Raw genomic sequence first — 57,671 nt, forward strand, 5'->3', positions numbered from 1 at the left:
CGTTGGTCACCCCTGGGCCGGCGGTGAGGGCCGCCCAGCCAGCCCGCCGCGTGAGTTTGCCGACGGCTTCGGCCGCGAAGACCGCGGTCTGCTCGTGGCGGACGTCGAGCAGGCGCATCGGAGGGTCAGCTTTGACCGCACCGTCGTAGATCGGGAAGATGTGCCCGCCGGAGAGCGTGAAGAGGGTGTCTACGCCGTGGTGGCGGGCGACCTCCACGGCGTGGTTGCCGCCGTGGCCGGTGAGTTTCCCGGAGAACGAGGGGGAGCCCATGGGCCGTCACGCTCCTTGGTTGTATCGCTGGTTAGGGCAGGGGGAGCCGCCCCACCCACTAAATTACCAACGAGTAGCACGAGTGGGTGAGGTGGTTCACACGTGCCGGTCCATGGGGAAGTGCGGGTCAGGCCCCTACGTCCGCTCCTTCGGCGGGCGGAGCCGGGTGACGAACTTGTACCGGTCGCCGCGATAGAGCGACCGTACCCACTCCACTGGATTGCCCTCGTCGTCAAAACTGTGCTGGCAGTGCAGGACCAGCGGCAGGCCGACGTCCACGCCGAGCAACTGCGCTTCTTTCGGGGTAGCCAGCACCGTCTCGATAGTCGCTTCCGCTTCCGCGAGGTGCACGTTGTAGACGGTCGCCAGCGCTTCGTAGAGCGAAGCATGCCGGTCCAGGCGGCGGCGTAGCCCGGGAAACCGGCGTGCGGGCAGGTGCGCGGTTTCCACAGCCATCGGCTCGCCGTTGGCCAGCCGCAGTCGTTCGATGCGCAGTACCCGGCCGCCGAGCCGGATCGCCAGCAGCCCGGCCAGCTCCTCATCCGCGTTGATGTAGCCCACGTCGAGAATCCGGGTGTCTGGCTGGAGGCCGTGCGAACGCATCTCCTGGGTGTAGCTGGTCAACTGCAGGACCTGGGTCACCTTCGGCTTGGCGACAAAGGTGCCCTTGCCCTGGATGCGCAGCAGCCGTCCCTCCACCACCATTTCGCTGAGCGCCTGTCGCACCGTCGTGCGGGACGTGCCGAATTGGGTCGCCAGCGTCCGCTCCGGGGGGACCGGGTTGCCCGCGGGCATCGTCTCGATCAACTGCAACAGCTGTTTTTTGACCTGGTAGTACTTCGGAACCCGGGGACTGTCCTCAACAGTTCGTTGACCCGTCACGTTGTTTTCCTCCACCACTCCCCGCCAGTTCGCCATTGGACGCATCTTCGCAGTGCCGGCGGTCCGGCACTGCGCCGGGCCGCCCCAACAGCGGCGACTGGTCTAGTCCAATGGTAGAAAAGTGCACCTCTTGAGTATGCCCTCACTCATGGGATGATTTGTGAGTGCCTCACCTCAGCGATCTCATCCGACGGTATACGGCGCTCAGCACCGCAGACCTGGAGTGGCTCCACGCCCTGGTTTCCGACTGGCAGTTGCTCGCTGACCTGTCGTTCGCAGACCTGCTGCTGTGGACGCGGCTGCGCGAAGACAACGGGTGGATCGCAGTCGCCCAGATGCGGCCGACCACCGGTCCGACCGCATACCAGGACGACCTGGTGGAGACGATCCTGTACGACGCGCCCGCTACTCCGGGCGAGGAGGACCCCGTGCCCCCTCCGATGCGGAGTAAGCGTGCGCTGATCGACCGGGCCTGGCGGGAGGGCCGGGTCTGCCGGGAAGGCGACCCGGACTGGTCAGGCGGAGTCCCGGTCCGGGAAGAGACGATCCCGGTGCGCCGGGAGGGGACCATGGTGGCGGTGATCCAGCGGAGCACCAACCTCAGCGCCGCGCGGACTCCCAGCCGTCTCGAACTCACCTATCTGCAGAGCGCGAGCGACCTCGCGCAGATGATCGCTGAGGGCAGCTTCCCGTTCAGCGACCAGGGCCCGCTCATGGTCCGCTCACCCCGGGTCGGGGACGGCCTGCTCCGCCTGGACCGTGAGGGCCGGGTCATCTACGCCAGCCCCAACGCCCTGTCCGCCTACCGCCGCCTCGGGCTCGCCACCGACCTCGTCGGCACGTCGCTGGCCCGGACCACCGTGGAACTGGCAGACGATCCCGACCCTCGGGACGAGTCCTTGAGCTGGACTGCGGGCGGCCGGGTCCCGCTCGAAGCCGAAGTGGAGGCCCGCGGCACCACCGTGCAGCTGCGCGCCATCCCGCTGATCGTCGGCGGGGAGCGGATCGGAGCCCTGGTCATGGTGCGGGACGTGACCGAGCTGCGGCGCCGGGAACGCGAACTGATGACCAAGGACGCGACGATCCGCGAGATCCACCACCGGGTGAAGAACAACCTGCAGACGGTTGCGGCCCTGCTGCGGCTTCAGGCCCGACGGCTGCAGAACCCGGAAGGGCGGGCAGCGCTCGAGGAGGCGGTGCGCCGGGTCGGCTCCATCGCGATCGTGCACGAGATGCTCTCCCACACCCCGGACGAGACGGTGGACTTCGACGACATCGCCGACCGGGTGATCGAAATGGCGGCGGAGGTGTCGTCCACCGACAAGGCGGTTGTGGGGCTGCGCCGGGTCGGCAACTTCGGCATGCTGTCCGCGCTGGTGGCGACCCCGCTCTCCATGGTCTTGGCAGAACTGGTGCAGAACGCGGTCGAGCACGGGTTGGAGTATGGTCCCGGCACTATCGAGGTGCGGGTACGCCGTCAGGCGCCAGCGCCGGGACCAGACGACGGTCGTCGAAGTACCGGACGACTCATCATCGAAGTCGTCGACAACGGAACGGGGCTACCCGCGGACTTCGACCTGGAAACCAGTAGTAGCCTTGGACTGCAGATCGTTCGGACCCTGGTGACGGGCGAACTCGCGGGCCGGATGGAAATGACTCCCCAAGAGGGCGGCGGCACCAAGGTCCTGTTGGATCTGCCGGTAGACCATGAAGTGCAGTACTACAACTGAGACAAGGGGGCAGATCAGACCGCGGTGCTCAACCGGGCAGCGGGACGCAGGGCGCGGCGGCGCTTGAGCGCGCGGCGCTCGTCCTCGCTCATGCCGCCCCAGACACCGCCGTCCTGGCCGGTTTCCAAGGCCCACTCAAGGCAGGCGGTGCTTACGGAGCAGCGACGGCATACTTCCTTGGCTTCTTCAATCTGAATCAGTGCCGGGCCAGAATTGCCGATGGGGAAGAAGAGCTCGGGGTCTTCGTCACGGCAGGCAGCGTGGTGGCGCCAGTCCATGCGGGTCACTCCTCACGGTGAGGCGGTCGGGGCGTCGGACTTGTGAAATACTTCACGAAGTAGGGTGCTCGGATCCGTCGCAAGTGGCGTATTGGACGGGTCCCGCTACCTTCTTCGTGCGCCCCACACGGGCGGCTGCCGTTGGTTCCGGCAGTCGCTGGGCGCGGACATCCCTGAAACACGACAGCCGGGCCTGGGCACCAACGGTTAACACGCCCGTAACGTGCGGCGGTACTTTGAGCGTGGCAGGGTTAAGAGAAGCTTTCAAGAGAGATGGAGCACTAAAGCGCGATCAAGGGTGTCGCGTACGTCACAAGTGCCCTGAACTGGGCTTTTATGTCGCCTTAAGCTACGATTCGTAACGCCTTCGGAACCGATCGGAAATTGACCTGTTGTCGGTGTCCGAGGTATTCTCCGTCGATTTGGAATGGTCTGGGGTGTTGTGACCGGATTGTGAACTCTGCGCAGTTGTGCCAGGTGCGGTAGCCGCGGCCCCGCGGCGGCACCCCTTTCGCGGAGAACATCATCCGCAGCACGTTGGCGGTCGTGATCGTGTCCACCCTGGTCAACGCGAACACGTCCAGGTCCAATTCGAAACGCGACCGAGGAGTCGGCTGCACCGGCGACGGCCCCGCATACGTCCACGGCGTCGTATTCGTCACCAGCACGAAAAACAGGTTCCGCACCGGAGGACGCCCCGGCACCTCCACGCTCAGCGAAGGATCCCCGCCCATCCCTCCGCGCAGGAACAGGCTCAACGCGATGGCGGTGTACAGGGCGGGGGTGGCCCGTCGCCCGCGCTGCCGCTGCCGCTCCACCTCATGGACCACCTCCGCGTCCCAGCCGAACCCCGCACAGAACGTGAAGTAGCGTCCGCCATCCGGTCCGTCGATGTGCCCCAGATTCACCGTGCGGCGTGACCCGCTGTGCAGCGCCTCCAAGACCGCGCCGGTGGCCTCCACGGGGTTGGCGGGAAGGCCCAGGGCACGGACGAACACGTTCGCGCTGCCCCCAGGCAAGGCAGCGTAGAGCGGGCGCTGCTTCGCAGGAAGCGCGAGAATCCCGTTGACCACCTCGTTCACGGTCCCGTCACCGCCGAAGCTGACCACCAGGTCATAGCCCTCTTCAGCGGCCCGCTGCACCAGTTCCCGCGCATGGCCCCGATACTCCGTCAACACCGTGTCCACCGCCATGTCGCTGGCGAGCGCACGGACAATGACGTCGCGCGAGCGGGGGGTAGCCGTTGTGGCCTGAGGATTCCCGATGAACAACGCGCGCACGCCGCCAGTCTATTGACCCTGCCGTCCAGCACGGTAGTGGACCGGAGACCGGTGCTGCGCGCCGAAGGTCCCGCAGAACAGGGGACCAAAGAGGCAGGTTACAGTGAAGCCGTGTCTCGACGACCGATCACCCTTCTCCTCGCGGCAGTGTGCGAAGGACTCCTCGGAGTGCTGCTGTTCATCCTCGGCGGCTACGTCCTGGTCAACACACTGCTCGGCAACGCGACCGACGTGAACTTCGCGCTCCCTCTCGCCGTGTTCGCCTTCGGCGGCAGCGCTGCGCTCTGCTATGTCGCCTGGGGCCTGTTCCACCTCAAGGAGTGGGCGCGCACCCCCATCGTGCTCACCCAGCTCTTCGCACTGGTGATCGCCTACTACCTGTGGACCAGCGACCAAGTCCACCTGAGCCTCGGGCTGGGGGCGTTTGCGGTCCTCACCCTGCTCTTCGTGCTCGCCCCGCCGACGACCGCCACGCTCTTCCCCCCGGAGGGCGCGGCGAAGAAGCAGAGATGACGAACCCGCGTCACAGCGGTGACGCGGGTAGGTCGTAGGCAAGGTCAGTCGTCAGCGGTGAGCGCCTGACGTAGCTGGGCGAGGGTGCGCGCCAGCAACCGGGACACGTGCATCTGCGAGATGCCGAGCTCCGCGGCGATCTGCGACTGGGTCATGTTGCCGAAGAAGCGGAGGAGCAGGATCTTCTTCTCCCGCGGCGGCAGACGCTCCAGGAGCGGCTTGAGGGACTCCCGGTACTCCACGCCCTCGAGGGACTCGTCCATGATCCCCAACGAGTCAGCGACCGCGGGAGCGTCCTCATCACCGTTGTCTGGCGCGTCGAGCGAGACCGTGGAGTAGGCGTTGGCCGACTCCAACCCTTCGAGCACCTCTTCCTCGGACATCTTGAGGTACTCGGCGAGCTCGGCAACCGTGGGCGCCCGGCCGTGCCGCTGGGACAGTTCGCTGACGGCCTTGGTCAGCGAGAGCTTGAGCTCCTGGAGACGGCGCGGAACCCGTACCGCCCACCCCTTGTCCCGGAAGTGCCGCTTGATCTCGCCGACAATGGTGGGAGTGGCGTAGGTGGAAAACTCCACCCCGCGGCTCAGGTCGAAACGGTCGATGGACTTGATGAGCCCGATCGTGGCCACCTGGGTGAGATCGTCGAGCCACTCACCCCGATTACGGAATCGCCGGGCGAGGTACTCCACGAGAGGGAGGTGCAGTTCGACGAGTTCATCCCGGATGCGCTGGCGCTCCGGCGAGTCTGGGTCGAGTTCTCCCAGACGTTCGAATAGCTCCCGCGCACGGGCCCGGTCAGGCGTCGAGTGTTCTGTTTGCGCCGTCAGAGCGGGCCCCCTTTCACTCACACCGACTCCACCGGGTTGCGGCGCTTGTACAGGACGATCGATACTCGGTCATCAGAACCGACGACAGCGTCCACGTCACCGGCCAGCGCCGAGAGTACGGTCCACGCGAACGTGTCGCGTGCCGGTAGTCGCCCGTCTGAGGTGAGCACCGAGACACTGATGCGCATCCCGTCCCCGGTGAGTTCGAACTCCGTGGTCAGATCTGTACCGGGTAGCGCCTGGGTGAGGAGCATCGCGCACGCCTCATCCACACCGATGCGCAAGTCCTCGATCTCATCCAGGGTGAAATCGAGGCGGGCGGCGAGTCCAGCCGTGGCTGTGCGGAGCACGGAGAGATAGGCGCTGTCCGCGGGCATGCGGACGGTCACCGTGTCTCTTACACCCATGGCGTCCGCCGTCGGTACAGCGGTGTCGTTGGTCACGTCCCTCCTTAAGGGAAGCGAGATTGCCGCTTGTAAGCAATCTATCTTGTTCCCCCCTGGTCCGTGCCAGGTGCACACTGATCTGTGGCGACCACGGACGGTGACAATCGGGAGGGTACTGCCGAAACCGCACGGGAAAGCGAAAATTTTTGCGATATCAGTGTCCGGACGTCCGTGAGCGGGGAATTGCTGCTCCGGGCGCGGCCGGGACAGCGGCAGCAACCCCCCGCAGACAGCGGAAGCCTGCCGGGTGCTTCCCGCTGGGTCACTGCTGGCCGAGGGCGGTCAGCGCCTCCCCGGTGAGCCGGTAGACCGTCCACCCGTCCATCGGCACCGCGCCAAGCGACTTGTAGAACTCGATCGCGGGCGTATTCCAGTCGAGCACCGACCACTCCAGCCGACGGTAGCCGCGGGCTACGCAGATCCGCGCCAGTTCGGTCAGCAGCGCCTTGCCGTAGCCGCGCCCCCGGAACTCAGGGCGTACGTACAGGTCTTCCAAGTAGATGCCGTGGCGTCCGGTCCACGTGGAGAAGTTGAGGAACCACAGGGCCATGCCCACGACCATCGGGGAACCGTCCTCGGCGGTGTGCTCGGCGACGTGCGCGAAGACCGCCGGGTTCGGGCCGAACAGCGCGGCAGCGAAGTCCTCTTCGGTGGCTGTCGCGGACTGGGGCTCCTTCTCATACTCCGCTAGTTCGCGGACCAGCGCGGTGATGACGGGAACGTCGTCAGGCCGGGCCGGACGGATCACAATAGACCTCGCAGCGGATACTCGGGAAGGACGATCTGACCACGCGGCCCCGCACCAGGGGTGATGCGGAGGGCGGCCGCGGGACGCGCGGACCCCGCACGACGGGGCGGGCGGCGCGGCACAAGAAAATCACGCTGGGACACGATACCCGAGCGTTCTCCCGCAGAATGCCCCGATGCCCTTGCCACCAGGCGGTTCCGGGGCGGACGCGGACCTAAGGTGCACCCGGTGCAAAGCCCACTTGTGGGGTGAGAGATATCAATGGTCCCCTCCTGGCATAGGTCTCCGGGACACCGTTGTGAGATGATGAAGCCACGGGCCACCCCCCGTACCGCTGGCAGCGCTTCCGCACAACCGTTGCGGAGAGTCTGACCGCCGCAACCGATCAAGCCGATCGGTGTGGACGTGTCCCACAAACCGCATCTTCGACCCTCTCCGCTCGCTGCTTCCCATCGCACACTGTCCCCGTCAACGTGGATGGGGACGCGCACGGATTCATTGAGGGGTTTCTACGTGACCAGCGACCGCAGTTCCCGGCTTGACGACGATCCCGCATTTGCTCTCCACCGCGGGGGCAAGCTGGAAGTCCGCTCCACCGTTGAGGTCAACGACCAAAAGAGCCTGTCCCTGGCCTACACCCCGGGTGTGGCGCGTGTCTGCACCGCCATCGCGGACACCCCAGAGCTGGCGGATACCTACACCTGGAAGAACAACGTTGTCGCCGTCGTCACCGACGGTACGGCCGTGCTCGGCTTGGGGGACATCGGCCCGGAGGCTTCCCTGCCCGTCATGGAGGGCAAGTCGCTGCTGTTCAAGCAGTTCGCCGGGATCGACTCGGTGCCTATCGCGCTCGCGTGCACTGACGTCGACGAGATTGTCGAGACGGTGGTCCGCATGGCCCCGTCCTTCGGCGGCATCAACCTGGAGGACATCTCCGCGCCCCGCTGCTTCGAGATCGAACAGAGGCTGCGGGAGCGACTCGACATCCCGGTCTTCCACGACGACCAGCACGGTACGGCCATCGTGGCGCTGGCCGCGATCCGCAACGCGGCCCGGGTCACCGGCCGCGAACTCAGCGACCTGCGCGCGGTTGTCTCCGGCGCAGGGGCGTCCGGGATCGCGGTCTCCCGCATGCTGATCCGGGGCGGGATCGGCGACATCGCGGTGGCCGACAGCAAGGGCCTGATCTACGAGGGGCGGCCCGGGCTCAACAAGTACAAGGCGGAACTGGCGGCCATCAGCAACAAGGCCGGTCTGCAGGGTTCCATCGAGTCCGCGCTGGCCGGAGCAGACGTGTTCGTGGGCCTGTCCGCGGGCGAAGTGCCCGAGGAGGTCGTCGCCACCATGGCCGACAACGCCATCATCTGCGCGATGGCCAACCCCAACCCTGAGGTCCACCCCGATGTGGCCCGCAAGTACGCGGCGGTCGTGGCGACCGGGCGCAGCGACTTCCCGAACCAGATCAACAACGTGCTCGCCTTCCCGGGTGTCTTCCGCGGGGCCCTGGACGTGCGGGCCACGCAGATCACCGAGAACATGAAGCTCGCGGCGGCCACCGCGCTGGCCGACTTGGTGGGCGACGATCTCGCCCCCGACTACATCATCCCCAAGCCGTTCGACGAGCGGGTCGTCCCGGCGGTGGCTGCCGCAGTGGCCGACCAGGCCCGCAAGGACGGCGTGGCCCGGGCCTAACCGGAGGGCCGGAGGAGAGAGCGTGCGGCCCTGAGGCAATCCCTCAGGGCCGTTCCCGCGCCGGCGCGGCTCACTCCGTGCTGCGCGGTGTCTGCTCCTTGTCCGCGTTGTCTGTGGCGCGCGACGCAGAGTCCGTCGGCGGGGGTCCCCAGCGGGCAGCGTCGCGGCGGATGATGTCGAGCGTCTCGTCCAGGATGCGGCGCAGGTCCGCGATCGCGGCCTCGCTGATCCCGCCGGTTTCGCGGATGATGTCGCGGACCCGGTGGGTGAAGTCGTGCAGGATCCGTTCGAACCCGCTGCCTGCGGCGCGGTCCTTAGGCCCTTTGGGCCAGACCCAGCCGAAGGTGTGGGCGAACTTCTCCCACTCGCGGTTCCACGCAAACCCGTGCTCGCGCTCCCTGTCCCGGCGCTCCTCCTGCTCGTCAGCGGCCCGGCTCCAGACGTCGTCGGCACCGGTCTTCGCGCTCTCCTGCCGCTCCGAGCGGCTCCGCCGCGTGTGCTGGGCGGTGGCCTTCAGCTCTTCGCGCAGGTGGCTGATGGTGTCGCGGACGTCGCGCTGGACCGCCTGGGCGATGTCCCGCACCGATTCGGTGATCTGCCGTTCCAGGTCTTCGAGGTCCCGTTCCCGTTCCCGCAGTTCTGCGCGGCCCTTGTCGGTGAGCCGGTAGACCTTGCGCCCGTTGACCTCTTCGTGGGTCACGAGCCCTTCCTCTTCGAGGCGGGCCAGGCGCGGGTAGATGGTTCCGGGCGACGGCGAGTAGATCCCCAGGAACCGGTCCCGCAGCAGGCTGATGATCTCGTAGCCGTGCCGGGGGCTTTCGTCCAGCAGTTTCAACAGGTACAGGCGGAGTCGGCCGTGGCCGAAGATGGTGGTCATGCGTCCCCCTTCGGGATCGCGGCTGGCGTGTCGGCAGCCCGGCGCAGCAGCGAGGTGGCGCCGGAGACAGTGGTCGTGGTGATCGTGGCGGGGTCGATCCCCGGGCCGATCGTTCCGCTGAGCCGGGTGAATCCGCGCGTGCTCTGCCGGTCCAGGCCGAACGCGGAGTCCAGGCGCCCGGTGGCGGAGCGCAGCTCGACCGTGGCCGAGGTGTCGGCCGGCACCCGGAGCGCGATCTCACCGGAGATGCTTCCCAGAGTGACCCGGGCTGCAGGAGCCAGGTCGATGTCGGCGAGGAGTTCCCCCGAAGCGGTTTTGGCAGACAGTTCGGAAAGCTGGCCGCCCGCGATCTCCAGGTCGCCGCTGACGCTCTTGTAGCCGAGCCGGCCAGTGAGGTTGCGGGCCTCCACATCTCCGGAGACCGTGTTGATCTCCGTGTCCCCGCCTACCCCGTCCAGGGTGATGTCTCCGGAACCGTTGCGGATCTGGGTTTTCGCGGTCAGTTGGGCCACCACGATCGAGGCGGTGGCCGCGGTGACCTCGACCGGGCAGTCGCGGGGAATGCGGAGGTTGATGGTGGCGCTGCGCCGCGGCAGGCCACGGTAGCTGCCCAACTGGATGGGGCGCAGCCGTTCCAGGAGCCCGTCCCGGGTCAGGTCGGCGTAGGTGATGGTGAGGATCCCGGCTTCGTGCGAGACGAGGAGCGGCTCCCCGGAGATTTCGGAGATCTCGAAGGTCGCCGGGTCGTCGGTGGGCAGGATGTTGACGTGGCCGCCGACGACGCGTACCCGCAGGGCCACGATCCCGTCCAAGGTATGTGTGGTTGGTCGGTCGATGGTCCACCGTGCCATCGCGGTCCCCTTCTCATCGGCGTCTCTGAAAACACGATATGTCGCGATGGCGGTGCTCTCAAGATATGTCGTGAAATACCAGGGGGTTCCCTGACCCGCCCTCAGGGAGCTCCCTACCCCGGCTTCGGAACTACCCGCATGAGCCCGGGAACACGTAAGGCCCCGGCCGAGTCGGTCCGGGGCCTTACGTCGACGATGTCGCGCTACTCGTCGTCTTCGTCGCTGCGGGCCAGCCACGTGGCCAGCCGGTCAACAGCGGTCTCGAACTCCGGGTTCAAGTCGGTGAAGATGCGCAGTTGCTCGGCGAGCCACGCCAACGTGACTTCCTCCTCACCGCGGCGCTTCTCCAACTCCTCGATACCGCGATCGGTGAAGTACATCGGTACCTCGCCTCTACTCGGTCGGCGGGAAGACCGTGTTCACCAGGGCCTGCTGCTCCACCTCGTGCCGCTTGGCGGAACCCGTGGCAGGAGAGGAGCTCGCCGAACGCGAGATCCGGGTGAACGGACGGTCGAGCTGCTCGGCGAAGACCAGCGCCACAAACGGCCACGGCCCCATGTTCGCCGGCTCCTCCTGCACCCACAGCACCTCGCCCGCGTTGGGGAACGACCGGAGCTGCTGGCGGATCTCGTCGATCGGCAGCGGGTAGAGCCGCTCCACCCGGATGATCGCGGTGTGCTGGTCACCGGTCCGCTTCCGGGCCGCGTCCAGCTCGTAGTAGATCTTGCCCGCGCACAGGATCACCCGCCGCACGTCCTCCGGAGCGATGCCGCTGGTGTCCGGGATGAGCGGACGGAACGATCCGGAGGTGAACTCCGACACCGCCGACACGGCCGCCTTGTGCCGCAGCATCGACTTGGGCGTGAACACGATCAGCGGGCGCCGGTACGGCGACTTCACCTGCCAGCGCAGCAAGTGGAAGTAGTTCGCCGGCGTGGTCGGGATGGTGACCGTCATGTTCTCCTGCGCGCACAGTTGCAGGAAACGCTCGATGCGCGCCGAGGAGTGGTCCGGCCCCTGGCCCTCGTAGCCGTGCGGCAGCAGCAGGGTCACGCTCGACTTCTGGCCCCACTTCTGCTCGCCCGAGCTGATGTACTCGTCGATGACGGTCTGGGCGCCGTTGACGAAGTCACCGAACTGGGCCTCCCAGGCCACCAGGGCGTCCGGACGCTCCAAGGAGTAGCCGTACTCGAAGCCCAGGGCCGCGTACTCGCTCAGCAGCGAGTCGTGCACGTGGAACTTGGCGGTGCCCCGGTCGAAGACCTTGAGCGGGGTGTACTCCTCGCCCGTCTTGCGGTCCACGAGGACGGCGTGCCGCTGGCCGAACGTACCGCGGCGGCTGTCCTGGCCGACCAGGCGCACCGGGTGGCCGTCGATCAGCAGCGAACCGAACGCCAGCGTCTCGGCCATCGCCCAGTCGATCGCGTTCTCCTCGACCATGCGGACCCGCCGCTGCAGTTGCGGCAGCAGCCGCGGATGCACGGTGAAGCCCTCGGGGAACGTGACCTGGGTCTCTGCCACCCGCTTGATGACCTCTTCGCTGACCGCGGTCGGGGTCGCGGAGTGGTCGATCGGGGCCTCGGTGAACACCTCGGGCTTGATGACCGAACCCGGTTCGATCGGCTTCTTGGCGGCCTCGCGGGTCTCGGCGAAAGCGCGCTCCAACTGCTCCTGGTAGTCGCGCAGCGCCTCCTCGGCCTCCTCCAGCGTGATGTCGCCGCGGCCGATCAGCGCCTCGGTGTACAGCTTCCGGGTGGACCGCTTGGCGTCGATGATGTCGTACATCAGCGGCTGGGTGAACGAGGGGTTGTCCGCCTCGTTGTGCCCGCGCCGCCGGTAGCAGACCAGGTCGATGACGACATCCTTGTTGAACTCCTGGCGGTAGGCGAACGCCAGCCGTGCCACCCGCACCACAGCCTCCGGGTCGTCCCCGTTGACGTGGAAGATCGGCGCCTGCACCATGCGGGCCACGTCCGTCGCGTACACGCTGGAGCGGCTGTCCTTGGGCGAGGTCGTGAACCCGACCTGGTTGTTGACGATGATGTGGATGGTGCCGCCGGTGCGGTAGCCGCGGAGCTGCGACAGGTTGAGGGTCTCGGCGACCACACCCTGGCCCGCGAACGCGGCGTCGCCGTGGATCAGGATCGGCAGGACCGTGAAGCCCGTGGCCCCCTTGTTGAGGATGTCCTGCTTGGCCCGCACGATACCTTCGGCGACCGGGTTGACCGTCTCCAGGTGGCTCGGGTTGGCCGCCAGGCTGATCGCGATCTTCTCGCCGGTGATCGTGGTGAAGGTGCCCTCGGTACCGAGGTGGTACTTGACGTCACCCGAACCGTGGGCGCTGCGCGGGTCGAGGTTGCCTTCGAACTCGCCGAAGATCTGCGCGTAGGACTTGCCGCAGATGTTGGCCAGCACGTTGAGGCGGCCGCGGTGGGCCATACCGATGACGACCTCGTCCAACTGGGCTCGAGCCGCCTTGGTGATCACCCCGTCCAGCAGCGGGATCAGCGATTCTCCGCCCTCCAGGGAGAAGCGCTTCTGGCCCACGTACTTGGTCTGCAGGAAGGTCTCGAACGCCTCAGCGCTGTTGAGCAGCTTCAGGATGTGCAGTTGCTCTTCCCGGCTGAGCTTCTCCGGCTCCCGCTCCACCCGGGCCTGGATCCACTCCCGCTCCTCAGGGCTTTGGATGTGCATGTACTCAATGCCCACGGTGCGGCAGTAGCTGTCCCGCAGGATCCCCAGGATCTCGCGGAGCTTCATCACCGGCTTGCCGCCGAAGCCTCCGGTGGGGAACTCGCGGTCCAGGTCCCACAGGGTGAGGCCGTGCTCGAGGACGTCCAGGTCGGGGTGGCGGCGCTGCTTGTACTCCAGCGGGTCCGTGTCGGCCATCAGGTGGCCGCGCACCCGGTAGGCGTGGATGAGCTCCTGGACGCGGGTGGCCTTGTCAAGCTGGTTGTCCCGGTTAACCGAGATGTCCTGCACCCAGCGGACCGGCTCGTAGGGGATGCGCAGCGACTCGAAGATCTCGTCGTAGAAGCCGTCCTCGCCGAGCAGCAGCTGGTGGATCCGCCGCAGGAACTCTCCGGACTCCGCCCCCTGGATGATGCGGTGGTCGTAGGTGGAGGTCAGAGTCATGACCTTGCTGACGGCGAGCTCGTTCAAGGTCGCCGGAGAAGCGCCCTGGAACTCGGCCGGGTACTCCATAGCACCCACGCCCAGGATGGTGCCCTGGCCCGGCATCAGCCGCGGCACCGAGTGCACCGTGCCGATACCGCCCGGGTTGGTCAGGGTGATAGTGGTGCCCTGGAAGTCGGCCACGGTCAGCTTGTTGCTGCGCGCCTTGCGGACAAGCTCCTCGCAGGCGGACCAGAACTCCTTGAAGTTCATGGTGTCGGCAGCTTTGATGTTCGGCACCACAAGCTGCCGGGAGCCGTCCGGTTTGGCGAGGTCGATCGCCAGCCCGAAGTTGACGTGCTTGGGCTTGGCCACGGCGGGCTTGCCGTCGATCTCGGTGTAGGAGTAGTTCATCACCGGGACCGACTCCAGCGCCTTGACCATGGCGTAGCCGATCAGGTGGGTGAAGGAGACTTTGCCTCCCCGTGCGCGCCGCAGGTGGTTGTTGATCACGATGCGGTTGTCGAACAGGAGTTTCACCGGCACCGCGCGCACGCTTGTGGCGGTAGGCAGGGTGAGGCTGGACTCCATGTTCGCGGCGGTACGGGCCGATGCACCACGCAGCCGTTCCTGGGACACCGCGAGTGCATCGTCAGAGCCGTCGGGGGTGGTGGCTGTGGCGGGCCGGGCGGCCGCCTTCGATGCCGCGGCTCTGACCGCGCCGCCAGCACCGTTGCCGGCTACGGTGCTCTTAGCAGGGGAGGTTGACCCGTCGGCGGCGGTTCCGGACTTGTAGTCCGCGAAGAAATTCCACCATGCCTTATCAACTGAGTTGGGATCGGCGAGGTACTTTCGGTGAAGCTCGTCGACCAGCCACTCGTTGGGGCCGAAATCTGTCAGGGGTTGAGACGCCTCAGACGACACGGCGGAGATCGCCCTCTTCCGCAGCTCGTTTGTGTATGGGTGGTGAGACGGGTGTCCAGTCAGAGGGATGTGGCTGTACTCCGTATGACTGCACTAGGGCATGCCCAGCAGACCGTCTCGTGGTAACAGGCTACTTTGCCAGAGGCGCCTACGGCACCTCTAGCAGGGTGCCACGCTGGGATATACCTAACATTTATTCACAAATCAAGGGTAGCCCCAGATGGACAGGTCAGCAGCCACGTGCGGGGAGCGGATTCGGGCGGCGTTGTGTCCAGGATCCCCGCCTCTAATGGCGGCTAATCTGTGATCTGATTCACATTTTTGCACAGGGTGGAAGAGCTGGTCGGATCAGCCTCTGCGCGAGCCCGCCTCCGCTGCCAGAAGAGTGTCCTCGCCGGCCGGGAAACCCTGGATTCGGGACGGAGCCGGGCAGCAGAAGCATCCGGGAAACCCGGATAAAGACCCTCTTTCTCGGATGCGCTGCCCGACAGCGCATGCCGGACCGCGGACAGTGCGCTGCCCGCCCTATCGAGCCGCGACGATCGTCCCACAATCCGCATCCCGCAAACAACGGCGGAACATCGCGCGGTGGTTCATCCCCGACGCGACACCATCGGCCCTGCGCCCCGCCCACGTCTGCGGTGCAGCCCGCACCACCCCGGCAGCGCAGTCGTCGCCCTGGCCCGGCGGTCCACCACCTCCACCTTGCGGAGACGACGAAAACGGGTTGCTCGGTCACGAAAACACCGGAGAGATCCCGGCAGCACGGTGAAAACGGCAGTGGTGCCCGAAAGAAAAGCACGGATCGGTGTGTTTCGCTGCGTTTCCCCCTACTTGAGAGGGCTCCGCTCTTAGCATGCTGCCACGGAGGTGGGGGCATGAAGATACGAGAATTCGGTGAGTTGGAATCCGCCATTATGGACGCCCTGTGGAAAGCGGACCGTCCGCTTTCCGTGCGCGAAATACGCGAAACCATGACCTACCGGAGGAATATCGCCTACACGACCGTCATGACCGTCGCGAACATCCTCGTCAACAAGGGGATCCTGGACCGCGAGAAAGTGGGGAGAGCATGGCGGTACCAGCCCCGGGAAAGCCGTGAGGAGCACACAGCGCGCATCATGAGCGAAGTACTGCACTCCGGAGGAGACCGCGGGGCCACCATGATCCGTCTCATCGAACAGTTCAGCGACGAAGAGATGACCCGCCTGCACGAAGCGCTCTCAGAAATGCGAATACGGCGGGGGATCGCCTCATAAACTCCCGTGCGGGATAGCAGAAAACCTCACGGTCCTCTCCGGAAACGGAGGAAAGCGGATTAAGGTAAGGCCGTGAGTGAACCCCTAGTAGCGCGGATGGCCGCATTCGGCGAGACCATCTTCGCTGAGATGACGCGGCTTGCAGAGCACACCGGCGCGATCAACCTGGGGCAGGGCTTCCCGGACACGGACGGGCCGCCCTTCCTCCTCGCGGAAGCCGCCCGGTACCTCACCGAAGGCGTCAACCAGTATCCCCCCGGGTACGGGCGGGAAGAACTCCGCACCGCCATCGCCGCGGACCGGCAAGAGCGCTACGGCCTTGCCTACGACCCCGCAACCGAGGTGTACATCACTGTTGGAGCCACCGCGGGCATTGCGGCGAGCATCCTCGCCCTCGTCGAACCGGGCGACGAAGTGGTGCTGTTCGAGCCCATGTACGACTCCTACTCCGCGGTGATCGCGCTCGCCCACGGAGTGCGCCGCCCGGTTACGCTCCGGCCGTCCCCCGACAACGGCAGGTACACCTTCGACCCGGACGAACTGGCCGCCGCGATCACCCCCCGCACTCGGGCGATCATCGTCAACACCCCGCACAACCCCACCGGCACCGTGTTCACCGCCGACGAGCTGGCGTGGATCGCCCGGCTGTGCCGAGAGAACGACCTCGTCGCCGTCACCGACGAGGTCTACGAGCACCTGACCTTCGACGGGACACCCCACCTGCCGCTCGCCGCCCTCCCCGGCATGGCCGAGCGCACCCTGAGCGTCTCCTCAGCAGGGAAGACCTTCTCCGTCACCGGGTGGAAGATCGGCTGGGTCACCGGACCCGAACCCCTGGTGCGTGCCGTGGCCACGGTCAACCAGTACCTCACCTTCACCGCCAACGGCGCCCAACAGCTCGCGGTCGCCACCGCGCTGCGCCACGGCATGGACTGGGTCTCCGAGCAGCGCGACGCACTCCACGCCAAACGCGACCGGTTAGTGGCCGGATTGGCTGCCGCAGGATTCCAGGTGCACCCGCCCCAGGGCACCTATTTCGTGATGGCGGACATCCGCCCGCTCGGCTACGACGACGGCCTCACCTTCGTCCGCACCCTTGCCCGCCGCGCCGGGGTCGTGGCCATACCGGCTCAGGTCTTCTACGCCGACGAACGCCACGGCCGCCACCTGGTCCGGTTTGCTTTCTGCAAACGCGACGACGTGCTGGACGAGGCAGCCGCTCGGCTCCGCGCATGGGGCGACCGGTAGCGTACCCGCTCAAAGGAGCACCAGCAGTGCTCCCCGGGAACGGTTGACAACAACGGGAGGATCGCCGTGACCACACCCATGCCCGACCACCTCCTGCGCGTGGCCGAGAACACCAAAGGCTTCATGCCCACCGATGAAGGACTGGTCCTGTACGAGACCGCGCTCGCCTACGCGCCCCTAGGACCCGTGCTGGAAATCGGCACCTACTGCGGGAAGTCCACCGTGTTCCTCGGCGCAGCCGTCCAACAGGTCGGCGGGGTCGTGATCACCGTGGATCACCACCACGGCTCCGAGGAACACCAGGTCGGCTGGGAATACCACGACCCCTCCCTCGTGAACCCCACGACCGGCAAACTGGACACGCTGGGCGCCTTCCGGGAAACCATGGCCGCGGCTGACCTGGAAGACCACGTGATCGCGATCGTGGGCCACTCCGCTGCGGTCGCGCGCCTGTGGAACACCCCGCTCGGCATGGTCTTCATCGACGGGAGCCACACGGAAGAAGCCGCCCAAGCCGACTACACCGGCTGGAGTCCGCACGTATGCGTCGGCGGAGCCCTAGTCATCCACGACGTGTTCCCTAACCCTGCAGACGGGGGACGGCCGCCCTATCACATCTACCGGCGGGCGCTGGAGTCGGGAGAGTTCGTCGAAGAACGAGCCCACGGTTCCTTGCGCGTCCTGCGCCGCAAACGGTGACAGGCGTCCCAGCGGGAAGAAACCGGGCACGGCACTCCGCCCCGGAATGGATTTCTGCAAGATTTCTCCCGCAACTGGGGGAGTCTGCGGTGGTATACACAAAAGTGCACCAGGCGCACGTCTCGTCCGTGCGTGCGGCGCTGGGAAGAAGAAGCCGCGTGGCCGGGACACGGGCCGCGCTGAGGGCGCTGACGCTAAGACCGTGGCGGGGACGAGAACGGCTGACCACCTCCACCGTGCTTCGTCCTAGGGTTTACGTACCATCCGGGTGAGACCTTCCGCAGCAGCACCTGTTCACTGCGCCGGACCAGCACGCTGCTCACGGACGGGTGAGGGAAACCGTTGAACGCTTGGGCTGGTGGGCCAATGAGAACAGAGCACGGTGACTTCGTGCACTTGCCGACGATGCACTGTATGAGAGGTGAGGTGTCGCTTCCTGTCCTACAGGAGCCCGGATTTTCTTCGACCTGACCATAAGCACATCCCCGGAAGTCCGCAGGAGCGGACGGGGGGCGGGTCCGTCAGTAAGGGCCGGTATCGTAAGGCGTGAGGGAGCAGGCGGCCCCCAGTAACGCCTGTCTCAAAACGACCCTTTCGTGAACCCATCGCCCCCGTCTGCGCGTCAAACCGTTAGCGCTTGCAATGTGTGGGAGCGACGATGCCAGGGGGCGACGAACTGAGCGAGAGCAGTAGAGGCGACACCACTCCGCGCCCTGAGACCGAGGAAGCGACTGTCGCCGATTCTTCCGTAACGAACGACGATGTGAGCGTCGACGAGTCTGGCGTTGACGCTCGTGCTGACGATGTCGACGACGGGAGCGAACCCGAATGGTTCGCTTCCGCTGGGGAATCCCCTTACCTCGAGGCCAGCGCGTTCAAAGACAGCGGCAGTTTCTTTAGAGACAAGGTTGCCCGCAGCCTGGCCGAAGAGTACGGGATCGATCTCGACGACGCCGGAGACCAGACCGCGGACTCCGCAGCCAGTAGCGGAGCAGACGGCCAGCAGGCCCAGGACGCAGACACGCATGCCGGGACCGCGTCTCCCGCCGAGGACACCGACCAGGCTGCAGCGGCTGCGGCTGGTGCAGAGGAGGACGAGGAGGCGACGGAGCAGCTCCGCCCGGCTGATGCTGTGGGCGGCGATTCTGGTGGTCTTGATGAGGCCACGGTGCAGATAACCCCGACAGATGCGGCGGATGCGTCTGCGGTGGACGAGGAAGGGACCACTGAACGGCTCAGCCCGCCGTCCTCCTCCGGCCCCGGGGCAGACGACGAAGCCACCGAACAGATCAACCTGCCGTCGTCGGCCGCGGCGGACGACGAAGAGACCACGGAGCGGCTCAGTCCGTCTGCTGCACGAGCGGGAGACGACGAGGCCACGGAACGGCTTGATGTGCCAGCCTCCTCTACCGCGGTGGATGCGGAGGAGGCGACGGAGCAGCTCCGCCCGGCTGATGCTGTGGGCGGCGATTCTGGTGGTCTTGATGAGGCCACGGTGCAGATAGCCCCGGTAGGTGCGGTGGATGCGGAGGAGACCACCGAACGGCTCAGTCCGTCTGCTGCACGAGCGGGAGACGACGAGGCCACGGAACGGCTTGATGTGCCAGCCTCCTCTGCCACGGTGGATGCGGAGGAGACCACCGAACGGATCAGCCCCGTCACCCCCACCGGTCACGGCAGCGGCGAAGAGACCACGGTCCAGCTCTCCCCGGTAGAGGCAGCGCAGAGCCAGGCCGCACCCTCCACGACCGACCCCTCCGAGAGCACCAAGCTCGAAACCACCGCGGTCCTCCGCGAGAACCTGAAATCGCGGCTCCGGAAGCGCCCCCTCCGTCCGCGGTTCCGGAAGTCGGCTGCTGCCGCAGGCGGTGTGGGACCCGCCAGTCCGCCTCCCCCCACCGCCCCGTCGGGAACCTCGCACTCCAGCGGCCCCGCGGAGAAGAAGGCACCAGCGAAGAAAACCAAGCGGAAGAAACCGTTGTGGTGGCGGATCACCCGCGCCGGACTGATCGTCATCGTGCTGCTCGTGGGGCTGGTGACCGGCGCATTCGCCTACGCCTACTCGATGTTCGAGGTCCCCGACGCAGCCCAGGCCGACGCGACTGCGCAGGGCTCCATCTTCTACTACGCCGACGGATCAGTCCTCACCGAACGCGGCGTCAACCGTAAACCGGTCTCCCTCGACGAGGTTCCCGAGCACGTCCAGAACGCCATCCTCTCCGCGGAGAACCGCGGGTTCTGGGACGAGCCGGGCGTGTCCATCACCGGTACGGCGCGTGCGGTGTGGTCCACCGTCACTGGAAAGCAGCTCCAGGGCGGATCCACCATCACCCAGCAGTTCGTCCGCAACTACTACGAAGGGCTCAGCCAGGAGCAGACCATCGAGCGCAAACTCAAGGAGATCATCATCGCGCTCAAGGTCGACCGCTCCCAGAGCAAGGAGTGGATCCTGGAGCAGTACCTCAACACCATCTACTTCGGACGGAACGCCTACGGCATCCAGGCGGCCGCGGAAGCCTACTACGACAAGGATGTCGGCGACCTCACGCCGGATGAGGCGGCGTTCCTCGCCGCAGCCATCCAGCAGCCCACCAAGTTCGGCTTCGCGGACAGCGACACCACTCCTGAGATGGAGAGCCGCTGGCAGTACGTGGTCAACGGCCTGGTGGACATGGGGTCGATCACTGAAGCCGAGGCGGCAGAGTACAAGTTCCCCAAACCCCTGCCGGAACGGCCGCAGGACAACATCGACCTCAGCGGCTACAAGGGCTACATGTTCCAGCAGGCCATGAAGGAGCTGGAGGAGCTCGGCTACACCGAGGACAACATCAACCGGGGTGGCTACGAGATCCACACCACCTTCGACCCCAAGCTGATGGAGCTGGCCTACGAAGCCGTGCAGGAGACCGTGCCCATCGACGACCTCCCCGAAGGGGTGCGGGTCGGGCTCAGCGTGGTCGATCCGAAGACCGGCGGGGTGCTGGCCTTCTATGGCGGAGAGGACTACTTCGAGAACCAGTACGACAGCGCGTTCCTCGGCACCGCGCAGGCAGGGTCGGCGATGAAGCCGTACGTGCTGGCCGCAGCCCTCAAGGAAGGGTTGAGCCTGCACACGGTGGTGGACGGCCGCGGCCCCCGGTACATCAACGGCACGCGGATCCAGAACGCGGGCAACGCCCCCGGTGGTCCGATGAACCTCATCCAGGCCACCGCGGTCTCCAACAACCTCGGCTACATCGACCTCGCTCAGCGGGTCGGACTGGAGAAGGTCGCGGAAACCGCCTACGCCATGGGGCTGCCCGAAGGAAGCATCGACCTGGTGCCGGTGCTGCCGTTGGGCGCCAACAGTGTGAGCCCCACCGACCAGGCGGGCGGCTACGCGACTTTCGCCAACGGCGGCGAACACATCGAGACCCACGTGGTCGCTTCCATCATCAACAAGGAAGGTGAAGAGGAACGCCCCGAGCCGAAACGCAACCGGGTGCTCACCAAGGAGCAGGCAGCAGACGCCACCTACGCAATGCGCCAGGTGATCACCTCCGGTACCGGAACGGCCGCCAACATTGGGCGTCCGGCAGCGGGCAAGACCGGGACCACCGACGGAAGCGTGGCCGCCTGGTTCGTCGGCTACACCCCGCAATTGTCTGCCGCGGTGGGCATCTACAGCGGCGACAACCAGAGGTTCTACGTGCCGGGCTGGGGCACCCTGTCCGGCGGTACGCTCCCGGCGACCGTGTGGCGCACGTTCATGCAGAAGGCGCTGGCGGACAAGCCGGTGGAGGACTTCCCGTCGCCCTCGTTCGGCGGATCCGCGCAGAACTGGGCGCCCCAGCCGGAGCCGAGCACGCCTGCGGACACCCCGCAGGACCAGGGCCCGAACCAGGACGGCCTGAACCCGGCGCCCGAGCCTGAAGTACCGCAACCGGCTCCCGAACCTGTGGTGCCTGAGCCTGTGGTGCCCGAACCGGTTGTTCCGGAACCCGTGGTGCCCGAGCCGGGAGGCCCGGATCCTGGTTTCCCAGGAGGGGGGCTACCTCCGTCAGGCTGATCAGGGGTGGGGGCCGTCTCGACAGTGGGGCGGCCCCCACCCTTTCACGTCAGGTCAGCGGCTAGGCGAGACCGGCTTCCGCGGGGAGCACGACCGGCTGGTCGCAGCACCCTTCGGCGCTCTGCTCCGCAGCCCTGGGGATACGGGTGAAGACCTGGGAGCCCGGCGTGGCCCCGCACAAGGCGTCCACCGCCAGGATGACCGCCGCCGTCGTCCACGTGCTGCGTTCCACCGGCCACCGCACGTCTTCGACGAACTGGTAGCCCGTCCAGTAGGCGCCGTCGTCCGGGTCGCGGAGGTGCTGGATCGAGGCGAGCAGTTCAGCACCGCGGTCCCGGCTGCCGATCGCTGCCAGGGCGAGCACCAGTTCGGATGTTTCAGCCCCTGTCACCCACGGCTGGTCGCTGACACAGCGGATGCCGAGGCCGGGGACGACGAACGTGTCCCAGCGCTCCGCGATACGTTTCTCCGCTCGGGCGCCGCGCATCGCCCCGCCGAGGATCGGGTAGTACCAGTCCATGGAATAGCGGCTGCGGTCAGCGAACACGGTTTCGTGTTCGCAGATCAGGTGGGCGAGGCGGGCAGCAGCCAGCTCCCAGTCCGGCTGGGGGTGGTCCAAGTGGTCGGCGAGCGCGATTGCGCAGCGCAGCGCATGGTGGATGCTCGCGCAAGCGGTGAGCAGCGCGTGGTCGCCGGGGGACCCGTCGGCGTCCCGCGCCCAGAGGATCTCGCCGCGTTCGGTGCGCAGGCCGAGCACGAAACCGATCCCGGCACGCACGGTGGGCCAGAGCCGTTCGAGGAACGCGTCATCCCCGGTGACCAGGAAGTGGTGCCAGACGCCGACGGCCAGGTAGGAGGCGTGGTTGGCTTCCCGCAGCGGGTTGACGACAGTGCCTTGCCGCAGTTTTGCGGGCCAGGACCCGTCCGGGTGCTGCACTGCCGCCAACCAGTCGTAGGCGCGCACCGCTGCCGTGTAGTGGCCGACGGTGGACAGCGCCATGGCGCATTCGATGTGGTCCCACACGTCGAGGTGCCCGCCGGGGAACCACGGGATCGCCCCCGAAGGCTCCTGGGCGTGGAGCAGGTAGGCGGCGCTGCGCGCGATCTCGTCGGCCCGGAGGACACCCGGCAGCTCGGGAAGGTCGTGCCGGTTCATCCGGTGTCCCCATCATTCCGGGGTTTACGCAGGTAGACCACGACGCTTTTGCCGATCAGCGGGTTGAGGAGGCGTTCGGTGACCCGGGTGATGCGGGGGGCTTTGAGCATGTCCCACACCAGAAGGTTGTGGTAGGCGCGGACGAGCGGGTGGGAGTCGTTGGTGGTGCCCACCGCGCATTTGAGCCACCAGTAGGGGGAGTGCAGGGCGTGCGCGTGGTGGTGCGGGCCGATGATGAACCCCGTGGCTTTGAGTTTGGCTTCCAGTTCCGCACGCGTGTAGATGCGGATGTGGCCGCCTTCGACGGTGTGGTACTCCTCGGACAGCGCCCAGCAGATCCGCTCCGGGAACCAGCTCGGCACGGTGACGACGGCGATCCCCCCGGGGCGGAGGACCCGGTACATCTCGGCCATGGCAGCGGTGTCGTGCGGGATGTGCTCCATGATCTCGGCCGCGATGACCCGGTCGAACGTGTTGTCGTCGAAGGGCATGGCGAGCGCGTCCCCGCGCACCGTCTCGGCGGTGGCCTCAGCGGGGGCTTCTCCTTCGGCGCGCATGGCGGCGAACATGGCGGAGACCGCAGCCAGGTCTTCCGCGTTCTGGTCGAAAGCCACCACGTCGGCGCCCCGGCGGTAGACCTCGAACGCGTGCCGGCCGCCACCGCAGCCCAGGTCCAGAACCCGGTGACCGGGGCCGACAGGAAACAGGGTGAAGTCGATGGTGATCAGGGAAGGCTCCTTCGGGTTGGTGTACCTGCGGTGTTCTGCGTCACACGCGTCTGGGGTGCGTTCCCCGGCCCCGGCTACGAGGCCGCGGCGGAGCGGTCTGCCCGGCCGCGCTGCGCAGCGTCGAGCGCGGCGGCGTAGTGGCGGGCCGTGTTCTCCGCCACGGTGCGCCACGTGAACTTTTCCTGGACGCGCCGCCAGGCGGCCTCGCTCATGCGGGCGCGTGCCGCGTCGTTGTCCAGCAGTTCGGCGATGGCCGCGGCGAGCGCTTCCGCGTCACCAGGCGGGACGAGGCGGCCTGCCCCGTCGTCTCCCACCACTTCGGGCAGGGCGCCCGCTCGGCTGGCGACGAGCGGCGTCGCCGTGGCCATGGCTTCCACTGCGGGCAGGGAGAAGCCTTCGTACAGCGAGGGGATCACCGCGATCTGGGCGCTGGAGAGAAGGCAGGCGAGCTCGGTCTCGTCGATCCCGCTGACGAAGGTGACACGGTCGTGCAGCGACAGTTCGTCGACGAGCTGTTCGGTGGGGCCGCCCGGCTGGGGTTTGCTGACGACCGTCAGTTCGATGTCCCGTTCGGTGGCGAGTTTGGCGACGGCCCGCAGCAGGACGGCGACGCCTTTGAGTGGACTGTCGGCGCTGGCCACGCAGACGATCCGGCCGGGTACGCGGGTGATGTCGGGGCGCGGGTGGAAGACTCTGGTGTCCACCCCGAGCGGGACCACGTTGATCACCGAGGGGCGGACCCGGAATTCGCGGGCCACGTCGTCCGCAGAGGACTGGGAGGGCACCAGGATGGACCGCAGCCGCCGGGCGACCCGGCCCTGCATGGTGACGAAGCTGTACCAGCGGCGTTTGGACCAGCGCTGCCAGCCGGTGGCGGACTCCAGTTCGATGCGGCGGTCCACGGTGATCGGGTGGTGGATGGTGGTGACGGTGGGCAGGATCGCCTGAATGCCGAGGAGGCCGTATCCCAGTGTCTGGTTGTCGTGGACCACGTCGAATTCGTGGCGGCGGGCCCGCAGTTCCCGGAAGGCGCGCAGGGAGAAGGTGAGCGGTTCCGGGAAGCCCGCGGTCCACATGGTCGCGACTTCCAGCGCGTCGATCCAGTCCCGCCATTCGCGCATCGGCGGCGCCTGGAAGGGGTGCTCGTCGTTGTACAGGTCCAGGCTGGGGACCGGGTCGAGGGTGACACCGTCGTCGAGCACGGGGTAGGGCTGGCCGGACAGGACGCGCACATGGTGTCCGAGCGCGGCGAGTTCGCGGGAGAGGTGCCGGACGTAGACACCTTGGCCGCCGCAGTGGGGCTTGCTGCGGTAGGAGAGCAGGGCAATGCGCAGAGGACGGTCAAGAGGCATGGGAACCCATCACAGGCGAGGAGGCGCGGGTCAACCCGCGGGTAGCGGGCTGGTCCGCGTACTCACGATGGCGGTGGAGTCGCTCAGGGCAGCGGGGACGTCGGGCGGTTTCGGGATGCGGTGCGGTTGCTTCTCGTTCCGACATTGTTGATAACCCACCTGTCCGTCACCCGCCTCGCATATTACCCACCAGTTCGCTTGCGGATCTTTTCCGGGGGTACGGGACCACCGGCCGCCGCAGGGGCGAGCGTATTCATTCGATCACACAGAGCGACGACTGTCGGGGATTTTCCGGGAGGAACCCCGCACATGCCACACGGGGGCGGCCTGGACCTCCAGGCCGCCCCCGTGGAGATGCGGGCGCGTCAGCGGTTGCCGTGCAAGCCGAGGAGCCCCAGGACTCCTTCGAGGAGCGAGATCACGCCGCTTCCCGGGCGGCGCGGCGGCGGGTCTTCCTGGGCGGGCTGGGCGGGAGCCGGTGCCGGCGCGGGGGCGGCAGGCGCCGTGGGAGCAGGCTGGGGCTGACTGGCCGGTTCCTCGCGCGGTGCCGGGGCAGGCTGCTGCGGAGCAGGCGCGGGAGGGTCGACCGTTGCCGCGTCTTCGCTGGCAGGAGGCGCTGGGTCGGGCTCTGCTGGCGGGGCGGCGGGTTCGGCAGTGTCGTCCTCGACGCTGTCCGGTGCCACCGGTTCGACGGGTTCTTCCGGTGTGGGCTCCAGTGTCGGCTCGGTGAGTTCGATGGAAGGCACCTTGCCCGTGTCCGGGGCGGCGCTCGCGGGGACGTGATCGGACATGGGGGCGACACTCACCCCGTCCACCGGGGGCGGGGTCCCGGCCGCGGTTCCGTTCCCGGGCCGGTTCGTGAACGCGCCCAGGCCCCACAGGCTGAATGCGACCAGCGCGGTGACGAGACCGGCGGTGGCGGGAACCAGCCAGCCGGAGAGCCGGTGCGGCTCCCCCGCAATAGCGCTGTCCGTGGTTTCGGGCTCGGCGGCAGCCGGGGAGGCGTCCGCCTCAGATGCGGAGGCCGCGGGGACGGCCGCGTCGGCCTGGACGGGCTCGGCTGCCTCCGCTTCCGCGCCGCGCGCCCCCGGCAGCGGGAAGCCGTTGGCTCCGAGCGGGCAGAGCAGGGCAGCAGCCTGCTCCCGCCGCGTGATTGCGGTGGCGTCCGAACAGTCGGCGATGACTCGGGCGCGCAGGGAACGCGGCGGGCCGGGCAGCGCGATAGAGCTCACGACCAGGGGAATGTCCGCGATGAACCACCGGGATCCTGGACTGCCGCCGGGCTGCTGCTCGGTGAGTAGGTCTGCGGCCTGCTGGGCTGCGGAGCGGCAGAGGTCGCTCACCGTTTCAGGGTCGAGGCCCAGGACGGCAGCGATCTGGGTGTGGGTCAGCCCGTGCCGCAGGGAGAGCTCCAGCAGTTCCCGCTGGCTGGGGAGGAGGGCGCTCAGCGCGGCAACGAAAGGCTGCTGCTCACTGTGGACGGTGAGGTGCGCATACGCGGGCTGCGCGGCGAATCCGTGCCGCTCGCAGGCGGCCCGGGCGAGCGCGAACAGCCAGGCCCGGAACAGGTCAGGATCGGACAGGCGGGGGAGGAGTTCGACGGCAGCCAGGAAGGTTTCGTAGACGGCTTCCGCCGCAGCATCCTCCTGCTCGGCGCCGAGCAGGGTCCAGCAGTAGCGGTAGAGCGCGGGTGCGAAAGCGTCGTAGCACCGTTCGTACCCTTCGCCCTGCCGCAGCAGCAGGGCGAACGCGTGGTCTTCGCTGATCTGCTGACGCTCCGGTCTCTGCGGCGCTGTCAAGGCCCCTCCGCTTGGATCGTTTCCCCTCACGCCTTCAGGTGTTACGGTCCGGCTCTAACCGCGGAAACTGAAGGTTGTTTGAGACGGTAGCGGACAAGGGCGGCATTGTCTTGGTTCCGTGGAATATTTGCCCAAAAAGGATGATGTGGGGGAGTGCTGCGGAAAAGCCAGTGGGATCCGGACGATTTCCACCGGATCCCACGTGGCTGGAGGGTTTTATTCGCCGCCGCGCGACGGTGAACCGATCGCGATCATGCGCTCCACCGAGGCGCGGGCCCGGGCTGCCACATCCTCGGGAACGGTGATTTCCGTGGTCCCGTCCCGCAGGGACGCCAACAGCTTTTCCGCGGTGATCATCTTCATGTAGTGGCACTCGGCGCGCGAGTTCACCGGTTCGAACACGGTCGACGGGTTGGCGGCGCGCAACTGGTGCAGCATGCCGGTCTCGGTCGCGATGAGGACCTTGCGTGCGGTGGTCTTCTCAGCGGCGCGCAGCATGCCTCCGGTGGAGAGCACTTTGACCCGCTCTTCAGGCACCATGCCGGAGGAAGCCAGGTAGAGCGCCGAGGTCGCGCAGCCGCATTCGGGGTGCACGTAGAGTTCGGCGTCGGGCTCGGCTTCGACCCGCTGCCGCAGGGTGTGGCCGTCGATCCCGGCGTGCACGTGGCATTCGCCCATCCACACGTGGATGTTGTCCCGGCCGGTGACCCGTTTGACGTGGGCGCCGAGGAACTGGTCGGGCAGGAAGAGGATCTCCCGGTCTTCGGGGATGGACCGGATGACGTCAGCCGCGTTGGAGGAGGTGCAGCAGATGTCGACCTCGGCTTTGACCGCGGCGGTGGTGTTGACGTAGGCGACCGCGACGGCGTCGGGGTGCTCGGCGCGCCACGCCCGGACGTCTTCGGCGGTGATCGTGTCCGCCAGGGAGCACCCGGCCGCGGGGTCGGGGAGCAGGACGGTTTTCTCCGGGGAGAGCAGTTTGGCGGTTTCCGCCATGAAGTGCACGCCGCAGAAAACGATGGTGCTCGCCTCAACGGTGGCTGCCAGGCGGGAGAGGGCCAGGGAGTCACCGGTGTAGTCGGCGACGTCCTGGATTTCGGGGCGCTGGTAGTTGTGCGCGAGGATGACCGCGTCGCGTTCCTTCGCTAGGCGGCGGACCTCGGCGGCCCACTCCTGTCGGGTCATCGTGTCCGCGGAGGTGGTGACCGTTGCCATGTCGGTGCTTCTTCCTTCAGATGGACCGGGGAACTGCCCGTTCGGGCAGGTGGGGTTCCGGTGGGTCGGCTAGTTTTTGTCTCATAGGCAAAAACTCAAGGCAGCCTAACATGATTCCCAATGGACAAAAGGAAGCGGGGGTGGAGTATGGACGGGGTCGGAGCAGATCCCGCGAATCTCGCCCAGGTGCGGCACCCAACTGAGAACACGTCCGGGACCGCCCACGAGGTGCTCGCTGTTGTCTTCCAGATCCGCCAGGACCGCCTCTGCGTCCTCATCTGGCAGCGCGGCCGTCCCCCCTACGAAGGGCTGTGGGCACTGCCCGGCGGCAGGCTCGGCGCCACCGAAGGCCTCGGCGAGTCGATCCGCCGCCAGCTCGCGCAAAAAGTCGACGTGCGGGAACTCGCCCACTTGGAACAGCTGCAAACCTGGGGCGACCCGAACCGCCACCCCCTCGGCCGCGTGGTGGCCACCGCTTATCTAGGGCTCGTACCCGCCGGGATCGACCCGCTCATTCCAGACGACACCCAGTGGTTCCCGGTGACCGACCTGCCGCCTATGGCCTTCGACCATGCGGCCATGGTGGGCGCGGCCCGGCAGCGGCTGCGCGCCAAACTCTCCTACACCAACATCGGATTCGCGCTCGCCCCACCGGAATTCACGATATCCGAGCTCTCCCGCTACTACCGGGCTGCCTTGGGGCACGACGTCACAGCCACCAACCTGCGGCGGATCCTGCTCCGCCGGGGGCAGATCGAAGAGACCGGGAGAAGCGTGCCCTCGGGACGGCTCGGAGGCCGCCCAGCCGCACTCTTCCGCTTCCGCACCCGCACGCTGGAGATCACCGACGCTTTCGCGGTGCTCCGCCCGCCGACGTGACCCCGCCACGCCTCGCCCCCACCAAGCGTGGGAAAAGCGTTGTGTTAGCGTCCCCTTTGTGATGATTCGCAGCGTGGTTTTCGACGTCGGCGAGACCCTCATCGACGAGACCCGGATCTTCGGCCGCTGGGCTGACCGGCTCGGAGTCCCCCGCCTCGCCTTCTTCGGCACCCTGGGCGGGGTGCTTGCCGAAGGCCGCCCGATGCTTGACGCCTTCCGGCTCGTCAAACCCGATTTCGACCTGGAAGCCGAACTCGAGGCGTGGCAGCGGGACGAACCCCACTCGCTGCGAGAGAACTTCGACGAGGCCGACCTCTACCCTGATGCCCGCCCCACCCTGGAACGCCTGCGCGGACTCGGTCTGCGGGTGATCATCGCGGGCAACCAGCCTCCCCAAGCCGCAGACGCGCTGCGTGCCATGGACCTGCCGGCGGAAGGCATCTACGTCTCCGCCCAATGGGGAGTGGCGAAACCGGAACGGGAGTTCTTCACCCGCGTGATCGACGTAGCCGGGGTGCCCGCCGAGGAGATCCTCTACGTGGGCGACCGCGTCGACAACGACGTGATCCCGGCCCGGGCGTCCGGGCTGCGCACCGCCCTGGTGCGCCGCGGCCCCTGGGGCTACCTGCACGCGGAACGCCCCGAAGCCGCCCAAGCCGACGTGATCGTGTCCAGCCTGACCGAACTCACCGAGTGGCTGACCGCGCGGCTCGCCCGCCCCTAGCAGCAGGGACGCCTGCCGCGGGTCCCGGCGCACCGGCCGAGCCGGGACAAGCGGGGACGCCCGCCCCGGCTGATAGCCAGCGGCCAGTGCGCCGCCCTCAGCCCAACGTCCGGTAGCGGCTGGTGTAGCGGATCAGCGGGCCGTCCACCCCGCCCGTCACCGGGGGAAGAGCCAGCACCGAGGCGAGGTAGATCGTGTGGTCCCCGGCCACGACCCGCTGGCTCACCTCGCACTCCAACGCGGCAACCGCGGTGGTCAGCACGAGCGCGCCGGTGTGCTCCCCCCGCTGGTGCGGTTCAGCGGCCAGCAGCAGGCGCGCACTGGGGCGCCCCGCAGCAGCGAACCGGCCCGCAAGAGCTTTCTGCCGGGCGCTCAGCACATTCACCGCGAACCGGCCGCGGCGGTCGATCACCTCGGCCAGATAGCTGGTCGACGTGATGCTCACCATGACGAGCGGCGGCTCCACGGAGATCGACGCGAACGCGGTGATCGTGCTGCCGATGTCGTCCCGGCCGTCCGCCACCGTCACCACCGTCACCCCGGTGGCGAAATGGGCCAGCGCCTCGGTGAACTCCCCGGCACTGATCACCGGATCTCCCACGTGCCCGGCATCACCAGCGGCCCCGCCGCCGGCAGGCCCAGACGTGCCGACAGTTCCGCCAGCGGCCCCCACCCGCTCAACCGCAACTGTGCCTGAGCGGTCCGGTCCTCACTGGACTCCGCCGGAATCAGACGCTCGAGCGGACCCAGCTGGGGGAAGTGCCGCACCGGAGCGGACGGAGGCAGCCCACCCCGGTCCCGTGCGATGCGGATCGCGGTCTCCAATCCGCCGACCTCGTCCACCAGGCCCCGCTCGCACGCGTCCTGACCAGTCCAGATCCGGCCCTTGGCCACCTCGTGGACCTGGTCGCGGGTCATCTTCCGGCCCTCAGCGACCTTGCCCACGAAGTCGTCGTAGATGTGGTCGAGCATCGTGTTGACGCGCTCCCACTCGGACTCGCTGAACGGGCGGTTCGGGCTGAACATGCCCGCGTGGTTGCCACTGTCGATCCAGTCGCTGGTGACCCCGAGCTTGGCGAGCATGGTCGACAGCACGGCCTTGCCGACCACCACACCGATCGACCCGGTGATCGTCCCCGGCTGCGCGATGATGACGTCAGCACCCGCGGCAATGAAGTAGCCGCCCGACCCGGCGACGTCGCCCATCGACACCACGACCGGGGTACCCGCCTGGCTGGTCAGCACCACTTCGCGCCAGATCACATCGGACGCGGTGTAGGAGCCGCCCGGGCTGTTCACCCGGAACACTACGGCGCGGACGTTCGGGTCCTTGCGGGCCGCGCGGAACGCTGCGGCCACCGTGTCCGAACCCATGACTGCGCCCCCGCCCAGCGGTGAGCGGCGGCTCCGCCCAGTGACGATCTGCCCCACCCCGGAGATGAGGGCCACATATCCGCTGCGCTGCGCGACCGGCACGCGGTCGGCCAGGGACCGGGTCCGCTGGTAGCGGGAGACGTACTGCAAGTGGGCGGGAGTGCCGTCGGCGGAGTAGCGGTCCAGCAGGTCGGAGTAGATCTCGTCCCGGTAGGCGACCTTGTCGACGAGGCCCGCTTCCACCGCCTCGGTGGCGAGGAACGGCCCCTGGTCGATGAGCTCGCGCACCCGCTCCTCGGACAAGTCACGGCCGCTGCTGATCCCCGCCACCAACTGCTCGGTGAGGGATTCCACGATGCGGCCGCTCGCCTCCCGGTGCGCGTCGGTGAAACCGCGCTCCGTGAACATGTTGAGCGCGGTCTTGTACTCGTGCCGGGCGCCGCCCTGGTAGTCGACACCGAGCTTCTCCAGGGCCTCGGCGAAGAACAGGTTCTCCACCCGCAGCCCGGTCAGCCCCACCGAACCGGAAGGCAGCAGCGCGATCTCGTCGAACGCGGTGGCCAGATAGTAGGGGAGCGAACCGGGGCCGAACTCTCCGAACGACTCGCTCCACGCCACCGTGTGCTTGCCTGCCCGGCGGAACATGGCTACGGCCTGGCGCAGCTCCTGCACCAGGGCCATGCCCAGCGACTGGGAGCCGATCTTGACGATCAAGGCTTTGACCCGGGGGTCGTGGGCCCCGCGCCGAATGCCTTCGACGATGTCGAACAGCCGTTGCCGCCGCATCGCCATGATCTGGCTGAGGGGGTCACCCGGCGGTTCGTCAATCATCCCCTCCGTCAGGTCCAATTCCAGGACCAGCGGGGCAGTGCGCCGACGCCGGATTGTGGTCAGAGGGTCGAACAGCTTTGCGGCATCCACCATGCCCCTCAGCCTAGACGAGCATTTCCCCTCAGGGATTCCCGCGCACAAAACGGAAATCCCGCCTGTCCGTTACCGGTCACCCGTGCATGGCGCGGACCAGGGAGCCTCGGGAGTCGTCGTTGTCCAGCGACCACAGGCTCAACCCGCCCAGCCCCAGGTCTTTGGCGTAGGCGGCTTTCATCCGGATGATTTCCGGGTCGTCGTAGCTCCAGAACTCGTTCCCGTCGTACAGCCACAGCGCCCCGTACTCCCGGTCGCGGAACCGCCGCCCGGGGCGGCGCGCCAAGGTCTTGTAGTCTTCGTCCCCCGGCTCCCAGGTGCCGGGGGCGACTTCCCGGGCTCGTTGGTAGAGGCCGTTGCGGCGGCCGCGGGGCACCCCGCGCCAGCCCCGACCGAAGCCGGGCACGCTGATCACCAGCTTCTCCGGGGGAACCCCCATTTCCAGGTAGGTAACTACGCCGACGTCCAGGCTGAGTTTGCGGGGCGAAGGGTCATCCGGGGGCGTGTACAACTGGGACGCGTGGTTCGTGGTCAGGTCCCAGTCGCCGTTGAAGTCGTAGCCCTGGACGATCCCGAAATCCAGGTAGTCGAAGAGCTCCGGTTCGATCCCTGCCGCGGCCCGCTCCGGGTCGGCGGGCAGGTAGGCGCTGATCTCCACGGGGCGGCCAGTCCGGGCCGTGAACGCGTCCAACTGGCGGCGGGTCTCGGCGACGAGCAGCGTGTAGTTGCGCCGGTCTTCTGCCCGGACCACGTTGTGCTCGTGGCCCGGGGACCCTGGCCACTCCCAGTCGAAGTCGACATAGTCGAAGATTCCCGCCGCCACCCCGGGGCCGCCCTGGGGCTCGCCCGGCAGGATGGGGAGATTGCCGTCGAAGTAGAGGGAGACCAGGGAAGAAGCGAACGCGGCCCGTGACGCGGGGGTGCGTGCGGCGTTGGAAAAGTAGCGGGAGGCGTTCCAGCCGCCGAAGGAGATCCCCACCTTGAGGTGCCGGTGCCGTTTCTTCAGTTTCCGGAGCTGGTTAAAGTTTCCGGCCAGGGGCTGTTCATAGGAATCGCCCCGGCCGTCTACGCTTTGCGCAGTGCTGAACCGACATTGGTAGTCCGCCCAGGCGTCCCCGGTCGCCTCGTCGGTCATGACACAGACGCCTTTCTCGTCCAGCTCGCCGAAAGCGTAGGTGAGGTGGGTGAGTTTGGCTGCCTGTCCGCTGGAGTGGACGTCACGGAGAAAGTAGTGACGGTCGTAGATACCCCATTGGGGAAAGTAGCCGATGATACGCACCGGGGGTCCTCTCGCATCTGGGCGGTCGGTGTCACAGAGTGTGGCGCAGAACGTCAGATTCGCCCGCTATCGTCGTTGAGGTCAAGCGTGTAGAGAAGGGAATCGCATGTCCGGCATCCCCAGCCGATCGCGGTTCGAAGCCCCTCGGAGACGTCTCCCCGTCCGCCTGATGGCGGCTTTGGCCGCCGGAGCCCTGGCAATGACGGGGTGCAGCGACGACTCCGACTCGGCCTCGTCGGAGCGTCCCCCCGTTCCCGAACCGGAGGCCACCTACGGCGGTGTCCTCGAAGCTGCCGAGGCGCCCGCACCCGCGGGGTTCACCCAGCTCAACATTGAGGGCGTCAAGATCAACGCGCCCCAGGGGTGGGAGGTCGACCAGGGGGAGGGAATGCTGTGCATGCGGCCCCCCGGTCAGGACACGTGCGGCTACGGCGCGGTCGAGGTACGGCCCAAAGCCGCCCAGCGGCACCCCGACAACTGGCCGAAACGAGACAGTTCCTTCCACAAGGACGACGGGTGGGCCGCGGATCCCACGACCTGCCGCAGCCTCACCACCGCCGAGGCAGGCAACGTCGGCATCAAAGAGTCCACGCTGCACCTGATCGGCGACGGGCTGACCACCCACGCCGACGGGCTGAAGTCGCACTACTCCACCTGGAAGGTGACGTGCGAGAACGACGACACCTTCGAGGTGCGGCTGTGGTTCCTCCCGGAAAGCGACGTCCTCGTCTACGTCTGGTCGGTGGACCAGCGCTACGACAGCCTCTACCTCACCATCGCCGAGTCGATGGACGTCACCGAGTACAAGCAGCGCATCAGAGAAGAAGAGGAACGGCGCAACAGAGACCGGGACCGGGACAACGACCGGGACCAGGACCAGGGTGACAACCAGGACGACGACTGACGGGCATGCCACCGCTGGAGGTCTCCGGGACGGGAGGCGGCGGGCAGCCCGGACGCGGACAAGGGACGCGCCCGGGGCTCACGTCCCGTCGAACACCAGCCAGGACACCCCCAGCGGCGGGTAGGTCACCAGAGCGGAAGCGGGCTGGCCCTGCCACGGCGTCTCCTCGGAGGCCTCGATGATCCCCGGCTGCGAGACGCCGCTGCCGCCGTAAAGCACGGCGTCCGTGTTGAGGATCTCCCGCCACCGGCCCGCATAGGGCAGGCCGACCCGGCGCTCCGGGTGCGGGCGGCCGCTGAAGTTCACGAGGCAGGCCAGGACCGACCCGTCGTCTCCCCACCGCAGAAACGACAGCGTGTTGCCGCTCGCGTCACCGCCGTCCAACCAGGTGAACCCCTCCGGGACCGTGTCTTGGCTCCACAGCGCCCGCGTGTTCCGGTACAGCCGGTTGAGGTCGGCGACGAGCCGGCGCATCCCGGCATGGTGGGGGTAGCGCAGCAGCCACCACTGCACCCCGGCGTCGTGCGACCACTCGTCGCCTTGGGCGATCTCGTTGCCCATGAACAGGAGCTGTTTGCCTGGGTGCGCCCACATGTAGGCCAGGAGCGCCCGCAGGTTCGCGCAGCGCTGCCACTCGTTCCCCGGCATCTTGTACAGCAGCGACCTCTTGCCGTGCACGACTTCGTCGTGGGAGAGCGGCAGCACATAGTTCTCGCTGTAGGCGTACACCATGGAGAAGGTGACTTCGTTGTGGTGGTACTGCCGGTGGACGGGGTCGTGCTGCAGGTAGGACAGGGTGTCGTGCATCCACCCCATGTTCCACTTGAACCCGAAGCCGAGCCCTCCCGTATCGGTGCTGCGGGTCACCCCGGGCCAGGCGGTGGATTCCTCGGCGATCATCGCGATTCCGGGGTTGCGGCGGTAGGCGGTGGCGTTGAGCTCCCGCAGGAAGTCGATGGCATCCAGGTTCTCCCGCCCGCCGTAGGCGTTGGGCTCCCACTGGCCGGACTCCCGGGAGTAGTCCAGGTAGAGCATGGAAGCCACCGCGTCCACGCGCAGCCCGTCGATGTGGAACTCTTCCAGCCAGAACAGTGCGTTGGCGACCAGAAAGTTGCGGACCTCGGTGCGGCCGTAGTTGAAGATCAGCGTGTCCCAGTCGGGGTGGATGCCGCGGCGCGGGTCCGGGTGCTCGTACAGGGCGGTGCCGTCGAAGCGGGATAGCGCCCAGTCGTCTTTCGGGAAGTGCGCGGGCACCCAGTCCAGGAACACCCCGATCCCCGCCTGGTGGAGGCGGTCGACCAGGTACCGGAAGTCGTCGGGGGAGCCGAACCGGGCGGTGGGCGCGTAATAGGAGGTGACCTGGTAGCCCCACGAGCCGCCGAACGGGTGCTCCGCGACCGGCAGGAATTCCACGTGCGTGAACCCCAGCTCGCGGACGTAGTCCACGAGCTGGTCGGCAAGCTCCCGGTAGGACAGGCCGGGCCGCCACGAACCGAGGTGCACCTCGTAGATGCTCATCGGCTTGCGGTGCAGGTCAGCGGCGGCGCGCTGCGTCAGCCACTCGTCGTCCTGCCAGGTGTAGCGGGAGGTGAACACCACGGACGCGGTCTCTGGCGGCGCCTGGGTGGCGAACGCCACCGGGTCGGCTTTCTCCCGCCACACTCCGTCGGCGCCGAGCACCTGGTACTTGTACCGGGTACCGTCGCCGACCCCGGGGATGAACAGCTCCCACACCCCGCAGGAGCCGAGCGAACGCATGGGGTGCCCAGTGCCGTCCCAGTGGTTGAAGTCCCCAATCACCCGTACCCCGCGGGCGTTGGGCGCCCACACGGTGAACGCGGTCCCTTCCGTGTCGCCCAGGACAGAAGGGAAGCGTTTGGTGTGCGCGCCGAGCACGCGCCACAGTTCTTCGTGCCGCCCTTCCTGGATGAGGTGGATGTCGAGCTCTCCGAGAGTGGGCAGGTGCCGGTAGGGGTCGTCCACGGTGAGCTCGGTGCCGTCGTCGTAGCGCACCACCAGCCGGTAGTCGGGGACTTCGGCACCCGGAACCACCCCGGCGAACACGCCTTTGTGCAGGTGGGGAAGTTCGACCCGGCTGCCGTTGGCGAGGAGCACGTGCACGGAGCGGGCGAGCGGGCGCAAGGCACGCACCCACACCCCTTCCGGGCCGGGATGCGCGCCGAGCAGGGCGTGCGGGTTGTGGTGGGTGCCAGCGACCAGGGCGTCGATTTCAGCGAGGAGTGCGTTGGTCATCGGATATCCGTACCGGTTGCAGGGTTGCGGGCAGGGCAGGCCAGCGGGTTGGCGGACTGCAGGCCGGGCGGTCACCCGGTCAGCGCCGTGATCGAGTCCAGCGGAATACTGATCCAGTGCGGCCGGTGGCGGGCCTCGTACAGGACTTCGTAGACCGCCTTGTCGTATTCGAACGCGCGCAGCACCACCTGGTGCAGGTCCGGATCGATCCCGCCGCCGCGGGTGTATCCCGCGCAGAACGCTTCCCGGTTGCGCTGCGCCCACGCCCGTGCCGCGGTGACCAGGGCGGGGTTGTCGGTGCGGCCGACGAGCTGGTACCGGGCCGCGTAGTCGAAGGACCGCAGCATGCCGGCGACGTCCCGCAGCGGGCTGCTGAGCTTCTGCCGTTCGCTGACCGGCACCGCGGGTTCGCCTTCGAAGTCCAACAGCACCCATCCCGCGTCGGTGCGGACCACCTGGCCCAGGTGGTAGTCCCCGTGGATGCGTTGGACCGGCAGGTCGGTGCTGGTGTTGCCCAAGGCTTCGAACGCCGAGTACAGCGTCTCCGCGTACGGGGCAAGCTCCGGGACTTCGTCCACCGCGGTGTGTAGCCGCGCCATCATGGTGGCGGCCAGGTGGGCTTGGCCTTCCGGGCTGAGCACGCCCGTGGGCAGGACCCGGGCCAGGTCTCGGTGGACGGCAGCGGTCGCCGCCCCCAGCCGTTGGGCTTCCCCGGCGAAGTCGCCGCCCGCCTCGCTGGGCGCCAGCTCCGGGGAAGCGTAGAGGTCGCGCACGCTGGTGGCGGCCAGCACCCACCCGTCGGTGGCGCTGCGCAGATACGTCTGCAGCATCGCCAGCGTCGTCGGCACGGTGCGCCCGCTGGCCGGGTCGACCAGGTCGACGTCGATCCAGCCGTGCGGCCGCGCAATGTGCGGCGAGTCCACTGTGGCCAGCGCAGACGTCAACTCCAGGTCGGGGTTGGTCCCGGGCCACAGCCGCCGGAACATTTTCAGCACGTACTCTTCGCCGTAGACGAGGCTGGTGTTGGACTGCTCCCCGGTGATGACGAGGCTGCGCAGCCCGGTGCGCACCTCGGTTCCGGGGGCAGCGCGGAAACGCACCGCGCCGACGTCCCGGTTCTCCGCGATCCAGCTCAGCAGGTGCCCGGTCATGGCCGCGTCGTGCGCGGCGTCGTAGACGACCACGGGTGCCGGACTGTCCAGGTCGGCGGGGGCCGGGCAGGTGCCGATGACAGCGTGGACGAGTTCGTCCGGGACCGCTCCAACGGCTCTCATCCCGAGAAGTACCTGGTAGCGGTCGGTTCTGCTGCCTTGGACGACCTCGGCTACGAGCAGGCGCAGCCCGGGAAGGCCGGGCAGCAGGATGTGGTCGGAGTCGATTCGCAGCGTGTCGATAGCCGTCCCCTTGCCCGCGAACCAGCGCTGGGCGGGCAGCCACGTAGCCAGGAGCTCCTCGAGCTGAGTCATGACAGATCGATCCATTTCCCCTCAGGACCGCTGGGTCGGGTCGGACGCGGGACGGTCTGCCGGAGCAGGAGGCTGCGGGGCTGCGGGGACGGTGGTGACGGGCTGGGCGAGCGGCTGCTCTTCGGCGACGGGCGGAAGCTGGAACCAGTAGAAGCCGTGCCCGGGGAGAGTCAGCAGGTAGGGCAGTTCCCCGATGGGCGGGAAGTGCACTCCCCCCGTGCATTCGATCGGGGTGATCCCTTCGAAGCGGCGGAGGTCCAGTTCCACCGGTTGGGGAAACCGGGACAGGTTGTTGACGCACAGCATCCGGTCGTCGCCGTATTCGCGCACGAACGCGAACACGCTGGGGTTGCTCGCGTGGAGTTCGGTGAAGTCCCCCGTCCCGAACACCGGGTGCTGCTTGCGGATCTGGATCATGTTGCGGGTCCAGTTCAGCAGCGAGTTCGGGTTGTTCTGCTGTGCTTCGACGTTGATCGCCTGGTACCCGTAGATCGGGTCCATGATCACCGGCAGGTAGAGGCGGCCCGGGTCGCAGCGGGAGAATCCGGCGTTGCGGTCCGGGGTCCACTGCATGGGGGTGCGCACGCTGTCGCGGTCCCCCAGCCAGATGTTGTCGCCCATCCCGATCTCGTCGCCGTAGTAGAGCACCGGGGAGCCGGGCAGCGACAGCAGCAGCGCGGTGAACAGTTTGATCTGGTTGAGGTCGTTTTCCAGGAGGGGTGCCAGCCGGCGGCGGATCCCCATGTTGGCGCGCATCCGCGGGTCTTTGGCGTATTCGGAGTACATGTAGTCCCGCTCTTCATCGCTGACCATCTCCAAGGTCAGCTCGTCGTGGTTGCGCAGGAAGATCGCCCACTGGCAGTTGCGCGGAATAGGCGGGGTCTGCGCGAGGATTTCCGAGATGGGGTAGCGCTGTTCGCGCCGGACCGCCATGAACATGCGCGGCATCAGCGGGAAGTGGAAGTTCATGTGGCATTCGTCGCCGCCGGATTCGTAGTCGCCGAAGTAGTCGACGACGTCGGCGGGCCACTGGTTGGCTTCGCTGAGCAGGACCCGGTCGGGGTAGAGCCGGTCGACTTCGGCGCGGATGCGTTTGAGGAACTCGTGGGTCTCCTTGAGGTTCTCGCAGTTCGTGCCTTCCCGCTCGTACAGGTAGGGCACGGCGTCCAAGCGGAAACCGTCGATGCCAAGGTCCAGCCAGAACCGCATCACTTCGAGGATGGCGTCCTGGACGTCCGGGTTCTCGAAGTTGAGGTCGGGCTGGTGGGAGAAGAAGCGGTGCCAGTAGTACTGTCCGCGCACTTCGTCGTAGGTCCAGTTGGACTGCTCGGTGTCGATGAAGATGATGCGCGCGTCGCTGTAGCGTTCCGTGGTGTCCGACCAGACGTAGAAGTTGCCGTACGGTCCGTCGGGGTCGTGCCGGGAGGCTTGGAACCACGGGTGCTGGTCGCTGGTGTGGTTCATGACCAGGTCGGTGATGACCCGGATGCCCCGCTGGTGGGCTTTTTCGACGAGTTCCACGAAGTCGGAGATCCGGCCGAACTCGGGCAGGATCTTCATGTAGTCGGAGACGTCGTAGCCGCCGTCGCGGAGCGGGGACTCGTAGATCGGCAGCAGCCAGAGGCAGTCGATGCCGAGCCACTGCAGGTAGTCCAGTTTTTCGATGAGGCCCCGCAAGTCGCCGGTGCCGTCCCCGTTGGAGTCGTAGAAGCCGCGGACGAGGACTTCGTAGAACACCGCGTGCTTGTACCAGTAGGGGTCGCGCGGCTTTGCGTGGGTGAACGTGTCGGGAACGGACCCGGTCGGCGTCGGGCGCGCACCAGGAGCCGGCTGTGTGGTCATCGACTTCTCCACCAGGGTTGGCTGTCCACTGTGTTCTCGCAGGACCCCGGGTGCGGGGCCGGGGTCTTAGGCCGGGGCGACGGTGAATATGTGAGCGGTCTGCACGTGCGGGTCGAGCCGGACGTAGTTGGCCTCTACCCAGTGATACGAGTGCCCCGACAACTGGTCTGTGACGGTGATGTGGTCGCCGGGGGCGAAGCCGAGCGCAGGCATGTCCAGCCACACTGTCGCCTCCCGTGTGTGGTGGGGGTCGAGGTTCGCGACGACCAGGATGGTGTCGTCAGCTCCGTGGTTGGCTCCGGCCAGCCGTTTGGAGTAGCAGATGATTTCCGGCTGGTCGGCGTAGTGGAACCGCAGGTTGCGCAGCTCTTGGAGCGCGGGATGGCTGCGCCGCAGGGAGTTGAGTTTGCGGATCAGCGGGGTGATGGTGATCCCGGCGGCCTCCGCTGCCTCCCAGTCGCGGGGCTTGTACTGGTACTTCTCCGAGTCGAGGTACTCTTCGCTGCCGGGTTTGAGCGCGCGGTTCTCGCACAGCTCGTACCCGGAGTACATGCCCCACGTGGGGGAGAGCGTGGCGGCGAGGATCGCCCGGACTTCGAAGGCCGGACGTCCCCCGTGCTGCAGGTAGGCGTGGAGGATGTCGGGCGTGTTGACGAAGAAGTTCGGGCGCATGTACGCGGCCGCTTCGCCGGTGAGCTCGGTGAGGTACTCCTCCAGCTCCTGCTTGGTGTTGCGCCAGGTGAAGTACGTGTAGGACTGGTGGAATCCGATCTTGGCGAGGGTGTGCATCATCGCGGGCCGGGTGAACGCTTCGGATAGGAAGATGACATCGGGGTCGGTTGCGGCGATGTCGGCCAGGAGCCGTTCCCAGAACGCCACCGGTTTGGTGTGCGGGTTGTCGACGCGGAAGATGCGCACCCCGTGGGACATCCAGTACCGCACGATGCGGCGCACTTCGGTGAAGATGCCCTCCGGGTCCTTGTCGAAGTTGATCGGGTAGATGTCCTGGTACTTCTTGGGCGGGTTCTCCGCATACGCGATCGACCCGTCGGCGCGGACCGTGAACCATTCGGGGTGTTCTTTGACCCACGGGTGGTCGGGCGACGCTTGGAGGGCCAGGTCCATGGCGATCTCCAAGCCGAGTTCGCGGGCGCGGGCCACGAAGGCGTCGAAGTCGTCGATGGTGCCCAGGTCCGGGTGGATCGCGTCGTGCCCGCCTTCGTGGGAGCCGATGGCCCACACGGATCCGGGGTCGCCCGGCTGGGCCACGGTCGAGTTGTTCCGTCCTTTGCGGAACGAGTAGCCGACCGGGTGGATGGGCGGAATGTAGACGACGTCGAACCCCATGTCGGCGATGGCGGGCAGCCGGCGGGCGGCGGTGGCGAAGGTCCCGGAGCGGGGTTCGCCGTCCTCGGTGTCGAGCACCGCGCCTTCGGACCGTGGGAAGAACTCGTACCAGGAGCCGAAGAGTGCGCGTCGGCGGCTCACCATGACGGGGAAGCGCTGCGACCGGGTGACGAGTTCCCGCAGTGGACGTTCAGCGAGCTCGTCGCGGACCAGGTCGGACAGGGCGAGGTCGAGGCGCTCGTGGGCGGAGCGGGACCCGTCGCGCATGGCTGCGGCGATCTCGGCGAGCGCGGGGCGTCGGGGCACCCGCCGGGCGGCGCGCTCGAGGAGACGCGCACCTTCTTCCAGCATCAGCTCGACGTCTTGGCCGGCAGGGATTTTGATGCGGGCGTCGTGGCACCAGGTCGCGTACGGGTCGCTCCACGCTTCGATAGCGAAGTGCCAGAGTCCTTCCGAGGTGACGGTGACCTCGGCTTCGTAGCGGTCCGTGCCCGGGGCGATCTCGCGGAGCGGGACGAGGGGCTGGCGCTGGCCTTCGGGAGTATAGAGGACGACACCTGCGCCGAGCGCCTCATGCCCTTCACGGAACACGGTTGCGCGCACGGGAAAGGTCTCGCCGACGACGGCTTTGGCGGTGCCGATGTCGACGACCGGTGAGACGTCAAGGATGGGAAATCGTCCGATCACGGGTACACCATCGAAAGGTTGAGGTATGGGTGTTTTCTGTGGATTGGCATAGATGGTGAGGGACAACGGTGAATCGTGAATAGTGGAAGAGAGTAAAAATCTCTAAAAGGAGTATTTTGTGAGGAATCTGGATGAGTTGTCCCGATCGTTGCTGTCGGACTGAATTCCCCGTTCTCCGGCAGTCCGCAGCGAGGTATTTCTGTGAGGCTAGTCACAGGGCGATCGGGTGGACAAGAGGGACACTCGGAGGCGAGAGAAACAAAGACCAGGGAAGGGGCAAGAGGGGCACGGTGCTCGAAGTGCCCCACGCCACCTGCAGGTTTGGTGCAAACTAGGCGGGACAGTCGCGAGGAGATGAGAAACTCCTCGTCGCGGATACCAAGATCAGACTTGGAATTCTCGAAGGATTAAACCGCTTCTCCCAATGCGCCCCAATCCGCAGGGAAACCTTTGGCAAAAAATCCTTTTTCGGGGATTGGTTCACGGGGGAGGAAATGAAGACTACGCGTCTGCGGTGCGGCGGCGTGGAAGGCTCGCATACAGCCGTTCTGTTCGTTAGCCTCCCGATTCGTGAAGGCTATTCGTAGGTTTACCGTCCGTACCGTTCTGCCTGACGAGCTCGCTGCATTGTGCACCCTGGCCGCCAACCTGCGGTGGACGTGGCACGCCCCTACGCGCGCCGTATTCGCTGCGGTGGAGCCCCGCCTCTGGGAAGCCGTGGGCCGGGACCCCATCCGGCTGCTCGGAGAAGTCACCCCGGAACGGCTCCGGGAGCTCGCCGCCGACGCAGAGTTCCGCGCCCGGCTCGACGCAGCCGCCGCCGACCTCGACCGCTACCTCACCGCTCCACTGTGGTACCAGCAGCTCACGGACAGCTCCGACACCCCGCCGCCGGCAGCGATCGCCTACTTCTCCGCCGAATACGGGCTCGACGCCACCCTGCCCCAGTACTCCGGCGGTCTGGGCATCCTCGCGGGAGACCACCTGAAAAGCGCCAGCGACCTGGGCATCCCCGTGATCGGCGTGGGACTGCTCTACCGGCACGGCTACTTCTCCCAGACCCTGTCGCCCGACGGATGGCAACTGGAGCGCTACCCCGAGATCGACCCGCACTGCCTGCCGATGACCCGCCTGGAGGACCGCGGCACCCCGGTGCGCATCACCGTCGACCTTCCCGAGAACCGCACGCTGACCGCGCACGTCTGGATCGTGCGGGTGGGCCGCGTGCCGCTGCTGCTGCTCGACACCTACCACGACGACAACGACCTCGACCTGCGCGGTGTCACCGACCGCCTCTACGGCGGCGGCACCGAGCAGCGGCTCCGCCAAGAACTGCTGCTCGGCATCGGCGGACTGCGCGCGGTCCGCGCCTACTGCCTGCGCACCGGGTATCCCGAGCCCGAGGTCTTCCACATGAACGAAGGGCACGCGGGATTCCTCGGCCTGGAACGGCTGCGCGAATACATCGAGACCGCAGGACTCGACTTCGACCAGGCGCTGGAAGCCACCCGGTCCGGAACCGTGTTCACCACCCACACCCCGGTGCCCGCCGGAATCGACCGGTTCCCCAAGGAACTCGTGGAACGCCACTTCAGCGGCCCGGTGGCGCTGCCCGGGCTCCCCGTGGAACGGGTGATGGCGCTCGGCGCCGAAACCTATCCGGGCGGCGACCCCAACGTGTTCAACATGGCTGTCATGGGTATGCGCCTCGCCCAGCGGGTCAACGGCGTCAGCGCCCTGCACGGCGCGGTCAGCCGGGAGATGTTCGGTGGACTGTGGCCGGGATTCGACGTCGACGAAGTGCCCATCACCTCCATCACCAACGGCGTGCACGCTGCGACCTGGATGGCAGAAGAAGCGTGGGACGCGGCACAGGCCATGGGCCTCGGCCTGGAAGAGCTCGAAACCCCCGCAGGCTGGCAGCGGCTGGTGGAACGGGACGCAGAAGAGCTCTGGCGGATGCGCCGCGCCCTGCGCGAACGGCTGATCATCGAGGCCCGCAAACGGCTCCGCGCCTCCTGGCGGCAGCGGGGGGCCACCGACGCGGAACTCGCCTGGATCGACGAGGCACTCGACCCGGAGGTGCTCACCGTCGGTTTCGCCCGCCGCGTGCCCTCCTACAAACGGCTCACCTTGATGCTGCGCGACCCGGAACGCCTCACCGCGCTCCTGCGCCACCCGGAACGCCCCATCCAGATCATCATCGCGGGCAAAGCCCACCCCGCTGATGAAGGCGGCAAACGGCTCATCCAGGAGATGGTGCGGTTCAGCGACGATCCTCGGGTGCGGGACCGCATCGTCTTCCTGCCCGACTACGACATGGCGCTGGCCGCGCTCCTCGTGCAGGGCTGCGACGTGTGGCTGAACAACCCGCTGCGTCCCCTGGAAGCGTGCGGCACCTCAGGCATGAAGTCCGCGCTCAACGGCGGACTCAACCTGTCGATCCGCGACGGCTGGTGGGACGAGTGGTTCGACGGCTCCAACGGGTGGGCGATCCCCACCGCGGACGGCGTCGACGACCCGGACCGGCGGGACGACATCGAAGCGGCAGCCCTCTACGAGCTGTTCGAGGAGCAGGTCGCCCCCTTGTTCTACGAGCGGGACGACCACGGACTGCCCCGGCGGTGGCTGGAGACGGTCAAGCACACCATGGTCTCCCTGGGACCGAAAGTGCAGGCCACCCGCATGGTCCGCGAATACGTCGACCAGCTCTACCAGCCAGCCGCGCTCGCCATGCGGCGGCTCGCCGCAGACAACTACCGCGGAGCCCGGGAGCTCGCCGCCTGGAAACAGCGGGTGCAGCACGCCTGGCCGGGGGTGCGCATCGAACACGTCGAAACGTCGATGAACGGGGACACCCCGCAGGTCGGCGGGGAACTGGAGGTGCGCGCCACCCTGGTCCTGGGCGGGCTCGACCCGGACGACGTGTGCGTGGAGGTCGTCCTGGGACTCGTCAACGACGACGACGAACTGATCAACCCGACCACGACCGAACTCGTGCCGCTGCCCGCCTCGGACGTGGTCTACCCGCTGGTGCGCTTCGGCGGGACCGTCCCACTGGACCGCGCGGGCACGTGCGGGTACACGGTCCGCATCCGCCCACGGCACCGGCTCCTCACCCATCCCGCAGAAGCGGGGATGGCCGTGGTAGCCGAACCCACGATGGGTATCGGCACCCTCGTGCCGCACTGACCAGGACACCCGCACCGCAGCGGCAGGCCGGGTACGGCGACCCTGGTGCGGTACCCGGCGGTTGTCCCCGGGGCAGCGGCAGCCGCGGCCGCCGTCTCGGGGAGACCGCCTGGCGGCGGGCACCATCGCAGCCGAAAAAGGGAAGGGAAGCGGCCGCAACCGGCCACCGCGGCCGGAGAAGAGCTGCGTCGACCCGTGGTACGGCGGGGAGCGGCGCACCCCGGATCCGGGGCGGGTTGACGCGCGCCGCCGTCCTGCGGCCATAATGAGGCCCGACAGCACAACCAAACGACAGGGGAGCGCCTCTAGCGCTGAGAGTGCGGCACAGCCGCAGACCCTTACTACCTGATCTGGGTAATGCCAGCGAAGGAAGTCGTGGGAACCGCCACCGGTGGCGTGGTCTCGCGCACCGGTGCTTCTGGTGCGTGTCATAGCGGCCGGTGTGCGCTCTTGGCCAAGAGCCCTCCGTGACTCCGCGAAGGGACGTGACCAATCATGAGCCCGGCCGAGCCGCAACCCGGCCAGGATCGTCAATCCCTCCTCCACTGGCGCACCGTGGACATCGTGGTGGCTGCCGTCATCGGTGTCGCCGTGGGGATCGTCTTCTGGGTGTGGAGTGTCCTGTGGAACGCCACCACGGGACTGTTCGCGTTCTTCCCTCCGGCCCAGGCCATTCTCTACGGCATGTGGATGGTCCCCGGTGTCCTCGGCGGACTCATCATCCGCAAACCCGGGGCCGCCGTGCTGACGTCGATCGCCGCCGCCTCCCTGGAGATGCTGCTGGGCACCGGGTGGGGCGTCTCGGTCCTCATCTCCGGCGCCCTGCAAGGACTGCTCAGTGAACTGGTCTTCCTCGCCTTCCGCTACCGCAGCTGGGGCATGGGGGTGGCAGTCCTCGCGGGAGTGGCCGGCGGGATCTCCCCCGCGATCCGGGACAACCTCACCTACCATGTCACCTGGCCCCTCAGCTACCAGGTCGTCTACGGGGTACTCGTCCTGATCAGCGCCGGCCTCATCGCCGGGGCGGGCTCGCGTGTGCTCACCACGCGCTTGGCCGCCGCCGGAGCGCTGTCCCCCTTCGCCTCGGCGCGGGGATAGGCCGATGGGTACCGGAAACCGCGACGGTCACGGCGCGCGGGTGGAACTGTCCGGCTGGGGCTGGCGGCACGCCGGCCGCGCCGACTACGCCCTGCGCGGCGTCGACCTGGTGATCGAACCAGGGGAACGCGTCCTGCTGCTGGGCGCTTCCGGGGCAGGGAAGAGCACCCTGCTGCACGCGCTGGCGGGACTCACCGGGCCCAACGGCGCCATCACCGGCGAAGAGGAAGGCCGGCTCCTCGTCGACGGGAAACCCGCGACGAGCCAGCGCGGCCGGATCGGCCTGGTGGCGCAGGACCCGGAGAGCCAGCTCGTCATGGCCCGCGCCGGGGACGACGTCGCGTTCGGCTTGGAGAACCTCGGCGTGCCCCGCGAACAGATCTGGGCACGGGTAGACGAAGCCCTCGCCCGGGTCGGCTTCCCCTATGGGCGCGCCCATCCCACCGCGGCCCTCTCCGGCGGGGAGAAGCAGCGCCTGGTGATCGCCGGGGTGCTCGCCATGAGCCCCCGGCTGCTGCTGCTCGACGAACCCACCGCCAACCTCGACCCGCCCGGGGCACGCCTGATCCGCGACGTGCTGGCCCGGCTGCTCGCCGACACCGGGGCCACCCTGGTACTCGTCGAACACCGGGTCGCCGACGTCGTCGACCTGGTTGACCGGGTCGTAGTCGTCGAACCGGGCGGGGGAGTCATCGCCGACGGTGCTCCCCGCACGGTGTTCGCCCGGCACGGGACTGCCCTGGCCGAGCGGGGCGTGTGGGTCCCCCACGCAGACCCCGTCCCCTGCACCACGCCGGCCCCGGGAGGCCCCGTCCTCATCGAAGCGGCGGACTGCACTCTGGGCACTCCGCGCACCCCGGGGCGAAGACGGCCGAAAACCGTCCTCAATGCGGTGGACGTCACCGTGGCTGCGGGGACCGCGACCGCGCTCACCGGAGCCAACGGCGCCGGAAAATCCACCCTGCTCACCGCGCTAGCGGGACTGGCGAAACCGCAGTCAGGACAGATCCGCCCTTGCGGGCCGCTCGCCGCAGCCGACCCGCGTCCGCTGGTGAAATGGCCGGCGCGGCAACTCGCCCGGCACGTCGGTACCGTGTTCCAGCACGCCGAAGACCAGTTCGTGACCGCCACCGTGCGCGACGAGCTCCGGTTCGCGCCGCTGCGCCTGGGCATGGGCGAGGCAGAGACCGCGGCCTGGGTGGACGAACTGCTGGAACGGCTGCGGTTGACCCACCTGGCCGACAAGCACCCCTACACCCTCTCCGGCGGGGAGAAACGGCGGCTGTCCGTGGCAACCGCGCTCAGCTCCGGCCCGGCCCACGCCCCCGACGTGCTGGTGCTCGACGAGCCCACGTTCGGCCAAGACACCCGCACCTGGGTGGAACTGGTGGAACTGCTGGATGCGCTGCGCGGCCAAGGCCGGGCGATCGTGCTCGCCACCCACGACACGCTGCTGCTGCGCCACCTCGCCGACGTGGAACTGCGGGTGGCGGACGGCTCGGTCACGGAGACAGCGCGCACCGGGATGGAGGAGAGCCGGTGAACCTCACCTCTGCCCCTGCGGGCCGCGCCGCACCCGGCAACGGACAGCCGGGCGTCCGGTCCTGGCTGCTCGGCATCAACCCGGCCGCCAAACTGATCGCGGCCTGTGTCATCTCCTTCGGCCTCATCCCCGCCGTGGACCCGGTCACCGGCGGGATCGTCCTCGCCGTCACAGCCCTGCTGCTGCCGTTCAGCGGGATCAACCGGGCCACCCTGCTGGTGCTCAGCGTCCCGTTCTGCCTCATGGGGCTCTCCACATGGGTGGTCAACCTGCTCTACGGCGAAGAAGGCCTGTGGGGGGCGTCCGGCGCGGCAGTGCGCATCCTCGCGATCGCCCTGCCGGGGATGCTGGCCGCGGTCAGCAGCGACGCCACTGACCTTGCGGACGCGCTCGTGCAGCGCCTCAAAGTCCCGGAGCGGCCTGCGATGGGGGTGCTTGCCGCGCTCCGGCTGGTCCCGCTGCTGGCCGACCAGTGGCGTACCGTCACCCTCGCCCGGAGGGCCCGCGGTCTGGAAGCCGGGCGCAACCCGCTGGCCGCGCTCTCCATCTTCTTCGGGAAGCTGTTCGCGCTGCTGGTCCGTGCGGTGCGCACCGGCACGCTGCTGGCGACAGCAATGGACGCCCGCGCGTTCGGCACGGGGCCGCGGTCGCACGCCCGGGTCAGCCGGTGGCGTCTCGCTGACACGGTGCTCGTCGCGGCCAGTCTGCTGCTGCTTGCCGCCGCCTACACGGTCTCCGCCCAGCTCGGCACGCTGCGGCTGCTGTTCACCTGACACAGGCAAGGATGCCCTGGGGTCACCGACCAGGGCATCCTCCTGTGCCGTGCATTCTGCCCGGGGCCTGCCCGCGGGAGGAGGCCGCCGTGCCCCAGATGGTCTTTTTTGGGGCACCTCAGGGCGAGCGTTGACGTTCCCGCTGAGAAGCGCCCGGATGGGAAGCGGCAAGGGCGGGGCGCTGCCCAAGCCGGGCACGGCGGGGTGATAGGGAGAGGGACAGACAACAGTCCACATCGGGAAGTGGAGAGGGAGAACCCATGGGGGAGTTTGTTCGGGTCGAAACGGATGCGGACCATCCAGCCGTCGCCGTCATCCGGCTGGACCGGCCGAAGATGAACGCGCTCAACACCCAAGTTCAGCGGGAACTCGCGGAAGCCGCCGCCCAGGTCAGCGAAGACTCGGCGGTCGCCGCCGCCGTCATCTACGGGGGAGAGCGCGTGTTCGCCGCCGGAGCCGACATCAAGGAGATGGCGGACATGGACTACGCGGCAATGGCCGCGCACTCCCGCACCCTTCAGGACTGCTTCACCGCGGTGGCCCGCATCCCCAAGCCCGTGATCGCCGCCATCACCGGGTACGCCCTGGGCGGCGGATGCGAGCTCGCGCTGTGCGCCGACTTCCGGGTCGCCGCGGACAACGCCAAACTCGGCCAGCCTGAGATCCAGCTCGGCATTATTCCTGGCGCGGGCGGCACCCAGCGGCTGCCGCGCCTCATCGGCCCGGCGAAGGCCAAGGACCTGATCTTCACCGGCCGGCACGTGGATGCAGCGGAGGCCTTGGAGATCGGTCTCGTGGACAAGGTGGTGCCCGCCGAAGAGGTGTACGCGACAGCGGTGGCCATGGCAGCCCGCTACGCGAACGGTCCGGCGCTCGCGCTGCGCGCCGCCAAACAGGCCATTGACGCCGGGCTCGAAGTCGACCTGGACACCGGGCTGGAGATCGAACGGCTGCAGTTCTCCGCGCTTTTCGCTACGGAAGACCAGAAGACCGGGATGCGGAGCTTCATGGAGCACGGTCCCGGCAAGGCCACGTTCTCTGGGAGGTAGGCCACTGATGTGGCAACTGACCGAGTATCCCGCCGCGGAGCGGACCGACCTGCTCGCCGCCCCGGTTGCCGCCGCGGTGACCGAGTGGAAGCACGACACCCCGGTGGACCGGCTCCGGGTCGCCGCTATCGACCCGGAACTGGCTGACACCGCGAACTTCTGCGCGGCCTACGGGGTGCCGCTGGACGCGTCGGCCAACTGCGTCATCGTCGCGGCCCGGCGCGGCGGGGAGACCCGGTTGGCGGCCTGTGTGGTCCTTGCCACGACCCGCGCCGACATCAACGGGGTGGTCCGCCGCCACTTGGGGGCGCGCAAAGCGAGTTTCGCCCCCCAAGAGGAGGCGGTGCAGCAGACCGGGATGGAGTACGGCGGGATCACCCCGGTGGGACTGCCCCCGGAGTGGCCGATCCTCATCGACTCCGCCGTGGTCGCCCAGCCCGAGGTTGTGGTGGGCAGCGGGCTGCGCCGCTCTAAGCTCATCCTTCCGGGAGCGGCCCTCGCCGAACTGCCGGGCGCGGAAGTCCTCGACGGTCTCGCCCGACCGGCGTGACAGGGAGGCGGGATCCTCCCGCCTCCCTGTCACTCAGAATAAGAATCCTTCTACTGTGCGTACTGTGTGCAGGCTAGAAGCGGGGGACGGCAGCATGGTGGTTCAACCGTAACCTTGACCGGAACCTCACTTCGACTTTTTCCGTCATACTCATTGAGTCGCTTCACCAAAGACGTGGGGTCAGCACGAACGCCCCGTTTGCGGCCGTGCGTGATCCGACTAGCGTGAGAAAACTGCGGTGGTACCGCTCTCCGTCAGTCTGGTGTCACCGAGAAGCTGTGTCGTCGGGCCTGTGCGGTCACGGCTCCGAAGCGGTCGGGTCAACACCGCACAGTCCGGTGGATCCCGGCCGAATAGGCTGCACCAAACGGTGTTCGAGGGGATGAGATCACTATGGCAATGGCGGCAGGTTTCCCCGATGGTGAGGAGCTGCCGGAGTACATCGGCCCGTACAAGATCCGCCGGCGCATCGGCCAAGGCGGTATGGGCGTTGTGTATCAAGCCGTAGACCCTCAGGACCGTCTGGTCGCGGTCAAGGTGCTGCGTGCAGAGGTGGCGGGGGATGATATCGCCCGTGCCCGGCTGGCCCGCGAGGTCATGACCATGCGGCGGGTACGCAGCCGCAACGTGGCCGAGGTCATCGACGCCGACACCACCGCGCCGCTGCCCTGGGTCGTCACCGAGTACATTCCGGGCCCCACGCTGGACTCCACGGTGACCAACCACGGCCCGCTGCGCGGACGGGCCCTCACCCGTGTCGTCACCGGGTTAGCGCGCGCCCTGCGGGACATCCACGCGGCCGAGATCATCCACCGCGACCTCAAGCCCGGCAACGTGATCATCTGCAACGGCGAGCCGATCATCATCGACTTCGGTATCGCGTACGCGGTGGACGGCTCCAAACTCACCCAGACCGGCACGTTCGTCGGCACGCCCAGCTACCTGTCCCCCGAGGTGATCGAAGGCTCGGACCTGAGCCCGGCCACGGACATCCACGCCTGGGGTGCGACGGTCGCGTTCGCCGCCACCGGCAACCCGCCGTACGGCGCGGGCGCGTTCGAAGTGATCTTCTTCCGCATCCTCAACGGAGAGATCAACCTCGACGGGGTTCCGGAGCCGCTACGCCCGATCGTTCAGGACGCGGTCCAGCGCGACCCGCGGAAGCGTCCCACCGCTGAAGAGCTGGTGGCCCGGACCGAGCAGCTCAACCTCGACTTGCCGTGGATGGAGGACGAGTACCGCTCGTCGGGGATGACGGGCCTGCACACGGTCTCCGCTGACCTGCCGACGAGCACCCCCCAGCCTGCCCCGCCGGAGCCCGAAGAGAACCAGGCCACTGCGGTAGCGGAGGCTGCCGCCCCGGACCGCACCATGGTCGCCCCCGAAGGCTTCGGTGACGACGAGGAGGAGCAGGACAGCGGGCGCCGCTACGACCACTACTACGACGCCACGCTGCGCCCCGAAGAGTTCCGCGACATCCTGACCCCCGTCGACTACGAAGGGCGGAATCGGGACTCTGCCGACTACGACGACGAGCCGCCCAGTCTGCTGGAGCGGTTCCGTGCCTACCGCAGGGGCGAGGACCGGCTCTCCGACTACTTCTCGGACGACGAGGACGACTACTACGACGAGTACGAGGCAAAGCGCCTGCCGTGGGTGATGGTGGTCCCGGTGGCGTTGGGGATCGTCGGGCTCACGCTCATGATGCCGACGATCGGTCTCATCCTGGGGACTCTCGCTGTCACCGTGCTCGGCGGTCTCGACCTAGCCCGCCGCGAGCATGCCCGCCGACTGCACGAACGCGGGCCGCGCAGCTCCGACAACGTGGTGATCGCGTTGAGCATGCCGTGGGCGCTGCTCCGCACGCTGGGCCACGCCGCGCTCTACGGCCTTGGCTACTTGCTGGCCGGAATCGTGGTGGGTATCGCGATCGGAATGGTCAGCGGCAATAGTTCCGCCAACGTCGTGGGCTCGTGGGCACTCGGCGTCGTGGTGTTGATGAATTTCTTGTTCGGCCCGCATGCCCGGGGTGCGCAGCGCCAGTCGCGGTGGCTGGTCAGCAAGATCACGATCCGCAACCCTTACGTCTACTGGGGCACCATCATCGCGATCAGCCTGCTCGCCCTGTTCCTGGTGGTATTTGGTGTCCAGTTGGTGCCAGCATGGGACCCCATTCCCGGACCTTCGGAGTGGTTTGGCTCCTGACCTGGTCATAGCCTTCCCAATAAGGGTGCCTGTTCGCGGTCGCGCCTCATGCTACTAGCCAGTAACATTTGGTGGGGAGACAAGAACACCACACGCCGCGGCAGCGGTCGGTGCTAACACCGACCCGGCTCCGAATTCTGTTCGGCTGTTTGGCACTCTTGGGGAGAAACCACGGACGCGCCCGCGTCCCGACCGTTCACCAGAACGGTGCAGACAAGGGCAGGGAGGTCGACCACCGACATGAATATTGTCGTCTTGGTCAAGCAGGTCCCGGATACCGAGACCGAACGCAAGCTCGACCCTGCGGACAGCACGGTAGACCGTGCTGCCTCCGACGGTGTGATCAACGAGCTCGACGAGTACGCCATCGAGGAGGCGCTCCGGCTCAAGGAGAAGCACGGCGGCGAGGTCACCATCCTCACCGTCGGCCCGGAGCAGGCCACCGACTCGATCCGCAAGGCGCTCTCCATGGGAGCGGACAAGGCGGTCCACGTCTGCGACGACGCCCTGGCCGGCTCTGACGCGCTGCAGACCGCCTACGCGATCGCGCAGACCCTGGGCACCCTCGAATACGACCTGGTCATCCTGGGCTCGGAGTCCACCGACGCCCGAACCGGTGTGGTGGGTGCCGCCCTGGCCGAGTACCTCGGCCTGCCGCAGCTCACCCTCGCGAACAAGGTCGACGTCGACGGCACGTCGGTGAAGATCCAGCGTCAGACCGACGACGGCTACCAGGTGGTCGAGGCCACCCTTCCGGCCGTCATCTCGGTGGTCGAGAAGATCAACGAGCCGCGCTACCCGTCGTTCAAGCTGATCATGGCCGCCAAGAAGAAGCCGGTCACCAAGCTCAGCATTGCCGAGGCGGGGATCGACGCGGACAAGGTCGGCCTGGCCAACGCCACCACTCAGGTTGTCGACTTCGCACCGGCTCCGCCGCGCACCGCGGGCACTGTCGTCAAGGACGAAGGCAACGGCGGCGTCCTGATCGCCGACTTCTTGGCCAGCAAGAAGTTCGTGTAGCGGCGAGACGAGAGAGGGGAAGAGAACATGGCTGAGGTCCTCGTCCTCGTCGACCACGTCGACGGGCAGGTCAAGAAGGTCACTCTGGAGCTGCTGACCGCGGCTCGCCGGATCGGGGAGCCCGCGGCGGTGGTCGTGGGAGAGCCCACCGACGAGCTGAAGGCGAAGCTCGGCGAGTACGGCGCGGAGAAGATCTACACGGCTCCCGCTGAGCTCGACGACTACGTGGTGGCGCCCAAGGCCGAGCTGCTGGCCAAGCTCGCCAACGACAAGTCCGCTGCCGCCGTCCTGGTCTCGGCTACGCCGGAGAACAAGGAGATCGCCGGCCGCACCGCGGTCAAGCTGGGCTCCGGTGTCCTCACCGACGTGGTGGACATCAACTCCGAGCTGGTGGCTGAGCACTCCATCTTCGGTGGCTCCATCATCACCCACGCGAAGGTCACCAAGGGCGTTCCCGTGGTCGCCGTGCGGCCCAACGCCATCCCGGCCGAGCCGTCGGCTGGTGCCGCCGCGGTGGAAGCCGTCGAGATCGAGCTGTCCGACGCCGCCAAGGCCGCCCGGATCACCGACCGGGTCAAGCAAGAGAAGGGTGCCCGCCCCGAGCTCACCGAGGCCGCGATCGTAGTCTCCGGCGGCCGCGGTGTGGGTGAGGACTTCTCCGTGGTGGAGAACCTCGCGGACGCGCTCGGCGCCGCCGTAGGTGCCTCCCGGGCCGCGGTTGACGCCGGGTGGTACCCGCACGCCTTCCAGGTCGGCCAGACCGGTAAGACCGTCTCGCCCAACCTGTACATCGCTCTGGGCATCTCCGGCGCGATCCAGCACCGGGCTGGTATGCAGACCTCCAAGACGATCGTCGCGGTCAACAAGGACCCCGAGGCTCCGATCTTGGAGATCTCCGACTTCGCGGTCATCGGTGACCTGCACAAGGTCGCCCCGCAGTTGACCGAGGAGATCAACAAGCGCAAGTAAGCGCACCGCACTGATCGCGGTGGCCCCTACCGGAGTTCCGGTGGGGGCCACGCTGCTGGAGCGGGCAGTCGAGGCGGGTGAGGCACGCTTCCGTCCGCAGCACCGGGGAAGGCCGGGAAGCAGACCCCTGCGCCGGGTTGACCGCCCCGGACCTGTCCGGGCATCCCGGCCGTATCCTGAAAACGCCATGGTTTATCTCGATCACGCCGCCACGACCCCGGTACGTCCCGAGGTGCTCGCCGACCTCACGGACGCGTTCGGCCTCCTCGGCAACGCGTCCTCGCTGCACGAAGCCGGACGGCATGCCCGGCGAGTGGTGGAAGAAGCCCGGGAGACCCTTGCCGAAGCGATGGGCTGCACCCCGCACGAGGTCGTGTTCACCAGTGGCGGCACCGAGGCCAACAACCTCGCGCTCAAAGGCCTCTACTGGGCGCGGAACGCCCAAGATCCGACGCGGCAGCGCATCCTCGTCAGCGCGGTCGAACACCACGCGGTCCTCGACCCGGCGCGGTGGCTGGCCGACCACCAGGGGGCCGTCGTGGAAGAACTGCCCGTGGACTCCTACGGGCGGCTCCACCCGGACACCCTGCGGGAAGCGATCGAACGCGACCCCGCGAGCGTGGCACTGGTCTCCGTGATGTGGGCCAACAACGAGGTCGGCACCCTCCAGCCGATCCCGGAGCTCGCCGCGATCGCCGCCGAGCACGGCATCTGGTTCCACACTGACGCGGTCCAAGCCGTGGGCCTCGAAGACATCGACTTCGCGGCGAGCGGCGTGTCCGCGCTGACCCTCACCGGGCACAAGCTGGGCGGGCCTGTGGGGGTGGGGGCGCTACTGCTCGCCCGCGGCGTCGACCCGGTCCCGGTGCTCCACGGCGGCGGCCAGGAGCGCGACGTCCGCTCCGGGACCCTGGCCACCCCTCTGATCCGCGGGTTCGCTACCGCGGTGCGGCTCGCGGTAGCCGAGCGGGAAGAGCACGCAGCTCACCTGGCGGACCTGCGTGACGAGCTTGTCGCCGCGGTACGCGGAGTCGTGCCCGACATCCGGGTCAACGGGCATCCCACCGAGCGGCTCCCCGGCCACGCCAATATCGGTTTCCCCGGCTGCGAAGGGGACGCGCTGCTCATGCTGCTGGACGCCCAAGGCATCTACTGCTCTACCGGGTCAGCGTGTTCCGCTGGCGTCTCCCAGGCCAGCCACGTGCTCCTGGCGATGGGCGCCGACCCGGACACAGCGCGGGAATCGCTGCGCTTCTCCCTGGGCCGCGGCTCTACTTCAGCCGACATCAAAGCCCTCGCGGACGCGATCGGCCCGGCCGTGGCGCGCGCCCGGCAGGCGCGGGCCCGCCGCCGCGCCTAACCGCAGCGCGTCCTTCTCCTCGGCTGCTTCCGCGACTGGCGGGGCGCACGCGTCCGGCACGCGTGCACCCCGCCAGGGCGGGCATCAGCGCCCCAACTGCTTGCGGATGGGTTTGAGGAGCTGCTCGATAATGCGCCACTCAGGGTCCAGTTCACTGGTGACGGAGGCCTGGCCTTCCGACCACTCCCGGGCAGCCTTCTCGAACTCGGGGAAGATGCCCGACTCCGGGTCGAGGTAGAAGTGGAAGACCCGCTGACCGCCGAGAGTCTGCACCGCGAACAGGGCACCGTTGGCGCCGAGCATTTCCCGCAGCCGCAAGGCGTAGGACTCCAAGGCCGCCGCTGAGGAGCCCGTGGGCAGGCGGTCCTTGTCTGCCTCCGTGTAGGAGGCCACCACTTGGACGTACAAGGTGAGCGCGGGATAGTCGCGGCGGTGCAGGGGATGGCGTGCCGACAACTGCATGGCGCCCCGCAGCGGAATCCGCCCCTGCAAGGTGACCCATCCGCCTCCCCCGCTCATCCCGGAGAGCTGCCGGACCACGGCAGGCACCGACGTCGGGGGGAGCGGGTCGAGGGGTTTCTCCACGAGCGGCTTGACCGAGTCGACCCAGCGCACCATGTCGTCTTCGCCGACAGCCAGCAGCATCACATGCTCGGCGACCTCGCGCTGGGTCTCCTCCGGGAGGAACATGAAGTCAGGGTGGTAGACGCCCGCCTCGATCTTCCCGGTGGCGTGGTTCACCCGCATCGACACCGAGACGTGCGACAGGTCGAGCTCGTGGTCGTGCCACGTGATCGTGCGGGACAGCTGGGCGTGGTCGGCGGGACGGGCCGGGAAGAACGTCCACTCGGCGTCCTCCGGCGCGGCGCGGTACCAGCGTTCCGCGAGCACGCGGGCCTCGTCGTCGTCCCCGGCCCGCAAGGTTAGCGCATATGAGGCGCGTGCGGAGGCCGGTTCGGCGTCCAGGCTGGCCAAGAGCGCTTCCGGGCTGTCCAGGGACTCGAACGGGGAGGAGGCGAGGTTGGTGGGCGCGGGTTCAGGTGCGCGCGACACCTCCCAGGTGAGGGAGGGGTGGATACGCTGCACCCTCTCATCGAGCTGCTGGGCGACCTCGGCGGGAACCGGGGCCCCTTCGTCGATGGACGCGGCCAAAGCGCTGCGGAGCTCACCCCACCCGGACCAGAAGTCGTCGATGGCGACAGCGGACTCGTCGGAGCGGCGGCGACGGAACAGAGCCATACCCTGATTTTCGCAGAGTCTCGCGGTGTTCTCGCCGGGAACACCGCGCTGCCGCCCCTGGTTTCCTTTTCCGGTAAGAGGGGTGGGAAAGAACGTTTAGGCTGGAAGATGTTATGACTCTGCGAGTATTGGCCGCCATGTCGGGCGGCGTGGATTCCGCCGTGGCCGCCGCACGGGCCGTCGAGGCCGGGTACGACGTCACCGGCGTGCACCTGGCGTTGTCGTCCAACCCCCAGTCGTATCGGACGGGGGCACGTGGCTGCTGCACGATCGAGGACTCTCGGGACGCCCGCCGGGCTGCCGACGTGATCGGTATCCCGTTCTACATCTGGGACATGGCCGAAGAGTTCGACCGCGACGTGGTGCAGGACTTCGTCGCCGAGTACGCGGCCGGCCGCACCCCCAACCCCTGCCTGCGCTGCAACGAGAAGATCAAGTTCCAGGCGGTGTTGGAGCGGGCTCTGGCTCTCGGCTTCGACGCGGTGTGCACGGGGCACCACGTGCGTTTGGAGAACGGCCGGCTGCGGCGGAGTGTCGACGCGGTCAAGGACCAGTCGTACGTGCTGGCGGTGCTCACCCGCGAGCAGCTCGCCCACGCCATATTCCCGTTGGGTGACTGCACGAAGGAGGAGGTGCGGGCCGAGGCTGCGCGACGCGGGCTCACCGTGGCGGACAAGCCGGACAGCCACGACATCTGCTTTATCGCGGACGGGGACACGAGCGGTTTCCTGGAACGCCGGCTCGGCAGCAACCCGGGTCCCATCGTGGACGAGACCGGCCAGGTGGTCGGCGAGCACCGGGGAGCGCACGCGTTCACTGTCGGCCAGCGCCGCGGGCTCAACCTGAGCGGTGCCCCCCACCGCCGGTATGTCCTGTCGATCGAACCGGTGAGCAACACAGTGCGGGTGGGGCCGCGCGAGGCGCTCCAGGTGGACCGTATCGTCGGGGAGCGTCCCGTGTGGTCGGGGTGTGAGCCGCCGGAGGAGTGGACGCCGTTCCTCGTCCAGCTGCGGGCCCATGGCGAGGTGTACTCCTGCCGGGCACGGCAGTACGAGGG

At 67.8% G+C, this 57,671-nt stretch carries 45 protein-coding genes and 1 riboswitch (2 of these 46 cut by a window edge); of the genes, 21 read left to right on the forward strand and 24 right to left on the reverse strand.

Annotation, left to right across the window (positions count from 1 at the left end; all coding sequences use genetic code 11):
- On the reverse strand, positions 1–271 hold the 5' end (the start) of the coding sequence (locus tag TFU_RS02765) for an acetolactate synthase (protein ID WP_011291000.1). The gene continues 1,391 nt to the left of window position 1, outside the view; only the first 271 of its 1,662 coding nucleotides appear in the window; the start codon lies at positions 269–271; its stop codon lies beyond the left edge, outside the window.
- Between the two features lie 135 nt (positions 272–406).
- Positions 407–1,153: a GntR family transcriptional regulator gene (locus TFU_RS02770; RefSeq protein ID WP_011291001.1), complete on the reverse strand. Its 747-nt coding sequence runs from the start codon at positions 1,151–1,153 to the stop codon at positions 407–409.
- A gap of 164 nt (positions 1,154–1,317) precedes the next feature.
- On the opposite strand from TFU_RS02770, the gene TFU_RS02775 reads away from it, so the two are divergent.
- Complete coding sequence (locus TFU_RS02775; RefSeq protein WP_011291002.1) at positions 1,318–2,883, forward strand: sensor histidine kinase; 1,566 nt, start codon at positions 1,318–1,320, stop codon at positions 2,881–2,883.
- Positions 2,884–2,897: 14 nt separating this feature from the next.
- Here the strand turns inward: TFU_RS02775 and TFU_RS02780 are convergent, their stop codons facing one another.
- Both TFU_RS02780 and TFU_RS02785 read right to left on the reverse strand, forming a co-directional pair.
- Positions 2,898–3,161: a WhiB family transcriptional regulator gene (locus TFU_RS02780; protein WP_011291003.1), complete on the reverse strand. Its 264-nt coding sequence runs from the start codon at positions 3,159–3,161 to the stop codon at positions 2,898–2,900.
- A 344-nt stretch (positions 3,162–3,505) separates the two neighbouring features.
- Positions 3,506–4,441, reverse strand: a complete 936-nt coding sequence (locus TFU_RS02785; RefSeq protein WP_011291004.1) for a diacylglycerol/lipid kinase family protein — start codon at positions 4,439–4,441, stop codon at positions 3,506–3,508.
- A 111-nt stretch (positions 4,442–4,552) separates the two neighbouring features.
- Between TFU_RS02785 and TFU_RS02790 the strand changes: the two genes are divergently transcribed.
- Positions 4,553–4,954 carry a hypothetical protein gene (locus tag TFU_RS02790; protein WP_227480999.1) on the forward strand — a complete coding sequence of 134 codons (402 nt, stop codon included), beginning with the start codon at positions 4,553–4,555 and terminating at the stop codon, positions 4,952–4,954.
- 44 nt (positions 4,955–4,998) lie between these two features.
- Here the strand turns inward: TFU_RS02790 and TFU_RS02795 are convergent, their stop codons facing one another.
- The 3 genes from TFU_RS02795 to TFU_RS02805 all read right to left on the reverse strand — a co-directional run bounded on the left by TFU_RS02795 (position 4,999) and on the right by TFU_RS02805 (position 6,975).
- Positions 4,999–5,802 (reverse strand): RNA polymerase sigma factor SigF, encoded by an 804-nt coding sequence (locus TFU_RS02795; RefSeq protein ID WP_011291006.1) that lies wholly within the window; start codon positions 5,800–5,802, stop codon positions 4,999–5,001.
- Positions 5,799–6,224 carry an anti-sigma factor gene (locus TFU_RS02800; RefSeq protein WP_011291007.1) on the reverse strand — a complete coding sequence of 142 codons (426 nt, stop codon included), beginning with the start codon at positions 6,222–6,224 and terminating at the stop codon, positions 5,799–5,801. Before TFU_RS02800 ends, TFU_RS02795 begins: the two co-directional genes overlap by 4 nt.
- Before the next feature lie 265 nt (positions 6,225–6,489).
- The gene (locus TFU_RS02805; RefSeq protein WP_011291008.1) at positions 6,490–6,975 is read right to left on the reverse strand and encodes a GNAT family N-acetyltransferase; all 486 of its coding nucleotides are present in this window, start codon (positions 6,973–6,975) and stop codon (positions 6,490–6,492) included.
- Between the two features lie 477 nt (positions 6,976–7,452).
- On the opposite strand from TFU_RS02805, the gene TFU_RS02810 reads away from it, so the two are divergent.
- Positions 7,453–8,667 carry an NAD(P)-dependent malic enzyme gene (locus TFU_RS02810; RefSeq protein WP_049754918.1) on the forward strand — a complete coding sequence of 405 codons (1,215 nt, stop codon included), beginning with the start codon at positions 7,453–7,455 and terminating at the stop codon, positions 8,665–8,667.
- 70 nt (positions 8,668–8,737) lie between these two features.
- On the opposite strand, the gene TFU_RS02815 is transcribed toward TFU_RS02810, so the two are convergent.
- The 4 genes from TFU_RS02815 to TFU_RS02825 all read right to left on the reverse strand — a co-directional run bounded on the left by TFU_RS02815 (position 8,738) and on the right by TFU_RS02825 (position 14,433).
- On the reverse strand, positions 8,738–9,544 hold the full coding sequence (locus TFU_RS02815; RefSeq protein WP_011291010.1) for a PadR family transcriptional regulator: 807 nt from the start codon (positions 9,542–9,544) through the stop codon (positions 8,738–8,740).
- Positions 9,541–10,395: a DUF4097 family beta strand repeat-containing protein gene (locus TFU_RS02820; protein WP_011291011.1), complete on the reverse strand. Its 855-nt coding sequence runs from the start codon at positions 10,393–10,395 to the stop codon at positions 9,541–9,543. Before TFU_RS02820 ends, TFU_RS02815 begins: the two co-directional genes overlap by 4 nt.
- 203 nt (positions 10,396–10,598) lie before the next feature.
- The gene (locus TFU_RS16150) at positions 10,599–10,775 is read right to left on the reverse strand and encodes a DUF6104 family protein (RefSeq protein ID WP_011291012.1); all 177 of its coding nucleotides are present in this window, start codon (positions 10,773–10,775) and stop codon (positions 10,599–10,601) included.
- A 13-nt stretch (positions 10,776–10,788) separates the two neighbouring features.
- Entirely contained in the window at positions 10,789–14,433 is a 3,645-nt protein-coding gene (locus TFU_RS02825; protein WP_011291013.1) for a multifunctional oxoglutarate decarboxylase/oxoglutarate dehydrogenase thiamine pyrophosphate-binding subunit/dihydrolipoyllysine-residue succinyltransferase subunit, read from the reverse strand.
- A gap of 878 nt (positions 14,434–15,311) precedes the next feature.
- On the opposite strand from TFU_RS02825, the gene TFU_RS02830 reads away from it, so the two are divergent.
- From TFU_RS02830 to TFU_RS02845, 4 genes are all read left to right on the forward strand, one after another.
- Positions 15,312–15,692, forward strand: coding sequence for a BlaI/MecI/CopY family transcriptional regulator (locus TFU_RS02830; RefSeq protein WP_011291014.1), 381 nt, complete (start codon positions 15,312–15,314; stop codon positions 15,690–15,692).
- 72 nt (positions 15,693–15,764) lie between these two features.
- A complete protein-coding gene (locus tag TFU_RS02835) occupies positions 15,765–16,940 on the forward strand; it encodes a pyridoxal phosphate-dependent aminotransferase (RefSeq protein WP_011291015.1) in 1,176 nt (391 codons plus the stop codon).
- 78 nt (positions 16,941–17,018) lie between these two features.
- Entirely contained in the window at positions 17,019–17,639 is a 621-nt protein-coding gene (locus TFU_RS02840; protein WP_016188247.1) for a class I SAM-dependent methyltransferase, read from the forward strand.
- Between the two features lie 658 nt (positions 17,640–18,297).
- On the forward strand, positions 18,298–21,687 hold the full coding sequence (locus TFU_RS02845; RefSeq protein WP_011291017.1) for a transglycosylase domain-containing protein: 3,390 nt from the start codon (positions 18,298–18,300) through the stop codon (positions 21,685–21,687).
- Between the two features lie 61 nt (positions 21,688–21,748).
- Here the strand turns inward: TFU_RS02845 and TFU_RS02850 are convergent, their stop codons facing one another.
- The 5 genes from TFU_RS02850 to nadA form a co-directional block, all read right to left on the reverse strand.
- Positions 21,749–22,843 (reverse strand): prenyltransferase, encoded by a 1,095-nt coding sequence (locus TFU_RS02850; RefSeq protein WP_011291018.1) that lies wholly within the window; start codon positions 22,841–22,843, stop codon positions 21,749–21,751.
- Positions 22,840–23,571 carry a class I SAM-dependent methyltransferase gene (locus TFU_RS02855; RefSeq protein ID WP_011291019.1) on the reverse strand — a complete coding sequence of 244 codons (732 nt, stop codon included), beginning with the start codon at positions 23,569–23,571 and terminating at the stop codon, positions 22,840–22,842. The genes TFU_RS02850 and TFU_RS02855 overlap by 4 nt, the downstream gene beginning before the upstream one ends.
- A gap of 74 nt (positions 23,572–23,645) precedes the next feature.
- Complete coding sequence (locus TFU_RS02860) at positions 23,646–24,923, reverse strand: glycosyltransferase family 4 protein (RefSeq protein WP_011291020.1); 1,278 nt, start codon at positions 24,921–24,923, stop codon at positions 23,646–23,648.
- A 365-nt stretch (positions 24,924–25,288) separates the two neighbouring features.
- Positions 25,289–26,722 carry an RNA polymerase sigma factor gene (locus TFU_RS02865; protein ID WP_011291021.1) on the reverse strand — a complete coding sequence of 478 codons (1,434 nt, stop codon included), beginning with the start codon at positions 26,720–26,722 and terminating at the stop codon, positions 25,289–25,291.
- Positions 26,723–26,938: 216 nt separating this feature from the next.
- Complete coding sequence (nadA, locus tag TFU_RS02870; protein WP_011291022.1) at positions 26,939–27,937, reverse strand: quinolinate synthase NadA; 999 nt, start codon at positions 27,935–27,937, stop codon at positions 26,939–26,941.
- A gap of 147 nt (positions 27,938–28,084) precedes the next feature.
- Here nadA and TFU_RS02875 point away from each other — a divergent pair, with 147 nt between their 5' ends.
- Together TFU_RS02875 and TFU_RS02880 are read left to right on the forward strand one after the other, a co-directional pair.
- On the forward strand, positions 28,085–28,816 hold the full coding sequence (locus tag TFU_RS02875) for an NUDIX hydrolase (RefSeq protein WP_011291023.1): 732 nt from the start codon (positions 28,085–28,087) through the stop codon (positions 28,814–28,816).
- A gap of 73 nt (positions 28,817–28,889) precedes the next feature.
- Positions 28,890–29,540, forward strand: coding sequence for an HAD family hydrolase (locus tag TFU_RS02880; RefSeq protein WP_011291024.1), 651 nt, complete (start codon positions 28,890–28,892; stop codon positions 29,538–29,540).
- 97 nt (positions 29,541–29,637) lie between these two features.
- On the opposite strand, the gene TFU_RS02885 is transcribed toward TFU_RS02880, so the two are convergent.
- The 3 genes from TFU_RS02885 to TFU_RS02895 all read right to left on the reverse strand — a co-directional run bounded on the left by TFU_RS02885 (position 29,638) and on the right by TFU_RS02895 (position 33,117).
- Positions 29,638–30,129, reverse strand: a complete 492-nt coding sequence (locus tag TFU_RS02885) for a flavin reductase family protein (RefSeq protein ID WP_011291025.1) — start codon at positions 30,127–30,129, stop codon at positions 29,638–29,640.
- Entirely contained in the window at positions 30,126–31,838 is a 1,713-nt protein-coding gene (sppA, locus tag TFU_RS02890) for a signal peptide peptidase SppA (RefSeq protein ID WP_016188254.1), read from the reverse strand. The genes TFU_RS02885 and sppA overlap by 4 nt, the downstream gene beginning before the upstream one ends.
- A gap of 76 nt (positions 31,839–31,914) precedes the next feature.
- Positions 31,915–33,117, reverse strand: a complete 1,203-nt coding sequence (locus TFU_RS02895) for a glycoside hydrolase family 18 protein (RefSeq protein WP_011291027.1) — start codon at positions 33,115–33,117, stop codon at positions 31,915–31,917.
- A gap of 106 nt (positions 33,118–33,223) precedes the next feature.
- Between TFU_RS02895 and TFU_RS02900 the strand changes: the two genes are divergently transcribed.
- Entirely contained in the window at positions 33,224–34,021 is a 798-nt protein-coding gene (locus TFU_RS02900; RefSeq protein ID WP_011291028.1) for a hypothetical protein, read from the forward strand.
- A gap of 78 nt (positions 34,022–34,099) precedes the next feature.
- On the opposite strand, the gene glgB is transcribed toward TFU_RS02900, so the two are convergent.
- The 4 genes from glgB to TFU_RS02920 form a co-directional block, all read right to left on the reverse strand.
- Positions 34,100–36,274 carry a 1,4-alpha-glucan branching protein GlgB gene (gene glgB, locus TFU_RS02905; protein ID WP_041427663.1) on the reverse strand — a complete coding sequence of 725 codons (2,175 nt, stop codon included), beginning with the start codon at positions 36,272–36,274 and terminating at the stop codon, positions 34,100–34,102.
- Between the two features lie 71 nt (positions 36,275–36,345).
- Positions 36,346–37,740: a maltokinase N-terminal cap-like domain-containing protein gene (locus TFU_RS02910; protein WP_041427665.1), complete on the reverse strand. Its 1,395-nt coding sequence runs from the start codon at positions 37,738–37,740 to the stop codon at positions 36,346–36,348.
- A gap of 21 nt (positions 37,741–37,761) precedes the next feature.
- Positions 37,762–39,582: a maltose alpha-D-glucosyltransferase gene (gene treS / locus TFU_RS02915; protein WP_011291031.1), complete on the reverse strand. Its 1,821-nt coding sequence runs from the start codon at positions 39,580–39,582 to the stop codon at positions 37,762–37,764.
- A 66-nt stretch (positions 39,583–39,648) separates the two neighbouring features.
- Complete coding sequence (locus TFU_RS02920) at positions 39,649–41,616, reverse strand: alpha-1,4-glucan--maltose-1-phosphate maltosyltransferase (protein WP_011291032.1); 1,968 nt, start codon at positions 41,614–41,616, stop codon at positions 39,649–39,651.
- Between the two features lie 570 nt (positions 41,617–42,186).
- On the opposite strand from TFU_RS02920, the gene glgP reads away from it, so the two are divergent.
- From glgP to TFU_RS02970, 10 genes are all read left to right on the forward strand, one after another.
- Positions 42,187–44,808, forward strand: a complete 2,622-nt coding sequence (gene glgP / locus TFU_RS02925; protein WP_011291033.1) for an alpha-glucan family phosphorylase — start codon at positions 42,187–42,189, stop codon at positions 44,806–44,808.
- Positions 44,809–45,091: 283 nt separating this feature from the next.
- Positions 45,092–45,197: riboswitch (TPP riboswitch) on the forward strand.
- 106 nt (positions 45,198–45,303) lie between these two features.
- Positions 45,304–45,906: an ECF transporter S component gene (locus TFU_RS02930; RefSeq protein WP_011291034.1), complete on the forward strand. Its 603-nt coding sequence runs from the start codon at positions 45,304–45,306 to the stop codon at positions 45,904–45,906.
- A 4-nt stretch (positions 45,907–45,910) separates the two neighbouring features.
- Positions 45,911–47,449 (forward strand): ABC transporter ATP-binding protein, encoded by a 1,539-nt coding sequence (locus tag TFU_RS02935; RefSeq protein ID WP_011291035.1) that lies wholly within the window; start codon positions 45,911–45,913, stop codon positions 47,447–47,449.
- Complete coding sequence (locus TFU_RS02940; RefSeq protein WP_011291036.1) at positions 47,446–48,222, forward strand: energy-coupling factor transporter transmembrane component T family protein; 777 nt, start codon at positions 47,446–47,448, stop codon at positions 48,220–48,222. Before TFU_RS02935 ends, TFU_RS02940 begins: the two co-directional genes overlap by 4 nt.
- 260 nt (positions 48,223–48,482) lie before the next feature.
- Entirely contained in the window at positions 48,483–49,271 is a 789-nt protein-coding gene (locus TFU_RS02945) for an enoyl-CoA hydratase/isomerase family protein (RefSeq protein ID WP_011291037.1), read from the forward strand.
- A 7-nt stretch (positions 49,272–49,278) separates the two neighbouring features.
- Entirely contained in the window at positions 49,279–49,821 is a 543-nt protein-coding gene (locus TFU_RS02950; RefSeq protein ID WP_011291038.1) for a YbaK/EbsC family protein, read from the forward strand.
- A gap of 393 nt (positions 49,822–50,214) precedes the next feature.
- A complete protein-coding gene (locus TFU_RS02955) occupies positions 50,215–52,026 on the forward strand; it encodes a serine/threonine-protein kinase (protein WP_011291039.1) in 1,812 nt (603 codons plus the stop codon).
- A 240-nt stretch (positions 52,027–52,266) separates the two neighbouring features.
- Positions 52,267–53,046 carry an electron transfer flavoprotein subunit beta/FixA family protein gene (locus tag TFU_RS02960; RefSeq protein ID WP_011291040.1) on the forward strand — a complete coding sequence of 260 codons (780 nt, stop codon included), beginning with the start codon at positions 52,267–52,269 and terminating at the stop codon, positions 53,044–53,046.
- Positions 53,047–53,073: 27 nt separating this feature from the next.
- Positions 53,074–54,015: an electron transfer flavoprotein subunit alpha/FixB family protein gene (locus TFU_RS02965; RefSeq protein WP_011291041.1), complete on the forward strand. Its 942-nt coding sequence runs from the start codon at positions 53,074–53,076 to the stop codon at positions 54,013–54,015.
- A 187-nt stretch (positions 54,016–54,202) separates the two neighbouring features.
- Positions 54,203–55,375 (forward strand): cysteine desulfurase family protein, encoded by a 1,173-nt coding sequence (locus TFU_RS02970; RefSeq protein WP_011291042.1) that lies wholly within the window; start codon positions 54,203–54,205, stop codon positions 55,373–55,375.
- A gap of 84 nt (positions 55,376–55,459) precedes the next feature.
- Here the strand turns inward: TFU_RS02970 and TFU_RS02975 are convergent, their stop codons facing one another.
- Positions 55,460–56,614 carry a DUF695 domain-containing protein gene (locus TFU_RS02975; protein WP_011291043.1) on the reverse strand — a complete coding sequence of 385 codons (1,155 nt, stop codon included), beginning with the start codon at positions 56,612–56,614 and terminating at the stop codon, positions 55,460–55,462.
- A gap of 113 nt (positions 56,615–56,727) precedes the next feature.
- Here TFU_RS02975 and mnmA point away from each other — a divergent pair, with 113 nt between their 5' ends.
- Positions 56,728–57,671 carry the 5' portion of a tRNA 2-thiouridine(34) synthase MnmA gene (gene mnmA / locus TFU_RS02980; RefSeq protein ID WP_011291044.1) on the forward strand. Its footprint extends 148 nt past the window's final position, so only the first 944 of its 1,092 coding nucleotides appear in the window; the start codon lies at positions 56,728–56,730; the stop codon falls past the right edge of the window.

Source organism: Thermobifida fusca YX (genome assembly GCF_000012405.1).
Taxonomy (GTDB): domain Bacteria; phylum Actinomycetota; class Actinomycetes; order Streptosporangiales; family Streptosporangiaceae; genus Thermobifida; species Thermobifida fusca.

Bases quoted from the DNA above. Each gene is read 5' to 3' on its own strand.
- TFU_RS02780 (WP_011291003.1), bottom strand. From the start codon at position 3,161: ATGGACTGGCGCCACCACGCTGCCTGCCGTGACGAAGACCCCGAGCTC.
- TFU_RS02810 (WP_049754918.1), top strand. From the start codon at position 7,453: ATGGGGACGCGCACGGATTCATTGAGGGGTTTCTACGTGACCAGCGAC.
- TFU_RS02815 (WP_011291010.1), bottom strand. From the start codon at position 9,544: ATGACCACCATCTTCGGCCACGGCCGACTCCGCCTGTACCTGTTGAAA.
- TFU_RS02820 (WP_011291011.1), bottom strand. From the start codon at position 10,395: ATGGCACGGTGGACCATCGACCGACCAACCACACATACCTTGGACGGG.
- TFU_RS16150 (WP_011291012.1), bottom strand. From the start codon at position 10,775: ATGTACTTCACCGATCGCGGTATCGAGGAGTTGGAGAAGCGCCGCGGT.
- TFU_RS02830 (WP_011291014.1), top strand. From the start codon at position 15,312: ATGAAGATACGAGAATTCGGTGAGTTGGAATCCGCCATTATGGACGCC.
- TFU_RS02840 (WP_016188247.1), top strand. From the start codon at position 17,019: ATGCCCGACCACCTCCTGCGCGTGGCCGAGAACACCAAAGGCTTCATG.
- TFU_RS02845 (WP_011291017.1), top strand. From the start codon at position 18,298: ATGCCAGGGGGCGACGAACTGAGCGAGAGCAGTAGAGGCGACACCACT.
- TFU_RS02850 (WP_011291018.1), bottom strand. From the start codon at position 22,843: ATGAACCGGCACGACCTTCCCGAGCTGCCGGGTGTCCTCCGGGCCGAC.
- TFU_RS02860 (WP_011291020.1), bottom strand. From the start codon at position 24,923: ATGCCTCTTGACCGTCCTCTGCGCATTGCCCTGCTCTCCTACCGCAGC.
- nadA (WP_011291022.1), bottom strand. From the start codon at position 27,937: ATGGCAACGGTCACCACCTCCGCGGACACGATGACCCGACAGGAGTGG.
- TFU_RS02875 (WP_011291023.1), top strand. From the start codon at position 28,085: ATGGACGGGGTCGGAGCAGATCCCGCGAATCTCGCCCAGGTGCGGCAC.
- sppA (WP_016188254.1), bottom strand. From the start codon at position 31,838: ATGGTGGATGCCGCAAAGCTGTTCGACCCTCTGACCACAATCCGGCGT.
- TFU_RS02900 (WP_011291028.1), top strand. From the start codon at position 33,224: ATGTCCGGCATCCCCAGCCGATCGCGGTTCGAAGCCCCTCGGAGACGT.
- glgB (WP_041427663.1), bottom strand. From the start codon at position 36,274: ATGACCAACGCACTCCTCGCTGAAATCGACGCCCTGGTCGCTGGCACC.
- TFU_RS02910 (WP_041427665.1), bottom strand. From the start codon at position 37,740: ATGACTCAGCTCGAGGAGCTCCTGGCTACGTGGCTGCCCGCCCAGCGC.
- treS (WP_011291031.1), bottom strand. From the start codon at position 39,582: ATGACCACACAGCCGGCTCCTGGTGCGCGCCCGACGCCGACCGGGTCC.
- TFU_RS02930 (WP_011291034.1), top strand. From the start codon at position 45,304: ATGAGCCCGGCCGAGCCGCAACCCGGCCAGGATCGTCAATCCCTCCTC.
- TFU_RS02935 (WP_011291035.1), top strand. From the start codon at position 45,911: ATGGGTACCGGAAACCGCGACGGTCACGGCGCGCGGGTGGAACTGTCC.
- TFU_RS02945 (WP_011291037.1), top strand. From the start codon at position 48,483: ATGGGGGAGTTTGTTCGGGTCGAAACGGATGCGGACCATCCAGCCGTC.
- TFU_RS02950 (WP_011291038.1), top strand. From the start codon at position 49,279: ATGTGGCAACTGACCGAGTATCCCGCCGCGGAGCGGACCGACCTGCTC.
- TFU_RS02955 (WP_011291039.1), top strand. From the start codon at position 50,215: ATGGCAATGGCGGCAGGTTTCCCCGATGGTGAGGAGCTGCCGGAGTAC.
- TFU_RS02960 (WP_011291040.1), top strand. From the start codon at position 52,267: ATGAATATTGTCGTCTTGGTCAAGCAGGTCCCGGATACCGAGACCGAA.
- TFU_RS02965 (WP_011291041.1), top strand. From the start codon at position 53,074: ATGGCTGAGGTCCTCGTCCTCGTCGACCACGTCGACGGGCAGGTCAAG.
- TFU_RS02970 (WP_011291042.1), top strand. From the start codon at position 54,203: ATGGTTTATCTCGATCACGCCGCCACGACCCCGGTACGTCCCGAGGTG.
- TFU_RS02975 (WP_011291043.1), bottom strand. From the start codon at position 56,614: ATGGCTCTGTTCCGTCGCCGCCGCTCCGACGAGTCCGCTGTCGCCATC.